The 56,878-nt window shown below is 68.2% G+C and carries 54 protein-coding genes and 1 tRNA gene (1 of these 55 cut by a window edge); 26 read left to right on the top strand and 29 right to left on the bottom strand.

Going from position 1 to position 56,878, the window contains the following annotated elements; all coding sequences use genetic code 11:
* From NN2_RS18620 to NN2_RS18595, 7 genes are all read left to right on the top strand, one after another.
* Positions 1-1,521: the 3' portion of an acyl-CoA carboxylase subunit beta gene (locus NN2_RS18620; protein WP_030516609.1), read on the top strand. Its footprint begins 84 nt before the window's first position; 1,521 of the gene's 1,605 nt are visible here — the last part of the coding sequence; its start codon lies off the left edge, out of view; its stop codon occupies positions 1,519-1,521.
* A gap of 8 nt (positions 1,522-1,529) precedes the next feature.
* A complete protein-coding gene (locus tag NN2_RS18615) occupies positions 1,530-3,551 on the top strand; it encodes an ATP-binding protein (RefSeq protein ID WP_063015245.1) in 2,022 nt (673 codons plus the stop codon).
* A gap of 23 nt (positions 3,552-3,574) precedes the next feature.
* On the top strand, positions 3,575-4,735 hold the full coding sequence (locus tag NN2_RS18610; RefSeq protein ID WP_063015244.1) for an acyl-CoA dehydrogenase family protein: 1,161 nt from the start codon (positions 3,575-3,577) through the stop codon (positions 4,733-4,735).
* 111 nt (positions 4,736-4,846) lie between these two features.
* Entirely contained in the window at positions 4,847-5,635 is a 789-nt protein-coding gene (locus NN2_RS18605; protein ID WP_063015263.1) for an enoyl-CoA hydratase family protein, read from the top strand.
* 7 nt (positions 5,636-5,642) lie between these two features.
* Positions 5,643-6,257, top strand: a complete 615-nt coding sequence (locus NN2_RS18600) for a TetR/AcrR family transcriptional regulator (protein ID WP_063015243.1) — start codon at positions 5,643-5,645, stop codon at positions 6,255-6,257.
* Between the two features lie 84 nt (positions 6,258-6,341).
* On the top strand, positions 6,342-6,479 hold the full coding sequence (locus NN2_RS37770) for a hypothetical protein (protein WP_167355071.1): 138 nt from the start codon (positions 6,342-6,344) through the stop codon (positions 6,477-6,479).
* Positions 6,480-6,565: 86 nt separating this feature from the next.
* Positions 6,566-6,638, top strand: a tRNA-Glu gene (locus NN2_RS18595).
* Positions 6,639-6,755: 117 nt separating this feature from the next.
* Here NN2_RS18595 and NN2_RS18590 read toward each other — a convergent pair.
* The 3 genes from NN2_RS18590 to thiD form a co-directional block, all read right to left on the bottom strand.
* Positions 6,756-8,693, bottom strand: a complete 1,938-nt coding sequence (locus NN2_RS18590) for a glycosyltransferase family 39 protein (RefSeq protein ID WP_174554986.1) — start codon at positions 8,691-8,693, stop codon at positions 6,756-6,758.
* Between the two features lie 20 nt (positions 8,694-8,713).
* Positions 8,714-9,985, bottom strand: coding sequence for a bifunctional glycosyltransferase family 2/GtrA family protein (locus tag NN2_RS18585; RefSeq protein ID WP_245658763.1), 1,272 nt, complete (start codon positions 9,983-9,985; stop codon positions 8,714-8,716).
* 112 nt (positions 9,986-10,097) lie between these two features.
* Positions 10,098-10,943, bottom strand: coding sequence for a bifunctional hydroxymethylpyrimidine kinase/phosphomethylpyrimidine kinase (gene thiD, locus NN2_RS18580; RefSeq protein WP_030516602.1), 846 nt, complete (start codon positions 10,941-10,943; stop codon positions 10,098-10,100).
* 147 nt (positions 10,944-11,090) lie between these two features.
* Here thiD and NN2_RS37765 point away from each other — a divergent pair, with 147 nt between their 5' ends.
* Positions 11,091-11,228 (top strand): hypothetical protein, encoded by a 138-nt coding sequence (locus NN2_RS37765; RefSeq protein ID WP_169812419.1) that lies wholly within the window; start codon positions 11,091-11,093, stop codon positions 11,226-11,228.
* Positions 11,229-11,273: 45 nt separating this feature from the next.
* On the opposite strand, the gene NN2_RS18575 is transcribed toward NN2_RS37765, so the two are convergent.
* Positions 11,274-12,407, bottom strand: a complete 1,134-nt coding sequence (locus NN2_RS18575; protein ID WP_063015241.1) for an epoxide hydrolase family protein — start codon at positions 12,405-12,407, stop codon at positions 11,274-11,276.
* A gap of 86 nt (positions 12,408-12,493) precedes the next feature.
* Here NN2_RS18575 and NN2_RS18570 point away from each other — a divergent pair, with 86 nt between their 5' ends.
* Positions 12,494-13,141, top strand: a complete 648-nt coding sequence (locus NN2_RS18570; protein WP_063015240.1) for a TetR/AcrR family transcriptional regulator — start codon at positions 12,494-12,496, stop codon at positions 13,139-13,141.
* A 9-nt stretch (positions 13,142-13,150) separates the two neighbouring features.
* On the opposite strand, the gene NN2_RS18565 is transcribed toward NN2_RS18570, so the two are convergent.
* Positions 13,151-14,638, bottom strand: coding sequence for an FAD-dependent monooxygenase (locus tag NN2_RS18565; protein ID WP_082857080.1), 1,488 nt, complete (start codon positions 14,636-14,638; stop codon positions 13,151-13,153).
* Between the two features lie 88 nt (positions 14,639-14,726).
* On the opposite strand from NN2_RS18565, the gene NN2_RS18560 reads away from it, so the two are divergent.
* A complete protein-coding gene (locus NN2_RS18560) occupies positions 14,727-15,365 on the top strand; it encodes a TetR/AcrR family transcriptional regulator C-terminal domain-containing protein (protein WP_063015238.1) in 639 nt (212 codons plus the stop codon).
* A 112-nt stretch (positions 15,366-15,477) separates the two neighbouring features.
* On the opposite strand, the gene thiC is transcribed toward NN2_RS18560, so the two are convergent.
* The 5 genes from thiC to NN2_RS18535 form a co-directional block, all read right to left on the bottom strand.
* Positions 15,478-17,109: a phosphomethylpyrimidine synthase ThiC gene (gene thiC, locus NN2_RS18555; RefSeq protein ID WP_030516597.1), complete on the bottom strand. Its 1,632-nt coding sequence runs from the start codon at positions 17,107-17,109 to the stop codon at positions 15,478-15,480.
* A 217-nt stretch (positions 17,110-17,326) separates the two neighbouring features.
* Complete coding sequence (locus tag NN2_RS18550; RefSeq protein WP_063015237.1) at positions 17,327-19,120, bottom strand: AMP-dependent synthetase/ligase; 1,794 nt, start codon at positions 19,118-19,120, stop codon at positions 17,327-17,329.
* A 146-nt stretch (positions 19,121-19,266) separates the two neighbouring features.
* The gene (locus NN2_RS18545; RefSeq protein WP_245658758.1) at positions 19,267-20,448 is read right to left on the bottom strand and encodes a fumarylacetoacetate hydrolase family protein; all 1,182 of its coding nucleotides are present in this window, start codon (positions 20,446-20,448) and stop codon (positions 19,267-19,269) included.
* A complete protein-coding gene (locus NN2_RS18540) occupies positions 20,445-21,653 on the bottom strand; it encodes a homogentisate 1,2-dioxygenase (protein WP_063015236.1) in 1,209 nt (402 codons plus the stop codon). The genes NN2_RS18545 and NN2_RS18540 overlap by 4 nt, the downstream gene beginning before the upstream one ends.
* Before the next feature lie 124 nt (positions 21,654-21,777).
* Positions 21,778-22,404, bottom strand: a complete 627-nt coding sequence (locus NN2_RS18535; protein ID WP_030516593.1) for a TetR/AcrR family transcriptional regulator — start codon at positions 22,402-22,404, stop codon at positions 21,778-21,780.
* Positions 22,405-22,705: 301 nt separating this feature from the next.
* Between NN2_RS18535 and NN2_RS18530 the strand changes: the two genes are divergently transcribed.
* Positions 22,706-24,532 (top strand): acyl-CoA dehydrogenase, encoded by a 1,827-nt coding sequence (locus NN2_RS18530; protein ID WP_063015235.1) that lies wholly within the window; start codon positions 22,706-22,708, stop codon positions 24,530-24,532.
* Positions 24,533-24,643: 111 nt separating this feature from the next.
* Positions 24,644-25,282 carry a hypothetical protein gene (locus NN2_RS18525; protein ID WP_063015234.1) on the top strand — a complete coding sequence of 213 codons (639 nt, stop codon included), beginning with the start codon at positions 24,644-24,646 and terminating at the stop codon, positions 25,280-25,282.
* Here the strand turns inward: NN2_RS18525 and NN2_RS18520 are convergent.
* Genes NN2_RS18520 through NN2_RS18510 form a run of 3 tightly spaced genes read right to left on the bottom strand, consistent with a single transcriptional unit; the run spans position 25,263 to position 27,721 of the window.
* Complete coding sequence (locus NN2_RS18520; RefSeq protein ID WP_063015233.1) at positions 25,263-26,129, bottom strand: exodeoxyribonuclease III; 867 nt, start codon at positions 26,127-26,129, stop codon at positions 25,263-25,265. The two genes, NN2_RS18525 and NN2_RS18520, sit on opposite strands and share 20 nt — an antisense overlap.
* Before the next feature lie 22 nt (positions 26,130-26,151).
* Entirely contained in the window at positions 26,152-27,141 is a 990-nt protein-coding gene (locus NN2_RS18515) for an N-acetylglutamate synthase, CG3035 family (RefSeq protein WP_063015232.1), read from the bottom strand.
* Positions 27,131-27,721: a peptide deformylase gene (locus NN2_RS18510; RefSeq protein WP_063015231.1), complete on the bottom strand. Its 591-nt coding sequence runs from the start codon at positions 27,719-27,721 to the stop codon at positions 27,131-27,133. The genes NN2_RS18515 and NN2_RS18510 overlap by 11 nt, the downstream gene beginning before the upstream one ends.
* Before the next feature lie 126 nt (positions 27,722-27,847).
* On the opposite strand from NN2_RS18510, the gene napA reads away from it, so the two are divergent.
* The 4 genes from napA (at position 27,848) to NN2_RS18490 (ending at position 30,805) form a co-directional block, all read left to right on the top strand.
* Positions 27,848-28,225, top strand: coding sequence for a nucleoid-associated protein NapA (gene napA, locus NN2_RS18505; RefSeq protein WP_063015230.1), 378 nt, complete (start codon positions 27,848-27,850; stop codon positions 28,223-28,225).
* Positions 28,226-28,279: 54 nt separating this feature from the next.
* Positions 28,280-28,840, top strand: a complete 561-nt coding sequence (locus NN2_RS18500; protein ID WP_063015229.1) for a LytR C-terminal domain-containing protein — start codon at positions 28,280-28,282, stop codon at positions 28,838-28,840.
* 116 nt (positions 28,841-28,956) lie between these two features.
* Positions 28,957-29,646, top strand: a complete 690-nt coding sequence (gene sodC, locus NN2_RS18495) for a superoxide dismutase[Cu-Zn] (RefSeq protein WP_030516585.1) — start codon at positions 28,957-28,959, stop codon at positions 29,644-29,646.
* Between the two features lie 13 nt (positions 29,647-29,659).
* A complete protein-coding gene (locus NN2_RS18490) occupies positions 29,660-30,805 on the top strand; it encodes a glutamate--cysteine ligase (protein ID WP_030516584.1) in 1,146 nt (381 codons plus the stop codon).
* 1 nt (position 30,806) lies between these two features.
* Here the strand turns inward: NN2_RS18490 and NN2_RS18485 are convergent, their stop codons facing one another.
* The gene (locus NN2_RS18485) at positions 30,807-31,499 is read right to left on the bottom strand and encodes a TetR/AcrR family transcriptional regulator (RefSeq protein ID WP_146101055.1); all 693 of its coding nucleotides are present in this window, start codon (positions 31,497-31,499) and stop codon (positions 30,807-30,809) included.
* 65 nt (positions 31,500-31,564) lie between these two features.
* Between NN2_RS18485 and NN2_RS18480 the strand changes: the two genes are divergently transcribed.
* Positions 31,565-32,536, top strand: coding sequence for an oxygenase MpaB family protein (locus NN2_RS18480; RefSeq protein WP_082857078.1), 972 nt, complete (start codon positions 31,565-31,567; stop codon positions 32,534-32,536).
* Positions 32,537-32,587: 51 nt separating this feature from the next.
* On the opposite strand, the gene NN2_RS18475 is transcribed toward NN2_RS18480, so the two are convergent.
* Positions 32,588-33,364, bottom strand: coding sequence for an alpha/beta fold hydrolase (locus tag NN2_RS18475; RefSeq protein WP_063015227.1), 777 nt, complete (start codon positions 33,362-33,364; stop codon positions 32,588-32,590).
* 24 nt (positions 33,365-33,388) lie between these two features.
* A complete protein-coding gene (locus NN2_RS18470) occupies positions 33,389-33,679 on the bottom strand; it encodes a hypothetical protein (protein ID WP_030516580.1) in 291 nt (96 codons plus the stop codon).
* A gap of 208 nt (positions 33,680-33,887) precedes the next feature.
* Here NN2_RS18470 and NN2_RS18465 point away from each other — a divergent pair, with 208 nt between their 5' ends.
* Positions 33,888-35,174 carry a phosphatase PAP2 family protein gene (locus NN2_RS18465; protein ID WP_245658762.1) on the top strand — a complete coding sequence of 429 codons (1,287 nt, stop codon included), beginning with the start codon at positions 33,888-33,890 and terminating at the stop codon, positions 35,172-35,174.
* A gap of 8 nt (positions 35,175-35,182) precedes the next feature.
* On the opposite strand, the gene mnhG is transcribed toward NN2_RS18465, so the two are convergent.
* The 11 genes from mnhG to NN2_RS18410 all read right to left on the bottom strand — a co-directional run bounded on the left by mnhG (position 35,183) and on the right by NN2_RS18410 (position 47,004).
* Entirely contained in the window at positions 35,183-35,539 is a 357-nt protein-coding gene (gene mnhG / locus NN2_RS18460) for a monovalent cation/H(+) antiporter subunit G (protein ID WP_030516579.1), read from the bottom strand.
* Positions 35,536-35,796: a monovalent cation/H+ antiporter complex subunit F gene (locus NN2_RS18455; RefSeq protein WP_063015226.1), complete on the bottom strand. Its 261-nt coding sequence runs from the start codon at positions 35,794-35,796 to the stop codon at positions 35,536-35,538. The genes mnhG and NN2_RS18455 overlap by 4 nt, the downstream gene beginning before the upstream one ends.
* 70 nt (positions 35,797-35,866) lie before the next feature.
* Positions 35,867-36,382: a Na+/H+ antiporter subunit E gene (locus NN2_RS18450; RefSeq protein ID WP_030516577.1), complete on the bottom strand. Its 516-nt coding sequence runs from the start codon at positions 36,380-36,382 to the stop codon at positions 35,867-35,869.
* Complete coding sequence (locus NN2_RS18445) at positions 36,379-37,995, bottom strand: Na+/H+ antiporter subunit D (RefSeq protein WP_030516576.1); 1,617 nt, start codon at positions 37,993-37,995, stop codon at positions 36,379-36,381. Before NN2_RS18445 ends, NN2_RS18450 begins: the two co-directional genes overlap by 4 nt.
* Positions 37,992-38,375: a Na(+)/H(+) antiporter subunit C gene (locus NN2_RS18440; RefSeq protein WP_063015225.1), complete on the bottom strand. Its 384-nt coding sequence runs from the start codon at positions 38,373-38,375 to the stop codon at positions 37,992-37,994. Before NN2_RS18440 ends, NN2_RS18445 begins: the two co-directional genes overlap by 4 nt.
* Positions 38,372-41,212, bottom strand: coding sequence for a Na+/H+ antiporter subunit A (locus tag NN2_RS18435; protein ID WP_063015224.1), 2,841 nt, complete (start codon positions 41,210-41,212; stop codon positions 38,372-38,374). The genes NN2_RS18440 and NN2_RS18435 overlap by 4 nt, the downstream gene beginning before the upstream one ends.
* Before the next feature lie 119 nt (positions 41,213-41,331).
* The gene (locus tag NN2_RS18430) at positions 41,332-42,642 is read right to left on the bottom strand and encodes a hypothetical protein (protein WP_063015223.1); all 1,311 of its coding nucleotides are present in this window, start codon (positions 42,640-42,642) and stop codon (positions 41,332-41,334) included.
* 78 nt (positions 42,643-42,720) lie between these two features.
* Positions 42,721-44,928, bottom strand: coding sequence for an AAA family ATPase (locus tag NN2_RS18425; RefSeq protein ID WP_227463082.1), 2,208 nt, complete (start codon positions 44,926-44,928; stop codon positions 42,721-42,723).
* A gap of 54 nt (positions 44,929-44,982) precedes the next feature.
* Positions 44,983-45,891 (bottom strand): CDP-alcohol phosphatidyltransferase family protein, encoded by a 909-nt coding sequence (locus tag NN2_RS18420; protein ID WP_063015221.1) that lies wholly within the window; start codon positions 45,889-45,891, stop codon positions 44,983-44,985.
* Positions 45,888-46,607 (bottom strand): phosphatidylserine decarboxylase, encoded by a 720-nt coding sequence (locus tag NN2_RS18415; RefSeq protein WP_030516570.1) that lies wholly within the window; start codon positions 46,605-46,607, stop codon positions 45,888-45,890. Before NN2_RS18415 ends, NN2_RS18420 begins: the two co-directional genes overlap by 4 nt.
* A gap of 124 nt (positions 46,608-46,731) precedes the next feature.
* On the bottom strand, positions 46,732-47,004 hold the full coding sequence (locus NN2_RS18410; RefSeq protein WP_030516569.1) for a GlsB/YeaQ/YmgE family stress response membrane protein: 273 nt from the start codon (positions 47,002-47,004) through the stop codon (positions 46,732-46,734).
* A gap of 321 nt (positions 47,005-47,325) precedes the next feature.
* On the opposite strand from NN2_RS18410, the gene NN2_RS18405 reads away from it, so the two are divergent.
* The gene (locus NN2_RS18405) at positions 47,326-48,354 is read left to right on the top strand and encodes a beta-ketoacyl-ACP synthase III (protein WP_063015220.1); all 1,029 of its coding nucleotides are present in this window, start codon (positions 47,326-47,328) and stop codon (positions 48,352-48,354) included.
* Between the two features lie 36 nt (positions 48,355-48,390).
* On the opposite strand, the gene NN2_RS18400 is transcribed toward NN2_RS18405, so the two are convergent.
* Positions 48,391-49,080, bottom strand: a complete 690-nt coding sequence (locus NN2_RS18400; protein ID WP_063015219.1) for an SIMPL domain-containing protein — start codon at positions 49,078-49,080, stop codon at positions 48,391-48,393.
* 52 nt (positions 49,081-49,132) lie between these two features.
* Complete coding sequence (locus NN2_RS18395) at positions 49,133-49,582, bottom strand: SRPBCC family protein (protein WP_030516566.1); 450 nt, start codon at positions 49,580-49,582, stop codon at positions 49,133-49,135.
* 247 nt (positions 49,583-49,829) lie between these two features.
* Here NN2_RS18395 and NN2_RS18390 point away from each other — a divergent pair, with 247 nt between their 5' ends.
* The 7 genes from NN2_RS18390 to NN2_RS18360 form a co-directional block, all read left to right on the top strand.
* Positions 49,830-50,030, top strand: coding sequence for a hypothetical protein (locus tag NN2_RS18390; RefSeq protein WP_063015218.1), 201 nt, complete (start codon positions 49,830-49,832; stop codon positions 50,028-50,030).
* A gap of 64 nt (positions 50,031-50,094) precedes the next feature.
* Positions 50,095-51,768, top strand: coding sequence for an NAD(P)/FAD-dependent oxidoreductase (locus NN2_RS18385; protein WP_063015217.1), 1,674 nt, complete (start codon positions 50,095-50,097; stop codon positions 51,766-51,768).
* 9 nt (positions 51,769-51,777) lie between these two features.
* On the top strand, positions 51,778-53,265 hold the full coding sequence (locus NN2_RS18380) for an ATP-binding protein (protein WP_063015216.1): 1,488 nt from the start codon (positions 51,778-51,780) through the stop codon (positions 53,263-53,265).
* A 145-nt stretch (positions 53,266-53,410) separates the two neighbouring features.
* Positions 53,411-53,839 carry a hypothetical protein gene (locus tag NN2_RS18375; protein WP_063015215.1) on the top strand — a complete coding sequence of 143 codons (429 nt, stop codon included), beginning with the start codon at positions 53,411-53,413 and terminating at the stop codon, positions 53,837-53,839.
* Positions 53,840-53,982: 143 nt separating this feature from the next.
* Positions 53,983-54,888 carry an RNA polymerase sigma-70 factor gene (locus NN2_RS18370; protein WP_063015214.1) on the top strand — a complete coding sequence of 302 codons (906 nt, stop codon included), beginning with the start codon at positions 53,983-53,985 and terminating at the stop codon, positions 54,886-54,888.
* 82 nt (positions 54,889-54,970) lie between these two features.
* On the top strand, positions 54,971-56,065 hold the full coding sequence (locus NN2_RS18365) for an NAD(P)/FAD-dependent oxidoreductase (protein ID WP_063015213.1): 1,095 nt from the start codon (positions 54,971-54,973) through the stop codon (positions 56,063-56,065).
* Between the two features lie 54 nt (positions 56,066-56,119).
* On the top strand, positions 56,120-56,878 hold a 759-nt coding region (locus NN2_RS18360; RefSeq protein WP_156511368.1), incomplete at its 3' end, for a Clp protease N-terminal domain-containing protein.

The following is a 56,878-nucleotide window of genomic DNA, read 5'->3' as shown; positions in this document are numbered from 1 at the left end:
GTCGAGGCCGAATACGCCAAGAACATCGCGGGCGGTGGCCCGGACAAGATGGCGCGCCACCGCAAGCGCGGCAAGCTCACCGCGCGCGAGCGCATCGAACTGCTCATCGACGAAGATTCGCCGTTCCTGGAACTGGCGCCGCTGGCCGCCTGGGGCAGCGAATTCCATGTGGGCGCCTCGGTGATCGCCGGAATCGGCATCGTGGAGGGCGTCGAATGCATGATCGTGGCCCCGGATCCGACCGTGCGCGGCGGCACGTCGAATCCGTGGACGCTGCGGAAGAACCTGCGCATGAACGACATCGCGCTGGAGAACCGGCTTCCGGTGATCGGCCTGGTGGAATCCGGCGGCGCCGATCTGCCGACGCAGAAAGAGGTCTTCGTCCCGGGCGGTCGCATGTTCCGCGACCTCACCCGGCTCTCCGCGGCCGGAATCCCCACCATCGCACTGGTTTTCGGCAACTCCACCGCCGGCGGCGCCTACATTCCCGGCATGTCCGACTACACCGTCATGATCAAGGAACGCTCCAAGGTGTTCCTCGGCGGTCCACCGCTGGTCAAGATGGCGACCGGTGAGGAGTCCGACGACGAATCGCTCGGCGGAGCCGAGATGCACGCCCGCACCTCGGGTCTGGCCGACTATCTCGCCGCCGACGAACAGGACGCCATCCGGATCGGCCGTTCCATCGTGCGACGGCTGAACTGGCGCAAGACCGGACCCGCCCCGCGCCCGCGCGCCGAGGTGATCGAACCGCTCTACGATTCCGAGGAACTGCTCGGCATCGTGCCCACGGACCTGAAGATTCCGTTCGACCCGCGCGAGGTCATCGCCCGGGTGGTGGACGGATCCGATTTCGACGAATTCAAACCGCTCTACGGTTCCAGCCTGGTGACCGGCTGGGCGGAGCTGCACGGCTATCCGGTCGGCATTCTCGCCAACGCCCGCGGCGTGCTGTTCTCCGAGGAGGCGCAGAAGGCCGCGCAGTTCATCCAGCTGGCGAATCAGTCGAACACCCCACTGCTGTTCCTGCACAACACCACCGGCTACATGGTGGGTAAGGAATACGAGCAGAAGGGCATCATCAAACACGGCGCGATGATGATCAACGCCGTCTCCAATTCGAAGGTGCCGCATATCTCGCTGCTGATGGGCGCCTCCTACGGTGCCGGGCACTACGGCATGTGCGGGCGCGCCTACGATCCGCGCTTCGTCTTCGCCTGGCCCAGTGCGAAATCCGCCGTCATGGGCGGTGCGCAGCTGGCGGGCGTGATCTCCATCGTGGGCCGGGCCGCCGCCGAAGCACGCGGCCAGGCATTCGACGAGGAGGCCGACAAGGGCATGCGCGCGATGATCGAGGCCCAGATCGAGGCCGAATCGCTGCCGATGTTCATGTCGGGCCGGCTCTACGACGACGGTGTCATCGACCCCCGCGACACCCGCACGGTATTGGGAATGGCGTTGTCGGCCATCCACAATGCCCCGATCAAGGGCGCCGAGGGCTTCGGCGTCTTCCGGATGTGAGGTCTGAGATGACAGTAGGGCCGATCACGAACGTCCTGGTCGCCAACCGCGGGGAGATCGCCCGTCGGGTGTTCGCGACCTGCCGGCGCATGGGCGTCGCCACGACCGCGGTGTATTCCGACGCGGATGCGAACGCACCGCATGTGGCCGAGGCCGATGCGGCGATCCGGCTGCCCGGCAACACCCCCGCCGAGACCTATCTGCGCGGCGATCTGATCATCGAGGCCGCCCGTGCCGCGGGCGCCGACGCGATCCATCCCGGCTACGGCTTCCTCTCCGAGAACGCGGAATTCGCGCGGCAGGTGATCGATGCCGGCCTGGCATGGGTGGGGCCGCCGGTCGCGGCCATCGAGCAGATGGGTTCGAAGGTCGAATCCAAGAAGATGATGGATGCCGCGGGCGTTCCGGTACTGGCCGAACTCGATCCGGCCGAGGTCACCGCGGACATGCTGCCCGTGCTGATCAAGGCGTCGGCCGGAGGTGGCGGGCGCGGTATGCGTGTGGTCCGCTCGCTGACCGACCTGCCGGAACAGCTCGAGGCCGCCCGGCGCGAGGCCGAATCGGCCTTCGGCGATCCGACGGTGTTCTGCGAGCGCTACCTGGAAACCGGCCGCCATATCGAGGTGCAGGTGATGGCCGACACCCACGGCCGGGTCTGGGCGGTGGGCGAGCGCGAATGTTCCATTCAGCGGCGGCATCAGAAGGTCGTCGAGGAAGCGCCGTCGCCGCTGGTGGAGCGGGTCGAGGGGATGCGGGAGCGGTTGTTCGAGGCGGCTCGCCTCGCCGCCGAGGCGATCGGCTACGAGGGTGCGGGCACGGTCGAATTCCTCGCCGACGAGCAGGGCGATTTCTTCTTCCTGGAGATGAACACCCGCCTGCAGGTGGAACATCCGGTCACCGAATGCACCACCGGCCTGGATCTGGTCCGGCTGCAGCTGCAGGTGGCGCAGGGCTACCGGCTGCCGCAGGACCCGCCGCCCCTGCGCGGCCACTCCATCGAGGTGCGGCTGTACGCGGAGGATCCGGCGCACGATTGGCAGCCGCAGAGCGGTGCGGTGCATCGCATCGAATTCGCGCCGGGCACAGCCGAATTCGCCGTCCTGACCGAGCCGGGTCTGCGGCTGGACTCCGGTGTGGTGGACGGTTCGGCGGTCGGGGTGTTCTACGACCCGATGCTGGCCAAGGTCATCTCCTATGCCGACACCCGCGAGGAAGCGGCGCATCTGCTGGCGGCCGCGTTGCAGCGGGCCCGCATTCACGGTCTGGTCACCAACCGCGACCTGCTGGTCCGGGTACTGCGGCATCCGGCCTTCCTCGCCGGTGATACCGATACCGCGTTCTTCGCCACGCACGGACTGGAAAATCTCGCCGCGCCGCTGGTTTCGGCGGACGACGAGGCGCTGTCCATCGTCGCGGCGGCGCTGGCGGATGCGGCCGCCAACCGGGGGCGAGCGCGCGTCGGCGCGGCGCTGCCGAGCGGATGGCGCAATCTGCCCTCGCAGGCGCAGAGCAAGTCCTACGAGAGCCGGGTGTCGGGGACACACGAGGTGCGCTACCGCCTGACCCGCTCCGGGCTCGAGGTCGAGGGCCATGCGGGACTCGAACTGATCGAGGCCACACCGGATGTGGTGGTCCTGGGTGTGCCCGGCGAGCGTGGCTCGGTGCGGCGGCGGTTCGAGGTCGCTCGCTACGGCGACCTGGTGGCCGTCGATTCGCCGCTCGGCCCGGTCGCGGTTCGCCGGCTCCCGCGCTTCTCGGACCCGGCCGACCAGGTCGCCGAGGGGTCGTTGCTGGCGCCGATGCCGGGTTCGGTGATCCGGCTGGGTGCCGAGGTCGGCGCCGCCGTCGAGAAGGGACAGCCGATTCTCTGGCTCGAGGCCATGAAGATGGAACACACCATCGCCGCCCCGGCGGCCGGTGTGCTCACCGAACTGAATGTGGTTGCCGGACAACAGGTCGACGTCGGCGCCGTGCTGGCGGTCGTCCACGCCGAAACCACCTCCGCACCGGCCGAAGTCACCGCCGGATAGCCGCCCACAACAGGAGAATTTCCATGAGTTTCATCGAATCCGACGAACAGAAGCAGTTGCGGGCGGCCGTCGCCAAGCTCGCCGCGAAGTACAACTACCGCGACTACGTCTCCGCGAAGGCGCGCCGCAACGAACCACTGGACGAATTGTGGGACGAGGCCGGCAAACTCGGCTTCCTCGGCGTGAACCTGCCGGAGGAGTACGGCGGCGGTGGCGCCGGAATCTACGAGCTGGCGCTGGTGATGGAGGAACTGGCCGCCCAGGGCGCCGGCCTGCTGCTGATGGTGGTCTCGCCCGCGATCTGCGGCACCATCATCACCAAGTACGGCACCGAGGAGCAGAAGCAGTACTGGCTGACCAAGCTGGCCGACGGCTCGTCGAAGATGGTGTTCGGCATCACCGAACCCGATGCCGGCTCCAACTCGCACAACATCACCACCACCGCGCGGCGCGACGGCGGTGACTGGATCCTGAACGGCCGCAAGATCTTCATCTCCGGTGTGGATCAGGCCGAGGCGGTGCTGATCGTCTCGCGCACCGAGGATTCCAAGACCGGCAAGTTGAAGCCGGCCCTGTTCATCGTCCCGACCGATACTCCCGGCTTCCAGAAGAACCGCCAGGAGATGGACATCATCGAGCCAGACAACCAGTTCACATTGTTCCTCGACGATGTGCGGCTGCCCGGCAGCGCGCTGGTGGGCCAGGAGGACGCCGCCATCGCGCAGCTGTTCGCCGGTCTGAATCCCGAGCGCATCATGGGTGCGGCGATGGCGGTCGGCATGGGCCGCTACGCCATCGACCGAGCCGTCGAATACGCCCGGGAGCGGCAGGTCTGGAAGACGCCGATCGCGGCGCACCAGGGCATTTCGCATCCGCTGGCCCAAGTGAAGATCGAACTCGAACTGGCCAAGCTGATGATGCAGAAGGCCGTGGTCCTCTACGATTCCGGCGACGACTTCGGTGCCGCGGAGGCCGCCAACATGGCGAAATACGCCGCGGCGGAGGCGAGTATCAAGGCCCTGGATCAGTCCATCCAGACGCACGGTGGTTCGGGCCTGACCGCGGATATCGGTCTCGCGGGCATGCTCGGCGCGGCCCGGATCGCGCGGGTGGCACCGGTGAGCCGGGAAATGATCCTGAACTTCGTCTCCCAGCATTCGCTGGGTCTGCCGAAGTCGTACTGAGCGGTGACCCGGCCGGGCCGCCCCTGCGCGGCCCGGCCGAGCACACCCACCCGAACCGGACGAGGAGGAATGCACGTGAGCGAAACCCCCGGCACCGAAACCGGCACCGAGATCACCGAAACCGGCGGCACCGGAACGCCTTTCGTGCGATACGAGGTGCGCGACGGCTTCGCGGTGCTCACGCTGGATTCACCGCACAATCGGAATGCGTTGTCCTCGAAGCTGGTTCGGGAGCTGCTCGACGGACTGCGCAAGGCCGGCGCCGACGAGCGGGCCCGCGGGGTGATCCTCACCCACACCGGCAATACGTTCTGCGCCGGCGCGGATCTCAAGGAGGCGCTCGACGCCGATCCGGCCGCGGCCGCCGATATCCGCACCGGATGGATGATCGACGTGCTGCGCGGCATCGTCGAACTGCACAAACCGGTGGTCGCGCAGGTCGACGGCAATGTGCGTGCGGGTGGGATGGGCATCGTCGGCGCCTGCGATATCGCCGTCGCCGGACCGTCGAGCAGTTTCGCGCTCACCGAGGCGCGGCTGGGCCTGGCGCCGTTCATGATCTCGCTCACACTGCTGCCGCGGCTGACCTCCCGGGCCGCCGCCCGCTACTACCAGACCGGAGAGACCTTCGACGCGGCCGAGGCCGAGCGGATCGGATTGATCACCGTCGCGGCCGCCGATGCCGCTGCCGAGGTGGCCCGCCTGTGCGGCGAACTGCGCAAGGGGTCCCCGCAGGGGTTGGCCGAAAGTAAGCGGCTGGTGAATGCGTCCATCGTCGCGGAATTCGATCGCACCGCCGATGAGCTGGCCAAACGTTCCGGCAGTTTCTTCGGCACACCCGAGGTGATCGAGGGGATGACGGCCTTCTTCCAGCGTCGCCCACCCAGCTGGGCAGAATGAACCGATCATGACCGCATCGCACGAACCCAAGCAGGACCGCAGCCGGGCCACCCGTCAGCGATTGCTCGAGGCGACCATCGACTGTCTGGCCGAAATGGGCTGGGCGGCGGCCACTGTCGCGGTGGTCGCCGAACGGGCCGGGGTCTCGCGCGGGGCGGCCCAACATCATTTCCCCACCCGGGAGGATTTGATCACCGCCGCCCTCGAGTACATGTTCGACACCCGGATGGCGCAGTCCAAGGCCGAGGCGGCGGTCGTGACCGAGGTGGCGCAGGGCGTCGGCCGCACCGAGGCCGTGGTGGCGCAGCTGGTCGAGTCCTATACGACTCCGCTGTTCAAGGCGGCGCTGCAGGTGTGGACCCACGCCGCGGCGGATCCGGTGTTGCGCGAACGCATCGTGCCCCTGGAGGCCCACTTCGGCCGCATCTCGCATCGCCTGGCCGTCGAGGCCCTCGGCGTCGACGATTCCGACCCGGTCGCCCACCACCTCGTGCAGGCCACCCTCGACATGGCACGCGGCCTCGGCCTGGCCGACGTTCTGACCGACGACTCGGTCCGGCGCAAACAGATCGTGCATCAATGGGCGGCGACCCTGCACATGGGGTTGCACACCCCGCACTGACCCATGCCCGCCGGTGGGAACAGCGCCGCGCCACGCTACCGTAGCCGGACAAATTCATCGGATATCGAGCGAGGGGAATCGATCATGGATTCGGGTTCTGCGGCAGCTCTGGAAGGTATTCGGCAGGGATATCTCAACGGCGACCCGGTGGCGACCGCGCTGTTCATCCCGTTGTTCTTCATCGCCGGAATCTTCGGGCTCATCCAGGGCAAGCCGTTCTGAGATCGACGGTATGTGAACACCGGATTTGGTGCCGCCGCCCGGGACCGATAAGCTGACCGGGCTCCGGTTCCCGGAGCGAAGTTCTCGGCCCCGTCGTCTAGCGGCCTAGGACGCCGCCCTCTCAAGGCGGTAGCGCGGGTTCAAATCCCGTCGGGGCTACAACAACGCGATGCCCGCCCTCTTTCGAGGGCGGGCATTGTCGTTTCCGGGAGCACATGTCGTTTCCGGGAGCACATGTCGTTTCCGGGAGCACATGTCGTTCGCGGGTCGGCTCGCTCATCGCGGCACGGTCAGGTCGTAGATCGTCACCCCGTCCACGTTCTGTGCGGTGAAATGGTGCCGCACCCAGGCGGTGATCCGCGCCGCCGTCGAATCCGCCGCATCGTCGCCCGGCCCGCGATCCGCACCGGCGACGAAGTAGTGGATATCCAGCGCCGCCACGTGGTCGCGGAACTGGTCCAGGGTCGGGGCGGGATCGCTGCCGTTGAATCCGCCGATCGCCATGACCGGCAGTTCGGTGGCGAGCTGGTATCCGGCCGCCCGGTTCGAGCTCACCGTGGCCGCGACCCATTCGTAGGCCTCGCCGTCGCGGTCCAGCAGGGCGGTCAACTTCTCGCTCGGTGTGCTGACCTGCATCGCGTTGCCGCCGGGGTTGTCGCGTCCCCGGGGGCCCGCGGCGGGACCGCCAGCCCGGCCACCGTGCGTACCCGGTCCGAAACCCTCGGCGCCGGAGTTCTGCCCCCACGGCATCCGCGTACCCGCACGAACGTGCATCGGCATCCGGGGCCCGGCACTGGGAATCGGCCCGGTATGCGCGGTTGCGAGGGTGTCGACGGTATAGGCGAGCGGACCCGCGGCGCCGACCAGGCCCGCGGCGATCGCCAGCGCGGCAGCGATCCGCCGCGGCGCCGGCGACAGCAGCGCGACGGTGACCGCGATCCCGCCGACCAGCACCAGCCATCGCAGCCACGGTACGAATTCGAGGTTGCGCGACAACAACATCCACGCGGTGGCGGTCGTCGTCGCCATCGTCACCGCGGCGACCGCTCGGACCCACGGCCGTTCCCGGCGCCGCGACAGCAGCGTCGTCCCCGCACCGACGAGTGCCGCGATCGCCGGGGCCAGCGCCACCGTGTAGTACTGGTGGAAGATGCCCCGCATGAAGCTGAACACCAGGGCGGTCACCACCAGCCAGCCGCCCCACATCACGAGCGCGGCGCGCTGGTGGTCGGTTCGGGATGCTCTGCCGCGCAGAACGATCGCCGCGCCGAGCAGGATCAGCGCGGCCGGAAGCAGCCAGGCGATCTGACCGCCCTGGGCGGGCTGGAACAGCCGGGTCATCCCGCTCTCGCCCCAGAATCCGCCGCCGTGTGAGCCGAGGCTGCCGACCTCGTCGCCGTCGAGCCGGCCCAGGCCGTTGTATCCGAAGGTCAGCTCCAGCGCCGAATTGTGTTGGGAACCACCGAAATACGGCCGGGAATCGGCCGGCCACAGCTCGGCGAGCAGAATCCACCAGCCGGCGGCGGCGACCATGGCCGCCGCCGCGGCGCCCAGATGCGCGATCCGCTTGCCCAGACGTGGCGGGCCGGCGATCAGGTAGGTGATCGCGAGGGCGGGGACCACCAGCAGCACCTGCAATTGCTTTGCCAGGAAGCCGAATCCGATGATGGCGCCGCACAGCACCAGCCATCGCAGCCGCCCGTCCTCGAGCCCGCGCGTCATGGCCCAGCATGCCGCCACCATCAGCAGGACCAGCAGCGCATCCGGATTGTCGAACCGGAACATCAGCGCCGCCACCGGTGTCACGGCGAGCACCGCGCCCGCGAGCAGACCGGCCACCGGCCCGAACGGCCGGCGCACCGTCGCCCACAGCATCGCGACCGCGCCCACGCCCATCAGCACCTGCGGCACCAGCAGGGTCCAACTGGACAGCCCGAACGCCCGCACCGCCAGATCCATCGGCCACAGGGCGGCCGGGGTCTTGTCCACGGTGATCGCGTTCGCGGTATCCGAGGAACCGAAGAGGAACGCCTTCCACGACACCGAACCCGCTTGTGCCGCAGCCGCATAGAAGGAATTCGCCCACCCGTTGGCACTCAGGTTGCACAGGTAGGCGACGGCTGTCGTGAGCAGGAGCGCGGTCAGCGCCGGCCGCTCCCACCGTGGCCGGTCCGTAGCCGGCGACGGCGGGGCGGCCGACGCGTCCGGGGACATCGGCCGGATGAGGGTGGTGGTCACCGCGGTTCCGTCGAGGCCTGTGCCGTCGCGATGTCCTCGACGGCGATGTCCTCGACGGCGCTGCCGGCGACCGCGTTGCGGAAAACCCAGCGCAGTCCCACGAATCGGGTCAGCGTCGCCACCAGGTTCGCGACCACCAGTACCAGCAGTTCCACGTGCACGGACGCGTCCGGCGCCCACCGGTGCAGGGCGAACAGCGAACCACTGGTCAGCACCCAGGCGAAGGTGAAGATCAGCAGGCCCTGGAAGTGATGGGAGACCGCATTGCCCGAGCCGCGCACGCCGAAGGTGAAGGCGCGGTTCGCCGCGGTGTTGGCGACCGCGGTGATCAGCAGGGCGGCGAAGTTCGCGGGCTGGGCGCCTACCACGGCCTGCAACATCACGTACAGGAGCATGTAGGCCAGGGTGGAGAGCACACCGATGATGCCGAAGCGCACCAGCTGCCCGACCATGCCCAGCGGCACCCCGTCCACCAGCGGTTCCCGCCCGATGGCGGCGCGCAGCTCGTTGATCGGCAGCGCGCCGGTGGCCAGGCCGCGGCCCACCCGCCACACGCCGAGCAGATCCTTGCGGGCGGTGTCGACGATGTCCACGCGGCTGTCCGGATCGTCGATCCAGTCCACCGGCACCTCGTGGATGCGCAGCCCGGCGCGTTCGGCGATCACCAGCAGTTCGGTGTCGAAGAACCATTCCCCGTCCTCGACCAGCGGCAGGATCCGGCGCGCCACATCGGTGCGCATCGCCTTGAATCCGCACTGGGCGTCGGAGAACCGGGCCTGCAGCGAGGCTCGCAGAATCAGGTTGTAGCAGCGGGAGATGATCTCACGTTTGGGGCCGCGCACCACCCGCGAGGATTTGGCCAGCCGGGTGCCGATCGCCAGATCGGAATGTCCGGAGACCAGCGGGGCCACCAGCGGCAGCAGGGCGTTGAGGTCGGTGGACAGGTCGACGTCCATATATGCGACGACCTGTGCCTTCGAGGCCTCCCATACCGCACGCAGCGCGCGCCCGCGGCCCTTGCGGTCGAGGTGGACGACCTCGACCTCGGGCAGCTCCTCGGCGAGTGCGCGCGCCACGGCGAGCGTGGAATCGGTGGAGGCGTTGTCCGCCACCGTGATTCGGGTCGAGAACGGAAATCCGTCACGCAGGAAGGCGTGCAGCCGGCGGACACAACCGGCGAGATCGCGCTCCTCGTTGTACACCGGGATCACGACCTCGAGCACCGGTGTGCGCGTCGAGTCGGGGGTGGTGGCCGCCTGGAACGCCATCGCTGTCTCGGTCATGATCCCAATCTCGGGGATCAGCCTTGGGCAGCGCTGCGTCCGACCTGTGAGCTTCCTGGGAGCGCGCTGGTTCGTCCGGCCTGGTCGTGGAGCGAATTCAGTTCTCGCGCAGCCGCCACAGCGGCGACACCGGACCGTGGCCGGCGCCGAGGTCGTAGGCGTCCTTCAGGCAGCGCGTGGTCCACTCCTTGGCGAAGGCCACCGCCTCCGGCACCCGGTAGCCGTGTGCCAGTGCGCAGGCGGAGGCGGCGGCCAGGGTGTCGCCGCCGCCGTGATCGTTACCGGTCGTGATGCGGGGCGCGGTGAGCTCGTGGAAGCGCTCGCCGTCGAACAGCAGATCGGTGCTGAATTCGGAGGAGCGCAGGTGGCCGCCCTTGACGACGGCCCAGCGCGGGCCGAGTGCGATCAGCGCCTCGGCGGCCTTGCGGGCGGTGCGGTCGTCGGTGACGGCGATGCCGGTGAGCAGCCGCACCTCGTCCAGATTCGGGGTCACCAGCGTGGCGCGCGGAATGAGAACCGAGCGCAGTGCGTCCAGGGCTTCCGCATGCAGCAGTGGGTCGCCGTGCATCGAGGCCGCCACCGGATCGACCACCAGCGGCACCGTGCCGTCGCGTCCGATACCGACCTCGTCGCAGACCTGCGCCACCGCCTCGATGATGGCGGTCGAGGCCAGCATGCCGGTCTTGGCGGCCGCGACCCCGATATCGCCCGTCACCACCCGCACCTGATCGGCGACGGTCTGCGGTGGGATCTCGTGGAAGCCGCTGACCCCCACCGAGTTCTGCACCGTCACCGCGGCCACCGCCACGCAGGCGTGCACCCCCAGCAGCGCCATGGTCCGCGAATCGGCCTGAATTCCGGCCCCGCCCCCGGAGTCGGTTCCGGCGATCGTCAGCACCCGGACCGGCGTAGCACCCGGTTCCGGCAACGGCAGCAGTTTCACGAGACAGACCCTACGACGCGCCGGCACGCGGCCGCAGCGTGGTCATCCACGCGGCCGTGCTGATGGCGCATTACGCCGATGCGAGAGTCCGGGCGCGTACGGTCGAGCCAACAGGATCATTCGGATCCTGCCAAACGAAGGACCCTCATGTCCGATAAATCTCCGCGCAGCACCATGTCCAAGAAGTCCGGCAAGTCGCTGAAGGAGAAGCGAGCGGAGAAGAAGGCCAAGGGCGTCACCTCATCGGGTGTCGAGACGACGGTCGCGGGGAAGAAGCAGCGGTAGGGCGCCCCGGCTGAGCAGTCGGTACGACTGCTCAGCCGCGGGGATTCACCGGACCCGGGCGAAGAACGTCCGGATGTCGCCGACCAGCACCTCCGGTGCCTCGTGCGCGGCGTAGTGTCCGGCCGCGTCGTTGGGTCCGCCGGTCACCGATCCCACGTCGTAGGAATTCCAGCTCACGATGTTCTTGTGGTCGCGCTCGGCGAAGCGGCGGATCGAGCGGAAATCGCCGGCGAACATGGCCAGCGCGGTGGGGGTGGTGGTCGGCCCGTCCGGATGCGCGGTGGCGTGGGCGTTCTCGTAGTAGAACCGGATCGAGGAGGCCGCGGTGCCGGTGAGCCAGTACAGCGCGATATTGGCGATCACGAATTCCGGATCGAGGCTTTCACCGAAAAGCTGTGCGTTCCAGCCCAAGAGCCCCAGCGGGGAGTCGCTGAGCGCGTAGGCCAGTGTCTGCGGTTGCTGGCTGCACAGGATGTTGAACGCCATCTTGTTGTCATGGAACCACTGCAGGTGCGCCAGCGCCCCCAGGTCCTCTTCGGACAAGCCCTCGAATTCCGCCGGATCGCCGGAGGGGAAGGAGAACAACTGCGTCACGTGGACCCCCACCACGCGATCACCGGCCAGCCGGCCGATCTCCGGGGAGATCATCGACCCGCCGTCGTTGCCGATCGCGCCGAAGCGCTGGTAGCCGAGCCGATCCATCAGCTCCACCCAGGCCCGGGCGGTGCGCTGGGTGTCCCAGCCGGTGCTGCGGGTCGGGCCGGAGAAGCCGAAACCCGGCAGCGACGGCACGACCACGTGGAAGGCCGGATGGTCGGGCGATTCCGGTTCGGTGAGCGCCTCGATCACGTCCAGGTACTCCAGTACCGAACCGGGCCAGCCGTGGGTGAGGATCACCGGCAGGGCATCCGGCCGCGACGAGCGGACATGCAGGAAGTGGATGTCCTCGCCGTCGATCTCCGCGCGGAACTGGGGATACGCGTTCAGCCGGGCTTCCGTTGCGCGCCAGTCGAATTCGTTCAGCCAGTACTCGGCGAGCGCGCGCACCCGATCGCCCGGCACACCGTAGGCGTCACCGACACCGGGCAGTTCGTTCGGCCACAGCGCCCGGCGCAGCCGATCGGCGAGGTCGTCGAGGCGGTCCTGCGGGATGTCGATGTGGAACGGGCGGATGGTCATGATCGTCTCCCTCTGGAACGGAATGTTTCGTTCTGTTCAGACCGTATCAGAACGGATCATTCCGTTTCAAGTGCTACGCTGCGATCATGCCGAAATCAGCCGACGCCCCAGCTCACCAGGCGCTTCCCGGCCGCAAGGCGCAGGCCGCGCGCAACGACGGGATCATCCTCGACGCCGCCCGCGCGGTCTTCCTCGCCGATGCGACCGCGCCGATCTCGGCCGTCGCCGAACGGGCCGGGGTGGGGATCAGCGCGCTGTATCGCCGCTATCCGAGTAAGGAGGCGCTGCTGCGCACGCTCTGCTACCAGGGGCTGTGCCGTTACAACGCCGAGGGTGCGGCCGCGCTGGAGTTGCCGGCGGATGCGGACGTGCTGGCGGAATTCCTGCGCCGGGTGGTCGACGCCGATGTGCATTCGCTGACCGTGCGACTGGCCGGGACCTTCACGCCGGACGAATCCTTCGCCCCTCAGGTGCGGCGCTCGGCAGCATTGAACGAGGAGATACTGCGCCGGGCAACGGTTTCCGGCGCCGTGCGCGACGGGGTGACGGTCGCCGACCTGAGCCTGGTGCTGGAGGCGTGCGCGGCGATCGTCCTCCCCGATCCCACCCGGACCACGCAACTGCGTCATCGCATGCTCGCCCTGCTGCTCGACGGTCTGCGCACCCCGGGCGAACTCCCCGGCCCCGCACCGCAACCCGAGGATTTCACCGCGCGCTGGCAGCCCCGGAAGTAGCCGTCGAATTCACCGCACTGCGGTATTCGCGCCGACCCAGGTGGTGAGCGCCGCGTCCAACCCCTCGGTGCTGGAATCGACTGCGGCCCAGGCGATATAGCCGTCCGGGCGGATGAGGGTATGCGTGGGTGCCGGAACGGGCCCGAGGCCCGGAACGGTCCATTCGGCGCCCCGATCCTGTGCGCACACGATGTCCACCCGATCCTTCCAGTCGCTGATATCGGGCACCTCGGCTGCGTTGCGCACCAACACGATCGGCCGCCCCGGGCGCAGCAGTTCATGGACGCGGGCCGGGCCGTCGGCAGTCACGATGTCGGAATCCGGAACACGCCGGCCGCACAGCGGATGGTGGTCATCGCAGTCGTAGCGGATGTCGAGCGCGGTGATCATGAGTCCGAGGCGATGACGGACCTCGTCGATCGCGAGGAGGTCGGACATGCTGTCGCGCAACGCGTCCACGTGTGCGCCAGGTCGTGACAGCGCCGTCTGGGCGCGTGTGTTCTGCAGTACCCGTGCGGCGATCGGCCGGCGTTCGGACTCGTAGGTGTCCAGCAGCGCGTCGGAGGCATTGCCGCGCAGGACGGCGGCCAGCTTCCAGCCCAGGTTGGCCGCATCCTGCAGACCCAGATTCTGGCCTTGGCCACCGGCCGGGAAATGGATGTGCGCGGCATCGCCGGCCAGGAACACCCGGCCGACGCGGTAGCGATCGGCCTGCCGGGCGGCATCGCTGTAGTGGGTGACCCACCGCGGGCTGTGCATACCGAAATCGGTGCCGGCGAGTTCGGTGAATGCGCCGCGAAATTCGTCGAAGGTCAACTCGCTGCCCCGCTCGCGCACCCGGTCGTGGCACTGGGCGATCAGCCGGTACCACCCTGGCTCGAACTGGATCACGGAATAGTCGCCGGTAGCGCCCCGGGCGCCGAAGAACAACTCGGCAGGGGGAGCGGCGAGTTCGACATCGGCGATCATTCCCGTCACCGTCGCGTCGGTACCGTCGAAGCCGATGCCCGCGAGCTTGCGCACCGCACTGCGCCCGCCGTCGCAGCCGACCAGGTAAGCGGCGCGGATCCGGCGGGGGTGGGCCCCGCCGACCTCGACCTCCACCCCGGAATCGTCCTGACGAAATCCCGTGACCGGCGAATCCCACTGAACGGGCGCGCCGGCCGCCGTCGCGTGACGGTCCAACTCGCGCTCGATCACCGACTGCAACACCGCGAGCGTGTACGGGAAGCGGGTGTGGAAGTCGCTGAAGTCGAGCGGAAGTCCGCCGAAATGCCCCCGCGGCAGAGTGCGTCCCTGACGCAGCAGCTCATCGAGCAGGCCGCGCTGGTCGAGGATCTCCATGGTGCGCGCGTGAATACCTCCGGCCCGGGATTCGCCGGTGCGGGCCGGCAGCGCGTCCAGCAGTTCCACTTCGACCCCGGCCAGCCGCAATTCGTACGCCAGCATCAGGCCGGTAGGCCCGCCACCTGCGACGACCACCTCGGTTGTGTGCACGACCCGCTCCTTAACGTTGTTAAAGCCTTAACGTCGTTAAGGAGACCAGAACGTTGTTAAGCTGTCAAGCAATCGACTGGGAGGTGCGATGAAACTCGACGCCAACGTCATCGGCGCGGCCGCGCTGGAGCTGCTGGACGAGACCGGGCTCGACGGGCTGACCATGCGCAAGGTGGCGTCGGCGCTGAACGTGCAGGCGCCGGCGCTGTACTGGCATGTCAAGAACAAGCAGGAACTGCTCGATGTGATGGCGCGCGCGGTCTTCACCGCCGCGGTCGACCGCGTGGAGGGGCCGCGCCGGGGCGAGAGCTGGCAGGACTGGATCGCCGAACTGGCCGGGCGGCTGCGGCGTTCGATGCTGCGCCACCGCGATGGCGGCAGACTGCTCGCCGGTACCTACGTCAGCGACGAATCGATGTGGCGCACAATGGAATTGACGCTACGCACACTGGAGGACGCGGGCTTCTCCGCCGATCAGGCCGGGTGGGTCTTCCCGATCGTCCTGCATTACACGGTCGGCTTCGTGATCGAGGAGCAGGCGCGTACGGGCGCGGACTACGGTGCCGACAATCCCTACGCCCACCTCGACCGGGCGGTGGACCCCGATCGCTATCCGCGTACGGCCCACCTGGTCACCACGCTGTCCTCGATCGATCCGAACGACGAATTCGAGCACGGCGTCCGCGTGATCCTCACCGGAATCCGGACGCTCGCGAACATCGAGTGATGAGTCGCGGGCGTGCGGCACATCTGCGGCGCCGACGCACGCCCTGGCGGCGAGCGGGCGTCGGCGCGCGCAGCGTAACGGCCGGACCGTTACGGCACAACAGCTTTCGCTGTCAGGACACGACCGGCAGATAGACCTTTCCACCGGCCTCGGCGAATTCGGCCGACTTCTCGGCCATACCGGCCTCGATCGCCTCCACGTCGGTGAGTCCCTGCTTCTCCGCGTACTCGCGCACATCGGCGGAGATCCGCATCGAGCAGAACTTCGGGCCGCACATCGAGCAGAAGTGAGCGGTCTTGGCGGGTTCGGCGGGCAGCGTTTCGTCGTGGTACTCCCGCGCGGTGTCGGGGTCCAGCGAGAGCGCGAACTGGTCGTGCCAGCGGAATTCGAAGCGCGCCTTGGACAATGCGTCGTCGCGTTCCTGCGCCCGCGGATGCCCCTTGGCGAGATCGGCGGAATGCGCGGCGATCTTGTAGGTGATCACGCCGGTCTTCACATCGTCGCGGTTGGGCAGCCCCAGATGTTCCTTCGGGGTGACGTAGCAGAGCATCGCGGTGCCGGCCTGGGCGATGATCGCCGCGCCGATCGCCGAGGTGATGTGGTCGTAGGCCGGTGCGATGTCGGTGGCGAGCGGGCCCAGGGTGTAGAACGGCGCCTCCTCGCACAGCTCCTCCTCGAGCCGCACGTTCTCCACGATCTTGTGCATCGGGACGTGGCCCGGGCCCTCGATCATCACCTGCACGCCATGGGATTTCGCGATCTTGGTCAGCTCGCCGAGGGTGCGCAGTTCGGCGAACTGCGCCTCGTCGTTGGCATCCGCGATGGAACCGGGCCGCAGTCCGTCGCCGAGCGAGAAGGTGATGTCGTATTTCGCGAGGATCTCGCACAGCTCCGCGAAGTTCGTGTACAGGAACGATTCCTGGTGGTGGGCCAGACACCACGCCGCCATGATCGAACCGCCGCGCGAGACGATGCCGGTGACGCGCTTGGCGGTCAGCGGTACGTACCGCAGCAGCACCCCGGCGTGCACGGTCATGTAGTCCACGCCCTGCTCGGCCTGCTCGATCACGGTGTCGCGATAGATTTCCCAGGTCAGCTCGGTCGGATCGCCGTTCACCTTCTCCAGCGCCTGATAGATCGGCACGGTGCCGACCGGTACCGGCGAATTCCGCAGGATCCACTCGCGGGTCTCGTGGATGTTCTTACCGGTGGACAGGTCCATGATGGTGTCGGCGCCCCAGCGGGTGGCCCACACCATCTTCTCCACCTCTTCGGCGATCGAGGAGGTGACCGCGGAGTTGCCGATGTTGGCGTTGATCTTCACCGCGAACTTCTTGCCGATGATCATCGGCTCGCATTCGGGATGGTTGTGGTTGGCGGGGATCACGGCCCGGCCGGCGGCCACCTCGTCGCGAACCAATTCCGGCGAAACACCTTCGCGCGCAGCGATATACCGCATCTCGGCGGTGATCGCGCCGGCTCTGGCCCAGGCCAGCTGAGTGCGCGGGCCCGGCACGTCCGGTTCGGTCCAGCCGGCGCGGAGCTTCGGAAGTCCGGCCTCCAGGTCGATCGTCGCCGAATCGTCGGTGTACGGCCCGGAGGTGTCGTAGACGTCGAAGTGTTCGCCGTTGGTCAGGTTGATCCGGCGGACCGGGATGCGCAACGTCGTCCCGTCGGCGTCGATCTGCTCGTAGTGCTTTGCGCTGCCCGCAATGGGGCCGGTGGTGACATGGTTCGACGACATGTGAGCTCAATCCTCCCTACGCCGGCATTACCCGGTCAGGTTCGTACGGTCGACGGCCCTCGATCCGCCCGAATGGGCTAGCCGTCCTCTCAGCCCGCTGGTGCGAGCCCCCGTTGGCACGATGTGGTACCCGGCCGAGGGTACCGCGCGACCGTGGGGCGCGTCACTGCCCCCGCGATCGGCCCCTGAATCGGACTCGGTAGTCGAACCGGCCCTGCTACGTCGAATACAGTGCCTCGATTTCCTCGGCGAAGTCGCGCAGGACCACGTTGCGCTTGAGTTTGAGGGACGGGGTGAGATAGCCGTTGGCCTCGGTGAATTCGGTGCGCAGCAGCCTGAACTTCCGGACCGCCTCGGCTCGGGATACGGCCGCGTTGCCGTCGTCGACGGCGGCCTGGATCGCGCTCAGCAGCTCCGGGTCGGAATCGAGGTCTTCGAGGGTGGCCTCGGAGGGTTTGCCGTGCAGCTGCTTCCAGATCGGGAAGTGCTCGCTGTCGACGGTGACCAGACAGGTGACGAAAGGTTTGGCGTCGCCGACGACCACGACTTCGCCGACGATGGCGTGGGCTCGGATGCGGTCTTCGATCACCGCCGGGGCGACGTTCTTGCCGCCGGCCGTCACGATGAGTTCTTTCTTGCGGCCGGTGATGGCCAGGTAGCCCTCGTCGTCGAGTGAGCCGATGTCGCCGGTGGCGAACCAGTCGTCGCGGAAGGTGTTCGCGGTGGCCACGGGGTTGTTCCAGTAGCCGGGGAACATCTGGGGACCTCGCAGCAGGATCTCGCCGTCTTCATCGATGCGAACCGTCGTGCCCGGCACCGGCTGGCCGACGGTTCCGATCTTCGGCCGGTCGTCCGGGTTGAAGGTGGCGATTCCGGAGGTTTCGGTGAGCCCGTAACCCTCCAGCACCGTGAAGCCGACGCCGCGGAAGAAGTGCCCCAGGCGTTCGCCGAGTGGAGCACCGCCGGAGAGGGCGTGCGTGGCCCGGCCACCGAGCGCGGCTCGCAGCTTGCGATACACCAAACGGTCGAACAGTTGATGGCGTAATCGCAGCCCCAGCGGGACGTGGTCGGCATCCAAGGCGCGGCTGTAGGCGATCGCCGTATCCGCGGCGATGTCGAAGATCCGGCCCCGATGCGTCAACTGCGCCTGCGTGCGCGCCGTGTTGAAGACCTTCTCGAACACTCGCGGTACGCCGAGAATCAGCGTCGGCCGGAAGGTGCCCAGCTCGTCGGTGACGTTCTTGACGTCGCCGACATGACCGATCTTGATCGGCACGAGCGCGGCGGCCACCTCGACGATCCGCCCGAACACATGGGCCAGCGGCAGAAACAGCAGGACCGACGACTCGCCCGTGCGGAACAACTGCGGCAGGCGGGCGGTCGCGTTGCTCAGTTCGCCCAGGAAGTTGCCGTGGGTGATCCGGCATCCCTTGGGCCGGCCGGTGGTGCCGGAGGTGTAGACGATGGTCGCGAGAGCGTCCCCGGCGATCGCGGAGCGCCGTTCGTCCAGCGCGGCGTCGGTGACATCGGCGCCGGTTCGCACGAGGGTGGCGACCGCGTCCGCCTCGATCTCCCAGATGTGCGCGAGATCGGGCACCTGTTCCTGCACCTTGCCCACGACGGCCGTGTGCGCGGCGGTTTCCGTGATCACCGCGACGGCTCCGGAATCGGAGAGTATCCATTGCACCTGTTCGGCGGAGGACGTCTCGTATACCGGAACGGTGACGGCCGCGGCGCACCAGAGGGCGAAATCGAGCAGTGTCCACTCGTACCGCGTGCGGGACATGATCGCCACCCGATCGCCCGGCTCGATACCACTGGCGATCAGGCCCTTGGCCGCCGCTCGCACCTCGGCGAGGAATTCGACCGCGGTCAGATCCTCCCATCGGGAGTCGCGTTTTCGAGCGATGACCGCGACGTCGGGATACTTTTCGGCGTTGCGGTGAACAAGGTCGCCGAGGGTGGCGCCGGGCGGAACTTCCTGTAGGGCCGGCAGGCTGTATTCGCGCATAGCTGCTCCTCGTAAGCCACGCTGCCGATGGTGTTCACCGCACCGAACGGGTGGGGATGACGCGTTCCGTGCTGTGACGCCTCTCACATTGTAGTCGCGCTGCACAATTATCGGTTGTGTCCGCCAGGACGGTGACACCCCGCCGATCAGCGGCGAGAGGGCAGGATCCGGCCGCTGACCTCACCCAACGCCATAGGTGAGCCGCCGGGGCCAGGGGCCGTCGCGGTCAGCAGGACCGTATCCCCGTCGGCGAGGAAGGTCCGCTCGGAGCCGCCGACGTCGACGGGCTCGGCGCCGTTGCCGGAGAGTTCGATGAACGATCCGCTCTGATCCCGGCGGGGACCCGAGATGGTGCCGGAGGCGAACAGGTCGCCGGGCCGGGTGCCGGCGCCGTTGGCCGTCAGATGGGCCAGCATCTGCGCCCCCGACCAGTACATCGCGCGATACGGCGGCGCACTCACCGGGACGCCGTTCCAGTGCACGCGCACGTCGATGTCGAATCCCCAATCCTGTTGTCCCCGTAGATAGGGAAGCGGTTCCGGGGTTTGTTCCGGCAGCGCGATCCGGGCGCATTCCAGCGCGGCGAGCGGCGTGATCCACGCCGCCAGCGAGGTGGCGAACGATTTGCCGAGGAACGGGCCGAGCGGCTGTCCCTCCCAGGCCTGTATGTCGCGGGCCGACCAGTCGTTGACCAGCGCCACGCCGAAAACATGATCGGGGAACGCGTCCACCGCGATCGATGTCCCGAGCTCGGAACCGGCGCCGACGACGAAGCCGAGTTCCGCCTCGATGTCCAGCCATGCGGACGGCGCGAATTCCGTTGCGCCCGAGCCGGTCCGGCGCTGTCCGCAGGGCCGGATCACCGGGCTGCCCGAGACCACCACGCTGCCCGCACGCCCGTGATAACCCACCGGCAGGTGTCGCCAATTCGGCAGCAGCGGTTCGCCGTCGGGACGCAGGAACCGCCCGAGCCGGGTGGCGTGGTCGATACTCGCGTAGAAGTCCACATAGTCGCCGATCGCGATCGGGAGCTTCGATCGCACCGACGCGAGCGGATGGATCACCGCCGCGGGCAGTGGCCCGCGCACCGCCTCCCGCAGCCGTTCACGCACCGTGTGCCAACGCCGTGGCCCCTGGGCCAGGAAAGCGTTCAGATCGGGTCGCGCGAACGTCGAATCATCCAGCAACACACAAAGATCCACGACATCCGAGCCGATCCGGGCGCCGACTCGGAAATCGCCGCCGGGCGGCGCGAACACCCCGTAGGGCAGGTTGTCCGGCCCGAACGGGGCATCGTCGGACACCTCCAGCCGGACCGTGGCGTTCACGCCCGCTCCGAACTCGGCCCGCGGCCCGACCAGGTCCACGCGTAATCCGGGTCCTCGCAGGCCAGGGCGCCCTCGCCGAGCCCCAGCGGGCGGAAGGTGTCGACCATCACCGCCAGCTCGTCGAAATAGTCCACGCCGATACTGCGCTCGTAGGCGCCCGGCTGCGGACCGTGTGCATATCCGCCGGGATGCACCGAGACCGATCCCGGTCCGATACCGGAACCGCGCCGCGCCTCGTAGTTTCCGCCGCAGTAGAACAGGATCTCGTCGGAGTCGACGTTGGAGTGGTAGTAGGGCACCGGAATCGACAGCGGGTGGTAGTCGACCTTGCGGGGTACGAAATCGCAGATCACGAAGTTCGTCCCCGCGAAGGCCTGGTGCACCGGTGGCGGCTGATGAATCCGGCCGGTGATCGGCTCGAAATCGGCGATATCGAAGGTGTACGGGTACAGGCAGCCGTCCCAGCCCACCACGTCGAACGGATGATGGGCGTACACCATTCGGGTGCCGAGTATTTCGGCGCCGGGCCGATGTTTCACCAGCACCTCGACCTCGGTGCCGGACTCCTGGAGCGGCTCGGCGGGACCGTGCAGATCCCGCTCGCAGTACGGCGAATTCTCCAGGAACTGGCCGCTTGCGGACAGATACCGCTTCGGTGCGGTGATATGTCCGGTCGCCTCGATGATGTAGCCGCGCAGCGGTTCCGGGCCCTGCGGCCGCCAGCGATGCGTGGTCGCCCGCGGCAGCAGCACGTGATCGCCGGCGTGCACCGGCAGCCGCCCGAAAACGGTATCCACCACGCCCGATCCGGATTCGACGTAGACCAGCTCGTCACCGATCGCGTTGCGGTACAAGGGGGATTCGCGCAGCGCCGCCACATAGGAGATGCGCACGTCGTCGTTGCCGAGGATCAGGCGGCGGCCCGTCACGACGTCGGTCTGCGCGAGTACGGACTCGGGGAACAGTTCGTGCAGCCGCAGGTGCCGGTGCCGCAGCGGATGGTTCGGCACGGTCCGGGGATTCGGCGGCCGCCAGACCGAGGAGTCGACGATCGCCGGCGGCAGGCCGCGGTGATACAGCAGCGACGAGTCGCCGGAGAAGCCTTCCTCGCCCATCAGCTCCTCGTAGAGCAGCTGCCCCCGTTCGTCACGATGCTGGGTGTGCCGCTTCGCCGGTAGGAATCCCAGTTGCCGATAGAACGCCATACCGCTCTCCCGCCGGGTCGCTGGTCGAATGGACGCCGATTTCCATTTTAGCTAGACCGATTGCCGGAGAGTGCGAACTTCGGCCGGCAAAAATACCAGTCGAGCGGCGGTTTCGCGACAGCTCTCAGGCCGAGCGCAGCGCCCGGTAGACCGCCGCGCCCACGAAGGCGCCCAGATCCTGCGGGGTCCACTTGTCGCCCTCGGTCACCAGCGTTCGCACCGCGCCCTCACCGGCCGAAACCCACAACTCGACCAGTGCGGGCAGTTTGCGTTCCGCGTCGACGGTTCCCCACGCCTCCAGCGTGGGCCGCAACCGGCGGGTGCAGCGCTCGACCGCGAAGCTGCGCCCACGTCCGAACGAACTCGCCACCGCCGGATCGGGATTGCCGTGCAGCAGTTTCCAGGTGTCGGGGCGTTTGGAGACCGTCTCCAGCAGGGCGCGGAACCCCTCGACGAAGACCTCTTCGTCGGCCTCCACCCGGCGCGGCGGCAGGGCGTCCATGATGCCGGCCAGCAGCAGCCCCTCCTCACGCTGGATGAGGGCGTTGATGAGTTCGACGCGATCGGCGAAGCAGGCGTAGACCACCGGCCGGGTCACGGTCAGGCGTTCGGCCACGGCGGCGATGGTGACGGCCGCGATCCCCTCGTCCGCCGCGATGCGCAGCGCCGCATCCAGAACCTGCGGGCGGCGGCGTTCGGGGCCGAGATGCTGGGCCCGTTGACGCGGTCGTACCGCGGATTCCGAAGCCATGGCGAACAAGATAGCAGTGGTAGAGGGCGGTTATGCCGGTCGCATCGCACCGGCGGAGGGCAGCCGCGCGGGCGGGTCTCCGCCGATCGGGGATGCCGATCGAGATATCGAATGCGAGCACATTCCGAGCAAATTGCCGCGAGGCGGGGCGCGATTGGGAAAAGTGAATCGCGGATGGACTGGTCCGCCCGCATAAGTTACCCCGAATTCTCTAGTCTCGGCCGGTTACGGTTGCGTAAGTGAACGCGGGTACGGCAACCTCCGACGGAGAACAATCGACGATGGCGAGGAGGCCCTGAGCGTGTCGCACTACAAGGCGAACCTTCGGGATATCGAGTTCAACTTGTTCGAGGTGTTGGGAATCGGTGCGCTGCTGGAGGCCGGCGCGTACGGCGATCTGGATACCGAAACCGCACGCGGAATGCTCACCGAGGTGCAGCGGTTGGCGGAGGGGCCGGTAGCCGAGTCGTTCGTCGACGCCGATCGCAATCCGATCTCGTTCGACGCGGCCGAGCACGAGGTCATAGTGCCGGACCCGCTGCGCAAGACGGTCGCGGCGGTCAACGAGGCCGGCTGGTCCGGACTGGGTATGCCCGAGGACATGGGCGGTGTCGACGCCCCGTCGCCGCTGATCTGGGCCATCCAGGAAATGCTTGTGGCGGCGAACAATTCGGCCAGCTTCTTCAATATGGGCCCGCTCATGCACCAGGTGCTGTACCGCGAGGGCACCGAGGAACAGCGGCGGTGGGCCGAGCACGCCTGGGAAAACCGCTGGGGCGGAACGATGGTCCTCACCGAACCCGACGCCGGATCCGATGTCGGCATGGGCCGCACCAAGGCCGTTTCGCAGCCCGACGGGACCTGGCACATCGAAGGGGTGAAGCGCTTCATCTCCGGTGGTGACGTCGGCGACACCGCCGACAACATCTTCCACCTCACCCTGGCGCGGCCCGAGGGCGCCGGCCCGGGTACCAAGGGCCTGTCGCTGTTCGTGGTGCCGAAGTACCTGTTCGATTCGCAGACAATGGAATTGGGCGAGCGCAACGGCGTGCTGGTGACCAACCTCGAACACAAGATGGGCATCAAGTCCTCGCCGACCTGTGAGCTGACCTACGGTGGCGACAAGCCCGCGATCGGTTACCTGGTCGGCGACGTGCACAACGGCATCGCCCAGATGTTCAAGGTCATCGAGAACGCTCGCATGATGGTCGGCGTGCTGTCGGCGGGAACCCTGTCCACCGGATACCTGAACGCGCTGGAGTACGCGAAGTCTCGCGTGCAGGGCGCCGATCTGACCCAGATGGCCGACAAGACCGCTCCGCGCGTCACCATCACCCACCACCCGGACGTCCGGCGCAGCCTGGCGCTGCAGAAGTCCTATGCCGAGGGCCTGCGGGCGCTGTATCTGTATTGCGCGTCGTATCAGAACGACGATGTGGCACAGGCGAATTTCGGCGCCGACCCCGATACCGCGGCGCGGGTCAACGACCTGCTGCTGCCGATCGTCAAGGGCGTCGCCTCGGAACGGGCGTACGAAACCCTCACCGAGTCGCTGCAGACCTTCGGTGGCTCGGGATATCTGCAGGACTACCCGATCGAGCAGTACATCCGCGACGTGAAGATCGACTCGCTGTACGAGGGTACGACCGCGATCCAGGCGCAGGACTTCTTCTTCCGCAAGATCGTTCGCGACAAGGGCGTGGCGCTCGCCCATGTCGCCGGACTGGTGCAGCAGTTCGTCGAGAGCGAGCCCGACACCCTGAAGGCGGAGAAGACGCTGCTGGGCGCCGCGCTCGCGGATGTGCAGGCGATGGCGACCGCGCTCACCGGCTATCTGGTGGCCGCGGCGCAGACGCCGGAGGAGATCTACAAGGTCGGACTCGGTTCCGTGCGCTTCCTGCACGCCGTGGGCGATCTCGTCATCGGCTGGCGGCTGCTGGCCCAGGCGCAGGTCGCGCAGGCCGCGCTGGCGGGACAGCCGGCGGAGAAGGATCGGCTGTTCTACGCCGGAAAGGTCGGCGTCGCATCGTGGTTCGCCAAGAACCAGCTGCCGCTGCTGGGTGGTGTGCGGGCCGTGGTGGAAAACCTCGATACCGACATCATGCAGCTGGAGGAGGGCGCCTTCTAGGCTCGAAGCCCACACCGCGCACACGGCCGGCCGGGAAATCCCGGCCGGCCGTGGCGTATTCGTGTCCGACTCGCCCGCGTGCGGTACCCGAATGCGGGTACAACTGTCGGCATGGTGTTCCCGATGGCCTTCGGCTGGATCCAGGCATTGCTGGCGGTGCTCTTCGTCGTCGCGATCGCGATGCTGGTCACGGCCGTCCTGCGCGCCCGGAAGGCGGGCTGGCGCAGCCATATCGGGCGCGGCGCGAGTGGGCTGGTGGTGCTGCTGGTGGCGGTCGTCCTGCTGTGGGCGGTGACCCTGCTGCAGACCTACCTCGGGCTGACCGGTGAGGTGAAGGCCGCGCACGTCGTCGCGAAAAGCGTTGCGGGCAAAGACCATACCCTCGATATCGAGCTCACCCTCTACGGCGACGGCCATCACGACGAGACGCATCAGACCTATCGGATCGAGGGTGATCTGTGGGTGCTACAGGCCGATATCGTGGAATTGGAGCCGTGGGTCAACGCGCTCGGATTCCATTCCGGCTACAAGGTGACCCGGCTCTACGGTCAGCGGCTCGACGGTGCCGCGGTGAGTCAGCACCAGACCATGCTCAATGGCGGCGACGGAGACTTCTTCACCGATATGCGCGAGCACAGCTGGTACACCGAACCGTTCATCCGCTCGGCCTACGGCAACGCGGTGATCGCGATGCCCGGCAGTTACGACGTCTACATCTCCCACGACGCCATCAAGACCCGGCAGAGCTGACCTCCGGTCCCGGCCGCTCCGAAAGCGCCGGAGAGTCCGAGAATTCGACCACCACGGGCGCATGATCGCTGGCGCCCTTACCCTTTCGTTCCTCGCGATCGACCCCGGCATCGACGGCGCGGGCGCTCAGCGCGGGTGAGGCGAGGACGAAATCGATGCGCATACCCTCCTTGCGCGGAAAGCGCAGCTGGGTGTAGTCCCAGTAGGTGTAGACACCTGGACCGGGGGCGAACGGGCGCATCACATCGGTGAATCCCGCCGCCACGACGGCGTCGAACGCGGCTCGCTCCGGCGCCGAGGTGTGCGTCTTGTGCGCGAAGAATTCCGGCGACCACACGTCGTCGTCGGTGGGTGCGATATTCCAGTCGCCGCACAGCGCGATCTGCGCCGACGGGTCGGCCCCCAACCAGGCCGCGCCGGAATCACGCAGGGCCGCAAGCCATTCCAGCTTGTAGGTGTAGTGCGGATCGGTCAGTGTGCGCCCGTTGGGTACGTACAAACTCCACACCCGGACGCCACCGCAGGTGGCGCCGATCGCCCGTGCCTCCACCACCGGCGCGCTGATCAGCGAGGCCCCGGCGTCCTTGTCGAATCCGGGCTGGCCGGGGAAGGTGACCTCGACCTCGTCGATGCCCACCCGGGAGGCGATCGCCACCCCGTTCCACTGACTGAAGCCGGTGTGCACGACCTCGTAGCCGGCCTCTTCGAACCGCTCGGCCGGGAACTGGTCGTCGCGGCATTTGGTTTCCTGGATGGCCAGCACATCGATATCGGCGCGGTCCAGCCACGACACGACCCGATCCACTCGGGATCGAATCGAATTCACATTCCAGGTGGCCAACCGCATGAAACGAGGTTAGTCGGCGGGTTCACTCGCGGCGGTGGCGGCCCGCCTCGGGGTCCGGAGCGGCGTAGCGGTAGGTGTGATGGTCGACGAAGCCCATCTCCCGGTACATCGCGAGGGCGGCGTCGTTGTTCACCTCCACCTGGACGTAGGCGTGGGTGGCGCCGCGTTTGTAGCCCCAGTTGATCAGTTCGGCGCAGACGAGGGTGCCCAGGCCGTGGCGGCGGTGGGGTGCGGCGACCGCGAGACAACTCAGGCCGATCCAGTGTCGGCCGTCGGGGGCGGTGGTCAGGGCGCCGCGGCCGATCGCCAGCGGAGTCGGCAGGCCCAGCGCGGCGAAACCGAGTTCACCGTCGCAAACCGCGGTGAGCACGTCGGTATCGGGCAGCGGCGCGGCCACGTCGACGGTGTCCTCCCCGCGGTGCCGGTGCAGTTCCAGCCAGGCCGGGTGCGGCCGCTCGTCGATGCGGACCATCGACGGACCCTGCGGCAGTACGAAAGTGGCGATATCGATGCCGAGCACCCTCGTCTCGCCCCAGGTGCGCCAGCCCGGCGGCACCGGCGCCAGGCGGTCGGGGAGCCGAAGCTGCAGCGGCAGACCGTGTTCGGTGTACCACTCGCCGATGCGTTGCAGCGTGCGCATGTCGAGGGCGGCGTTGCGACCGGATTCGCCCAGTGGCACAGCGGAATTCGCGCGATGGCTGTATCCGTTGCCGGCACTGCACAACCAGCCGTCGAACCAGGCCCGTTCGAGCCCGGGCCAGCCGTCGATCGCCGCCGCTTCCAGCGCGCGGATCTCACCGATCCGGATCGGGCGCGGCCCCAATGCTTTCATCGCCACCACCCGATCGGGTGCGATGGTCACCGTGGTGCCGTCGGCGGTGCGGACCTGCACCGGATCCGGTGCGACGAGTTCGCCGATCACATCCGTGAACTGCTGCGGATAACCCTCGGGCAGGCGGTACCGCACCACCACGCGGCGCCCGAGCGGGATATCGGGACGGTCAGTCGTCATGCCCGAACGGATCCGGCACCTCGCCCGGCACCCAGCTCAGACCCGGTGTGCCCCAGCCGTTGCGCTTGATCGCCTTCTTCGCGGCGCGGGCGTTGCGGCCGATCAGCACATCCACATAGAGGAAGCCGTCGAGGTGGCCGACCTCGTGCTGGAGCATGCGGGCGAAGAAACCCTTGCCCTCGATGGTGACCGGCTCGCCGTGTTCGTCGGTGCCGGTGACCCGCGCCCAGTCGGCGCGGCCGGTGGGGAACTGCTCACCCGGAACGGAGAGGCAGCCCTCCTCGTCGTCGTCGGGATCGGGCATGGTTTCGGGGATCTCGGAGGTTTCCAGCACCGGGTTGATCACCGCGCCGCGCCGCCGCTGCACCGAACCGTCGGGCTGCACGTCGGGGCAGTCGTAGACGAACAGGCGCAGCGATTCACCGACCTGATTGGCGGCCAGCCCGACTCCGTTGGCGGCATCGAGGGTTTCGTACATGTCCGCGATCAGGCCGGCGAGCTCGTCCGGCGACTGCGACACCTGCCGGGTCGGGTTGTGCAGCACCGGATCGCCGACGATGCGGATCGGGAGAATCGCCATGGTGGCACACTTTACGCGGCGCCGCGTGTACGGCCCGACACGCCGTACGACGCCTCGGTGAACGGGTGTGCCGCGTGGTTGAATGACGACGACTGTCGTCCGTTGTTGATTCGGCGAGGGAGCGATATGGACAGCGCAGCGGCCCGGAATCTATCCGCAAGCGAGGACAGCTCCGCGAGCGAAGAGATCGTGGCAGTGGTCGAAGGCGCCTCCGGCGCGGCGGTCGAAGGCGCCCCAGAGGGGGCGGCGGTCGACGGTCTCACCCGTCGCGAACTCGACATCCTCGATTTCGAGCGCAAGTGGTGGAAGTACGCCGGTGCCAAGGAAGAAGCCATCCGGGAGCTGTTCGCCATGTCCGCCACCCGTTACTACCAGGTCCTCAACGCCGTCGTCGACAAGCCCGAGGCGCTGGCCGCCGATCCCATGCTGGTGAAACGGCTGCGCCGGTTGCGGGCCAGCCGGCAGAAATCGCGGGCGGCGCGGCGGCTGGGCTTTCAGGTCTGATCGGCCGATGTCCGATGCGCGCGCACGCTCATCCCTGCGACTAGGGTCGACACCGTGAGCAACCCGAATCCGCCCTCCGGTGGACCGCCGCTGCGAGCACTCGCGATGGTGCTGATCGCGCTGGCCATCGTCTTCGCGGGCCTCGGCGCGATGGCGCTGTCGAACTCGAGTTCCGATTCCGCTGCCGCGGAGACCTCGTCGGACACCGAAACGACGGCCGCGCCGGTCACCACCACCCGCGCCGCCGCCACCACGACGGCGGCCACGACCACCGCGGCGCCGACGAGCACGCTCACCACGACCACCGCGGCGGCGACCAGCACGACGGCCGGTGTGGACAAGACCGTCCCGGTCCGGGTGCTGAACAACAGCACCGTCGCCGGCCTGGCCTCCCGCACCGGGAGCCAGCTCACCGCGGCGGGCTTCGACGTCACCGAGACCGGCAACTATCCCGGCGGTGTGATCGCGAAAACAACTGTCTATTACGGAAATTCCCCGCACGAGCGGGAAACCGCCCAGGCGATCGCGAATGAACTGGGAGTATCGGCCGAGCCGCGTTTCGCCGGAATCGCGGACTCGCCGCCGGGCGTCATCGTCATCGTCACCGGTAACTAGAACCCAACCGAGCCCCACCAGTGCGGTGCATAACGGCTCTGGCAAGATCTTGTCCGGTAAGGAATCTGTTCAACCAGCACTACTCGTAAACTCGGTACTCGTAAAGGAGTTCTCCGATGGCCCCCTCCGCAACCCGTCGCCCCTCCTGGCGGACTGTGACCCCGATGCTGGCGATCGCGGCTTTCGGCCTGGTCGCGTGCAGCAACAGCCAGGAGTCGAGCGACGTCAAGGGGACCACCCCGCCGGTATGGACCGGTAGCGCCGGTCCGGCGGAGAACTCCGGCACCGGCGCCGAGCAGAACCCGCCCTCCGGCGACTCGGTCTCGGTGCAGTTGAAGGACCCCTCCGGCGCGCAGGTCGGCACCGCCACCATCGCCAAGTCCGGCGACAAGCTGCAGATCACCGTCGACGCGCACGGCCTGCAGCCGGGCTTCCACGGCCTGCACATCCACCAGAACGGCAAGTGCGAGCCGAACTCCACCGCCCCGTCCGGCGGCGCGCCGGGCAACTTCCTCTCCGCCGGTGGCCACCTCCAGGTGGGCGAGTCGAACGCCCATCCCTCCAGCGGCGATCTGACCTCGCTCGAGGTCGGTAAGGACGGCACCGCGAAGCTGGTGACCACCACCGACTCCGTGACGCTGGACCAGGTCAAGGGCAAGGCGCTGATGATCCACGCCGGCGCCGACAACTTCGGCAACATCCCGAACCGCTACCTGCAGGCCAACGGTGGCGCGCCCGGACCCGATGCCGAGACTCTGGCAACCGGCGACGCGGGCGGCCGGGTCGCCTGCGGCGTCATCGGGTAAGAGCGGATTCGTCATGGGTGGGGCTGGCTCTCGAACGGTTCCCTGGAACGGCTCGCCCCGCCCGACGCTGGGCGTCGAATGGGAGATCGCGCTCGTCGACAAGCAGACGCGCAATCTCTCCAATACGGCCGCCGCGGTCTTCGATCAGGTCGGTGATCTGCGGGCGCCCAACGGCCCGCCGCATGTCACCAAGGAACTGCTGAAGAATACGGTCGAACTCGTCAGCGGTGTCCACGACACCGTCGGCGAGGTGGTCGACGAGATGCACGCCACGATGGACACCGTGCGCGCGGCCGCCGACCGCGTCGGTGTGGACCTGTTCTGCGCGGGCACCCATCCGTTCGCCCAGTGGTCGACGCAACAGCTGACTCGCTCCGAGCATTACGACGAGCTGATCAGCCGCACCCAGTGGTGGGGCCGCCAGATGCTGATCTGGGGCGTGCACGTGCACGTGGGAGTCTCGCACCCGGAGAAGGTCTTTCCGATTCTCAACACGCTGCTGCTCTCGTATCCGCATCTGCTGGCGCTGTCGGCGTCCTCACCGATGTGGGCCGGCATCGATACCGGGTACGCGAGCAATCGCGCGCTGATGTTCCAGCAGCTGCCGACCGCCGGCTTGCCGTTCCAGTTCGAGAACTGGTCGCAGTTCGAGTCTTTCGTGCACGACCAGATGAAAACCGGTGTGTTCGAACAACTCGGCGGGATGCACTGGGATATCCGCCCCGCGCCGAAATGGGGGACCATCGAGGTTCGCGTCTGCGACGGCATCCCCAGTCGCTTCGAACTTTCCGCGCTCGTCGCCCTGATCCACTGCCTGATCGTGGATCTGGATCGCAGGGTGGAGGCGGGGGAGACCATGCCCACCCTGCCGCCGTGGCATGTGCAGGAGAACAAGTGGCGCGCAGCGCGGTACGGCCTGGACGCGATCATCATCACCGACTCCGACAGCAACGAGCGGCTGGTCACCGACGATCTGATGGATCTGCTGGATCGGTTGCAGCCCACCGCGAAACTGCTGCAGTGCGAGAACGAGCTCGCGCGGGTGCCCGATATCGTCGAACGCGGGGCGTCGTATCAGCGGCAGCGACGAGTGGCGGCGGCCGCGCAGGGCGATCTGGTCGCGGTGGTGGACGCGCTGGTCAAGGAATTGAATAGCTGAGTCAGCGGTCCTCCGGCGCGGCCGGGGTGATGGCGGTGCCGGCCAGCAGCAGGGCGGCGATCAATTCGGTGAGATGGGTACGGGTGGCGCGGAATTCGCCACGAATCCACGCCGCTACCAGTTCCAGCGTGCCGCTGACGACGGCGTAGGCGGTCATATCCAGGTCGAGCGGGGCGGCGGCCGGGTCGGGCGGGCGTAGTTCCCGCACCACCGCGGCCATGGCGGCCGCGATATCGCGCTGAGTGCTGAGCCGGCCGCTCTGCAATGCGGCATCGGAATGGGATGCCAGCACCAGCGCTTGGCGTCGCGGGTCCGCGGCGAGGAATCCGAGCGCGGCGTCGGCGGCGGCACGGACCTGTTCGTGCAGATCCGGTCCCGCGGCCAGCGTGGCCGAGATCACGGCCGCGATGCCGTCGGCGGTGAGCTGCCCGGCCAGGGCCTGGACCAGGACGTCGCGATCGGCGAAATGTTCGTAGAAGTACCGGTCGTTCAGGCGGGCACGGGCGCAGACCGCGCGCTTGGTCACCGCATTCGCGCCGCCCTCTGCGAGCAGGTCCAATGCCGCGTCGAGCAGGGCGGTGCGCCGCCGTTCCCGGCGTTCGGCCGCGCTGATCCCGCCGTAGGCGCGCACGGCGCGACCTCGGGACTCCGCATCCGCATTCATGATCTTGACCACCGCCCTCTTTTGGTGCACTCTGACACCAGAACCATTTGTGGTGCCGCGTGGCACCACACTAATCGGAACAAGGGAGTTCTGTGATGTCCTGCCCCGTGTCTCATGAGGCGCCGACGCGGGAGCCGGCGCGCTCGGCCGGTGATGCCGCGACGACTCGCGCACACGCCGATGCATCGGCGGCCGCGGTGCGGCGGTTCGAGCGGGTGGCCGGGTCGGTTTTCCTCGGACTCTTCGGTGTCGGCCTGTACGACCAGACCATGCTGCCCGCCGTCTCGGCCGCGCTGGAGGTCACCGGCCGGGTTCGCGACGAGCCGTGGGGGCGGGCGCGGCGTACCGCGGCGGCCGATCAGATCCTGTACCAGGCGGAGGAGGCCGACCGGCTGGCCGAGGCCGACCGGCTCTTGCGACTGCATCGCGATGTGAAGGGAGTCGGCGCCGACGGCGTGCGGTATTCGGCGCTGGCGCCGGAATCGTGGAACTGGATCCTCTACTCCGCCTTCTTCGTTCAGTACCACGCGTATCGGACGGTCACCGGCGATCGGCCGACGGCCGCCGACGACCAGGCGATCTGGGACGCCTTCCGGGCGAGCACCGCGCCGCTGCACCTTCCCGGCCGGTCTGTGCCGATCGCCGACTACCGCGAGATGGTCGAGCACTACAACCGCGTGGTCGCCGAGCAATTGCGGCGCACTCCCACGCTGACCGCGGCCACCGGCGCGATCGACGCGGCGCCGCGGCCGGACTTCCTGCCGCCGCTCGCCGAGCCGCTGTGGCGGATGGTCGCGCCGTTCATCCGGCACGTGATCATCGTGCTGGGTTGCGGGATCATGCATCCCCAGGTGCGCGAGCTCATGCCGTACCCGTGGACTCCGCGGCAGGAGCGCGAATTCCGCGCCCTCGCAACGGTACTGCGCCTGGCCTACCACGCGCTGCCGGCCGCGGTCACCGATACCGCCTTGGCGCGCAACCGGCGCCGCTATCGCAAGCTGGTCTCGAAATACAAAGGGATGGGGCTGAATTCGTTCGCTCCCGACCTGGTATCCGCCCGACGCTGACCAACCAGTGGCCTCGAATCGCTTCCTCGACAGCACCTTTCGGGACAGCAGCTATTCGTGTCCGACCGGCAGGAAGCGGGCGACCTGCTCGTCGGCGAGAAAGTCGAGCAGCAACCGGTTCACCAGCTCGGGCTTTTCCAGCGGTAGCGCGTGCGACGTGCCGGGAACGACGGCCAGCTGCGCATCGGCGACGGTGCGGGCGAGCAGTGCGCTGTGCTCGACTCGCACCCAATCGCCGTCACCCTGCAGGAAGAGTGTCGGTGCGGTGATGCGGGCGATGTCGCCGAGGGGAATCTCCGGCTCCTCGCGCCACATTCGCATGATCTTGTCGTAGACGACGGGGAAGTGGTCCGGGCCGTCCGGCGACAGCGGTGCGTGCAATCCTTCGAACATGGCACGGGTGCCGGCATCCTCGGCAAGATCGTCCAGTGCCGCCCGCGACGACGGCCACTCGCCGTCCAGCGACAAATACTGGCCGATCACCACCAATTTGCCGACCAGCTCCGGCCGCGCGATGGCAACCAGCGCCGCCACCGCGCCCCCGTCGCTCCACCCGATCAGATGGGCACCGCGTAGCGCCATGGCGTCCAGCCAGGCGGCCGTATCCTCGGCCATCGCCGCATAGGTGATCGGCCCGGGCACATCGGCGGTCCTGCCGTGTCCGCGCCGCTCCGGCACGTACACCCGATAGTGCCGAGCCAGCTCGTCCACCTGCTGTCCCCACGATTCGGCCGTCCCGAGCCCACCGTGCAACAACACCACCGGCTCACCGTCCCCGTGCACCTCGTAGTAGGTCCGCAACCCGCCCGCGTCGATGTATTCACCCATGCGTGCAGTCTGGCCCGATTTCGGTCAGCGGTGGAATTCGCGCCAGGCCTTCTGGGTGTCGGTGAGCTTCGGGCGGGGCGTGCGGTTGCGGAAGAAGTTCACCACCATCGTCACCGGAACGATGAAGGCGTGAAAGAAGATCAGGTACGAGCCGCCGTCGAAGAGAAAGGCGAGGTAGAAGGCGTAGCCGAGGAAGATGCCGCCGAAGATGCCGTTGAAGGATCGTGACGCGCTGCTCTGCCCCTGCTTCACCGACGCCATGGCGATCATGACGATCCCACTGATCGCGAGCAGTGCGACATACCAAGTGAACATGGCTCGAACTCTGGCAGCGCGCCCCTGGTGATCGCTTACGGAAAGGTTGTCGCGGCCGGGCCCGTCGCGACAATGGCGAAGATCACATCCGTCGCCGACGTTTCCGCTGTGCGAGGGGCGGCGTTCATCGCCTGTTTACGATGATCGGGTGCTGCTCGATGATCCGCGTTCCGGCTTCGGTGACGCTCGCCGTGGACGGTTCCGGAACCTGTCGCCGCACCACGCGGCCTGGGTGCTGGTCACCGCGGTGCCGGCGCTGCTGGTCGTGTTGCAGATTGTGGCCGTGCGCAACAACTTCGAGGGCCCGCTGCACAGCCTCTGGGAGGATTTCGCCGGGACACCCAAATCGGTCTCCGTGCCGTGGGCGGGGCTGGCGCTGGCGCTGGTCGGGTTGTCGTGGCGGTGGCGGTTCATCACCGTGGGCGTGGCGGTGATGGTCGATGCCGTCTGTGCGTCGATCCGGGTGTCTCTCGGCGGCCCGCTGACCATCGGCAACGGTGCGGTCATCGCCCTCACCGGGGTGGTGCTGATCGCCTGGCTCGGCTGGGAGGGTGTGCCCAAACGCAACGCCCTGCACGCGGCGGCGCTGGGATCGCTGCTGATCATCGCCACCAAGGTCGGTGACGTGTGGCTGCACTTCACGGTGGTGGCCGGGCCGGAGGTCCGCGACCGCTATCTGGTGCTGGCCGATCACGCCTTCGGTGAGCCCGCATGGGTGATGGGCCGGGTGATCGACGCCCTGGGCCCGGTGGTCTACGGCGTATTGCATTGGGTCTACATCGAATTGCCGGTGGCCGCGATGGTGGTGGCGGTCTGGCAGCTGCGCAAGGTGGTGCGCACCGGGGTGTGGCCCCGGCACTATCTGGTGCGCACCTTCCTGGTGCTGGGCCTGGTGGGCCCGGTGATCTACCTGATCTTCCCGGTGGTCGGGCCGATGTTCGCCTACGGACCCGATGGGCACGGTCTGCAGGCCGGCGACTATTGGCCGCACGTGGTGCCACCGACCGACTACCACCCGAAGCCCATGCCGTTCGACCGCTACACGCCGCGCAACTGCATGCCCTCCATGCACACCGCCTGGGCGACTGCGGTTTTCCTGCACACCCGCCGCGACAACGACGGTGCGCCCGCACCCCGCTGGGTGCGCTGGGCCGGGACGTTCTGGTTGCTCGCGACGCTGTCGGCCACTCTGGGTTTCGGCTATCACTACGGCGCCGACCTGCTCGCGGGTGCGGTGCTGGCCCTGACCGTCGAATCGGTGCTGCGCGCCCCCGAGCGCGGCTGGGACCGGGCGCGCGCACTGCTGGTCGCCGCCGGATTCACGCTGCTGATCGGATTGCTGCTCGCCTACCGGTATCTGGCGGTGTGGATGGCCGAATATCCGCTGCCCGCGGGGATCATCGCGCTCGGTCTGTTCGCCGGATTCGCGTCGGCGTTCTATCGCACCTGGTTCGCGCGCACGGCCGCGGAGGTGCCCGAACCGGTCGCGGTGTAGCGGGTGCGTCAATCGTCGGGGAGGTCCTCGTCACCCATCTCGTTGATCAGCAGCAGGCCGTCGCGGTGGCGCTGTTCCCGATAGGCCGTCCGGCCGACCAGGTGCGCGATAGCCGGCGCGGTGACCAGCGTGAACAGGCCGACGAGCACCAACATCCAGACGTTGGGATGGCCGCGCAGCTGGATCGCCGAACCGATCAGAATCAGAACCAGGCCGACGACTTGAGGTTTCGTCGCCGCGTGCATGCGCGAGAGGGTGTCGGGGAAGCGCACGATCGCGACCGCGGCGGTGGCGGCGAGGAACGCCCCGAGCAGGATGGTCGCGTACGACAACCAGATCAGCGCGGTATGGAAGATGCCGCTCATTTGTCGTCCCGCACCCGGAAACGCGTAACCGCTGCCGATCCCAGGAAGCCGACCAGCGACAGCGCGACGATGCCCGGCACCACCGTGGTGTCGTCGCTGTAGGCGGCCCACACCGCCAACCCCGCCGCGGCGATGCCGACCAGCGAATCGATGCCGACGACCCGGTCCAGGGTGCCGGGACCGGCCAGCACCCGGAAGGAAGTGAAAGCCGCGGCGGTCGCCAGGAGTATGCCCGCCACGATCGCGACAAAGGTCATGAACCTGCCTCCTGTAATTTGCGGGACACCCGCACCCGGTCGGCGGCGCGAGCCGCTACGCGATGGTCGCTCACGCCGCCTCCTGTTTGTTGCCTTCGAAGGACCTGATCAGCAGGCCTTCCAACCGGCGGGTGATGTAGTAGAACTTCTCGACCGCGTCGTCGCTGCCGACATCGAGTACGTGCACCCACGCGACCCCGGCCACCCGATCCAGTTCCAGCACCATCGTGCCGGGAATCAGATTGAGCACATCGGCGCACAGCACCATCACCAGATCCGAGTCGATCGCGAGTCGCACCCGCAGCACCCCCGAGACCGGCGCACCGGCGGGCCGCACCGCGAACCACGCGATCTGAAGACTGGATTCGATCGCGTAATAGGCGGTGAGTACGACCAATTCGATCAGTGGCAACACCCGCAGCCCGCCGTTGACCGGAACCCGGGGCAGCGGCAGCAGCACCATGATCAGGATGCCGACCACCAGCCCGGCGAGCAGATTGGCGACACTGGCATTACCCCACAGCGCGGTGTAGAGGACGGCCAGCCAGATCAGCACGCCGATGCGAACCAGTCGTTCCCGCGTCATCGGTTTCCTCCCGACTGCCACGTCTCCGGCGGGCCGAGCACGGTGCCCAGATATCGGTGCGGATCGTTGAGATCTTCGGCCGCGCGTTGGCAGATGCCCAGGATCGGCCCGGCGAATACCGTCAGCGCGAGCGCGACCACGATCAACGCCGCCGTCGGGGCCACCATCAGCCGGGGCATGCGGCCGGGGTCGACGCGGTCGTCGAACAGCACATCGGTGGATTCGTCGATCAGCGCCGAGGGGGCGGCATCGGCCAGTTCACCCTCCGGGGCCTGTACGCGCGGGCGCCAGAACGCTTTGCTCCACACCCGCGCCATGACGTACAGCGTGAGCAGGCTGGTCGTCACCGCTCCGGCGATCAGCATCCAGGCCAGCACGCTCCCGTCGGCGGCGCCCGCCTGCAACAGCCGCACCTTGCCGATATATCCGGAGAACGGCGGAATACCACCGAGATTGAGCGCCGGAATGCCGAACAGCAGGGCCAGCGCCGGACTCGCCGCCAGCAATCCGCCCAATCGGCTCAGCGACGCCGACCCGGCCTGCCGCTCGATCAGGCCCACCACCAGGAACAGGGTGGTCTGGACCAGAATGTGGTGCACCACATAGAAAACCGTGCCGGTGGTGCCGCCGACCGAACCCAGCCCCACCCCGAACATCAGATAGCCGATATGGCTGACCAGGGTGAACGACAGCAGACGTTTGATATCGCTCTGCGCGATCGCACCCAGGATGCCGATCACCATGGTGAGCAGACCGCACACGAGCAGCACGTTGTCGAAGGTGCCGGCCGGCAGCAGCAACGCGTGCACCCGGATGATGGCGTACACACCGACTTTCGTCAGCAGACCCGCGAAGACCGCGGTGACGGGTGCGGGGGCGGTCGGATACGAATCCGGCAACCAGTTCGACAGCGGGAACACCGCTGCCTTGATGCCGAACGCCACCAGCAGCACCGCGCAGATCGCACTGCGCACGCCCAGCGGCACCGTGCCCATCCGCACCGACATGTCGGCCAGATTCAGGGTGCCCGTCGCCGCGTACGCCAGTGCGATGCCGGTGAGGAAGATCAGCGACGACACCATCGACACCATCACATACGACACCCCGGCCCGGACCCGGTCGGCGCTCGCGCCCAGCGTGAGCAGGACGAACGACGCGGCCAGCAACACCTCGAATCCGACGAACAGATTGAACAGGTCACCGGCCAGGAAGGCGAGCGAAACACCCGCGCTCAGAATCAGATACGTCGGCTGGAAGATCGAGGTGGGCTGGCGTTCGGTGCCGTCGCTGATACCCTGCCCGACCGCGAAGATCAACACCGCGAGCAGCACGATCGACGACACCAGCAGCATGCCCGCCGAGAGCCGGTCGACCACCAGTGTGATGCCGATCGGCGTCTCCCAGCGGCCGACCTGCACCGCGCCCATACCGTCGCGGTCGGCCAGATACAGCAGCACCCCGGAGATCGCGACCACCACCGTCAGCGCCGCGATCGAAATCGCCTGCTGCACGCGCGCTTTGCGACCGACGATCAGGGTCGCGGCCGCGGTGAGCAGCGGGATCAGCACCGGGAGCGGGCAAAGGGCGGGGAGCAGACCGGGGGACAGGCTCATTGTTCGGGATCCTCGCCCTCGCGCTGCGCGGCGACCTTCACGTCCTCGGGGTCGTCCTCGACCTGTTCCGTGGTGGTCAGCGCGAAGGCCCGATAGGCCAGGGCGAGAACGAATGCCGCCAAACCCATCGTGATGACGATCGAGGTGAGAATCATCGCCTGCGCGAGCGGATCGGCCGGGTCGTGATGGCGCCGGTCCGATTCGCCGAGGATCGGCGGCCGTCCATCCGGACCGCTCATGGTGAGGATCAGCAGGTTCACCGCATTGCCGAACAGGATCAGCCCCAGCAGCATCTTCGACACCGCGCGTTCGAGCACCAGATACACCCCGCAGGCGACCATGATCCCGATCAGGGCCAGCATGGTGATATTCGCGCTCATCGCATCCCTCCCTTCGTCGAAGACGTTGTGCCGTCCAGGAATTCGATATCGAGGCGGGCGCCGAGGCTGCGCAGCACGTCCAGGACCAGACCCACCACGATCAGGTACACGCCCAGGTCGAACAGCATCGCGGTGACGAATTTGACATGTCCGAGCACCGGCAGGGTGACCTCGATGATGGCCGAGGACAGCGGTGGCGCGCCCAGCAGCAGCGATCCGGTCGCGGTGCCCGCCGACAGCACCAGTCCGGCGCCCAGCACATGCCCGGCGTCGACCGGCAGCGCCTCGGCCAGCTCGTAGCGGCCACCGGCGAGATAGCGCATGACCAGGGCCAATCCGGCGGTGAGACCGCCCGCGAAGCCGCCGCCCGGCGCATTGTGGCCGGCGAAGAAGAAATACGCCGACAGCACCATCATGGTCGGGAACAGCATCCGGGTGGTCATCGCCATCACCATCGACCGGTCCCGCGGGGCGACGAGCGGACTGGCGCGCAACCAGTAGGCCCGATCCGGGTCGGGGGTGTAGCCGGGGGCGTCGGAGACGCGCGGCAGGGTGCCGAACCGGCGGCTGCGGAACATCAGCGAGGCGACACCGGTGGCCGCGACCACCAGCACCGAGATCTCGCCGAGGGTGTCCCACGCCCGGATGTCGACGAGCAGCACGTTCACCGCGTTCTTCCCGCCGCCGAAACTGTATGCGGCGGGCGGGATTCGATGCCAGATCGGTTCGGTGCTGCGGGCCGCGGTGGCGAAGGCCGCCACGATCACCACCGCCGCTCCGACCGCCGCGGACAGGATGGCGCGGCGCACCTTGAGGGCGGCGGTGCGGCTGGGTTCGATCTCGGCGGAGAACTTCCGCAGCACCAGCACGAAGATCACCAACGTCAGTGTCTCGACCAGGAACTGGGTGAGGGCGAGATCCGGCGCGCCGTGCAGGGCGAAGATCACACCGCAGCCGTAGCCGGTGACCCCGACGAGCAGCACGCTGGCGAGGCGGTTGCGCATGATGGTGGCGCCCAGCGCCATCGCGGCCATCACCAACGCGATCACCAGCTGTAGTGAGGAATCCCACGCCCGCACGGAGATGCGCGAACGCGCGCCGATGAACAACAGGACCAACGGCAACGCCACGACCGTGATCAGGATCAGCCCCTGATTCAGCGGCAGCGAACCACGCTGGGTGGCACCGGTCATCCGCAGCGACAGCTGATCCATCGCGCGCAGTACGGCGTCGTAGACCCGGTCGGCGTTGCCGAGGCGCGGATTCACCGATTCGCCGATCCGGTCGCGGATCTCGAACAGCACCAGACCGCAGGCGATGGCGATCAGGGTGAGGGTGAGCGGGGTGCCCCAGCCGTGCCACAACCCCAGATGCGCCTCCAGCGGCCCGAGGGTGCGGGCGTAGGGCGAGAGCAGCCGGTCCATCCAGGGCGAGGCGAGACCCGCGGCCAGCGAGGCCACGGCCAGCACGGCCGGCGGCGCCACGAACAGCGCACTCGGGCGATGCCAGGGCGGCTCCGGCTCCGGCACACCCTCGGAGGCGCGTTTCGTACCGAACGCGCCCCAGACCATGCGCGCGCTGTAGCCGACGGTGAACATCGACCCGAGCACGATGCCGATCGCGACGGCGATCCGAACCGGTGGGTTCAGATTGCCCGCGTCGAGTTCGGCGGCGAAAGCGCTTTCCTTTCCGACGAATCCGAACAGCGGCGGAATCGCGGCCATGCTCAACGCGGCGAGCGCCGCGACCGCGCACAGGACCGGCGCGCGCCGCCCGATGCCGGAGAGCCGGCGCAGATCGCGGGTGCCGGCGCTGTGATCGATGACGCCGACCACCATGAACAGACATCCCTTGAACAGCGCGTGCGCGACCAGCAACGCCGCACCGGCCAGCGCCGCCTCCGGGGTGCCGGTGCCGACCAGGACCAGCAGGAATCCGAGCTGGCTCACGGTGCCGAAGGCGAGCACCAGTTTCAGGTCGTAGACCTGCAGCGATCGCAGACCGGCGAGCAGCATCGACAGGATGCCGAGGGTCAGCACGATCGGATGCCACACCGGTGCCTCGGACAGGCCCGGGGCGAGTCGCGCCACCAGGTAGATACCGGCCTTCACCATCGCGGCGGCGTGCAGGTAGGCGCTCACCGGGGTGGGTGCGATCATCGCGCCGGGCAGCCAGAAGTGCAGTGGCACGATCGCCGATTTGCTCAACGCGCCGATCAGGATCAGCACCACCGCGACATTGGTCGACCAGTCGTGCGGATCGGCCCGCGCCACCACATCGGAGAGCAGATAGCTGTCGCAGCGCTGCCCGAGCAGCACCAGGCCGACCAGCATCGCCAAGCCGCCCGCTGCCGTGACCAGCAGCGCCTGCAGCGCCGCGCGACGGCCGGTGCTCTGTTCGGCGTGATGGCCCACCAGCAGGAACGACAGCACCGTGGTGAGCTCCCAGAAGGTGAACAGCACCAGCATGTTGTCGCTGACGACGAGCCCGAACATGGCCCCGGCGAAGGCCACCAGATAGCCGGCGAAGATACCCAGGCGGGCTCGGTCGTCGTCGTCGAAATATTCGGCGCAATAGGCCAAAACCAGCGCGCCCACGCCCAGGACCAGCACCGACATGATGGAGGCGAGGCTGTCCAGACGCAGATCCAGATTCATGTGGATTTCCGGCGCCCAGGCGATCCGGACCTCGGCGTCGCTGTTCCAGTTCGCGATGACCCATACCAGCCCGGCCAGCGGCGCCAGGGCGATCGGGTAGAACCCGCGCCTTCCCCATACACGCACAGCGAGCGGTGCGAGCAGGGCGGCACAGGCATGGGCTAGCAGGATGGCGAGCAAACGTCACTCCGTCGGTCGGCGGCGGGGTGGTGGCGCCCCGATCCTACTGCTGACTCCGGGCTTCAGTGGTCACGGCCGGATCCGGCGCGGTCCGGAGCGCGACCTTCCAGAGACGATGGCTATATATCGGCTACCGATTCGGTGGTGGTCGGCTTGCGCCAATAGCGCAGGGCGAACAGGCCCGCCGCGCACCCGGCGGTGATGCCCAGCGCGGTCCAGAACGGCGCGGGCGAGGCCATCGACGGAGCCGGGCACAGGTACCACCGGCCGAGGTCCGAGACACACTGCTGCCGGCCGAGGCGGTCGCGCAGCGCGGTGATCACCGACGGCACGAACACGATCGCCACACCCAGCACCCGGGTCGGGTTGTAGCGCGGTGCGGCACTGCCGAAGCTGTAGCCGCCCACCACAGCCAGGAGCCCGCTCAACACCGCCGCCTGCACGCCACCGTCGATCCGATGTCCGGTGACCAACGCGCAGTACAGCGCCATCGCGGCCAGCACCACGACCGCGAGCATCGGCAGCGGACGCCGGAAACCCGCGATCAATCCCAGCGCGATCAGCAGCACCAAGGGGGCGACCGACCACAGCGGCAGCCGCGCCGGAATCAGCGCGCCGCCGACCGCGGCCAGAGCGACCGCCAGCAGGATCAGCACACCGTCGCGCCGGGGCAGCAGCACGGCCGCCACCACGGCCGCGGCCACCGTCAGCACCGCGGCGGTGACGATATGTCCCGTGCTCTCGGCGTGGCGGGCAAGCCATTCCGCACCGAACACCTCGACGATCACGAAGACCAGTCCCGCGACGATCGGCGCCATCGGTAATTCGACCGAGCGGCGCTCGACGGTGTCCTGGTTGCGATTGACGACCATGCCGGCGATCACGAGGACCAGTGTGATCACGATCAACCACAGCGGCGGCAGCGTGGTCGTCGACCAGCCCGGCGCGCCCATCGCTCCGTTCTGCACTGTTCCCGTCGAGGTCGAACCGAGCTGGCCGAAGACCACAGCCGCGAGCGCGCCCAGGGTCCAGCCGAACACCTGCAGCCAGCCGCGCAGCACCGCGACCGCGATTCCGCCCAGCAGAATTCCGCCCGCCAGCGCCTCCAGATAATTCAGCGTGGCCGGCGCGATGCTCTGGTCGCCGCTCTCGGCCAGCAGATGAGCCAGCAGCATGGTCGCCACCCCGCACAGCGCCGTGCCCCAGGCGACCAGGGCATGGTTGACGGTGGTGGCGAAGACGGCCACGATCAGCGCCACGATGGCGCCCACGGCGATGGCCCGCGGCTGGCTGGCGGCGAGCATATCCAGTTGCAGCACCGAGGTCTGCGAGGCCCAGCGGAAGCCGTTGGGCAGCAGCAACGACAGCCCGGCGACCAGGGTGGCCAGGGCCGCCGTGATCATCTCCAGAACCGCGTGGTGCGTGCGCACCAGCCGAAAATACCTGCGAACGGGGTGGAACCGGGGCAGACCTGCCGGATCGGGCGCGCCGGTCGGAGGCGCGGCGAATCAGAGTGTCGCGCGCTTGCCGGCGTACTGCCGCAGCGCCTCGACCTGATCGGCGTCGAGGGAGGGCCGCACACTGCCGCGGGCCGTCGCCAGATCCGCGGCGCCGAGCGCGGCGGCATCCACATCGCGGCGCATCGCGGCCATCGCGGCCTCGCGCAGCAGTGCCGCGCAGTCGGCCGCCGAGTAGCCGTCCAGGTCGGCGGCCAGTGCGGCGAGGTCCACATCGTCGCTCAGCGGCACGGAACGGCTTGCGGTGCGCAGGATTTCGGCCCGGGCCGCGGCGTCCGGCGGCGGGACGAAGACCAGCCGCTCCAACCGGCCCGGACGCAGCAGCGCGGGGTCGATCAATTCGGGCCGGTTGGTGGCGCCGACCACCACCACATCGCGCAGCGGTTCCACCCCGTCCAGTTCGGTGAGCAGCGCCGCGACCACCCGGTCGCCGACGCCGGAGTCCGTGCTCTGGCCGCGTCGCGGGGCGAGGGCGTCGATCTCGTCGAGGAAGATCAGCGAGGGAGCGGAATCGCGGGCTCGCTGGAACAGTTCGCGTACCGCGCGCTCGGAGGAGCCGACCCATTTGTCCATCAGTTCGGCGCCCTTGACCGTATGCACGCTGAGCTGCCCACTTCCGGCCAGCGCGCGCACCAGGAACGTCTTCCCGCAACCCGGCGGTCCGTACAGCAGCACTCCGCGCGGCGGGTCGATACCCAGGCGCGCGAACGAATCCGGATGCCGCAGCGGCCACAGCACCGCCTCGGTGAGCGCCTGTTTGGTCTCGGTCATATCGCCGACGTCGTCGAGGCTCAGGCTGCCGATCGCCAGTTCCTCCGTACCCGAACGCGAGAGCGGCCGGATCACCTCCAGCGCGCCGACCAGATCCGCCTGCATCAACTTCGGCTCGGCGTGATCGCGGCTGGCCCGCGAGGCCGCCCGCAGCGCCGCCTCCCGGCACAGCGCCGCGAGGTCCGAGACGACGAATCCCGGTGTGCGCGAGGCGATCTCGTCGAGATCGAGATCCTCGGTCGGTACCTTGCGCAGCAGTTGTTGCAGCAGTTCCGTGCGGACCGCGGCGGTCGGCAGCGTCAGCGCCACTTCGCGATCACAGAGATCCGGTGCCCGTAGCCGGCTGTCGACCGCGGTGGGATGAGAGGTGGTGGCCAGGAAGGCCACTCCGGCCGTGGCCACCGCGGCGCGCAGTTGATCCAGAATGAGCGTCGCCACGGGCTCCGGCTGCTCGGGAAGCAGGGCGTCGATATCGGTGATCAGCAGGACACCACCCGCGCCGGAGCAGACCTCCGAGACCGCGAGCCCCACCTCGCGCAACCGGGTGCCGCTCTCGGACGCGCCGACGGTCGGGCCGTCCAGTTCCACGATGCGCCGCGGTGTCGACACCGCGCGTGCCAGGGTGGCTTTGCCGGCGCCGGCGGGCCCGGTGATCAGCACGCCCAGATGCGGCGGGGCGCCGAGGGTCCGCAGGAGTTCGGGTTCGTCGAGCGCCAGGCTCAGCCATTCCGACAGTTTCGCCGCGGGCGCGCGCACCCCGGCCAGATCCGCCACCGGGACGGCCGAGGGACGCTCGCGCACCAGCATCCGGCTGCCGGGACGATTCGGCGCCAGCGCGCCCCGGGGATCGTGGGAGGCGTCCGCCGCCGGGGCCGCGGCGCCCCACACGACCGCGCTGTTGGGCTGCACGCTCACCGGGCCGCCGGTGGGATCGGTGGTGGTCACGGTCAGCAGTTCCGAGGTCCAGGCGATCGCGAAGGTGCGCGAGAGCGCTTGTGTCGCGGCGGCGGAGCTGGTGCCCGGCCCCAGATCGCGGGGCAGCAGCGATACCGCGTCACCGACGGTGACGACCTTGCCGAGCAGCGCCTGCCGCAGCGTGGATTCCGCGATCGCGCCCATCGCCGCGACCGAACCGGTCACCGAGATGTGCCGGGCCCCGTACACCGTCACCGGGGCCACGACCACCGCGCCGTCCTCGCGCACCCCGGCATTGGACAGCGTCACATCGTCGAGCAGGGCGATTCCGGCGGGTGTATCGGCGGGCGCCCGGCCGACCACCGCGGCCGTGCGCCGGGAGCCGATCACGCTGATTCCGTCCCACTCCCGCAATCCCAGGGCCGCGAGCGCCTCGGAATGCAGGCGAACCACGCCGCGGCGGGCGTCGGCGGCCGAGCGGTTGAGTCGGGCGGTCAGCGACAATTCAGGCACGTCTGCCATTGTGCCCGCGGCGCGGTAGCGGCCGTGTGGATCGAGCTCTCCCGCTCAGCGCCCGCCCGGCCTGCGCAACCGCAACCGCGCCGACGATTCGCGAATGCCCGGCGGCCGCCGCAGCCGCAGCCGCGCACCCTCGCCGATCGGCGGCATCCGCCGGGCCGCACGCCGCTGCGCACGACGTTCGGCCGGTTTGTGATGCCAGGTCTCCGGCCGCGCCGCCACCCAGCGCTGCGAGCGCCACGCGAACGGGATGTGCACCAGATACAGCCCGATCAGCACCATCAGCAGGATCAGCGGATAGGTGACCAGGGCGGCCGCGGCCAGCGCGACCAGGACCAGCAACAGTGCGGCCGCCTGCGGCGCGACCGACACCGACTTCATCGCCAGCGTGGGGATCGTGCTGACCGCGAGCAGCGCCGCGAACACGGTCCACGCCGCCACCATCGGGAAGTTGTTCCACCATCCCTCGCCGAACTGGCTGTGCAGCGCGATCGGCAGCAGCGCGATCAACGCCGCCGCCGGCGCGGGAACGCCGGTGAAGTATTCGCGCTCCCAGTCGGGCCGGGTGTCGTCGTCCATGATCGTGTTGAACCGGGCCAGCCGCAGCACGATGCTCACCGCGTAGATCAGCGCGATGATCCAGCCCGCGCTGTCCTGGCGCAGGAAGGTCACGTACAGCACCAGGGCCGGTGCGACGCCGAAGGAGATGGCATCGGCCAGCGAATCCAGTTCGGCGCCGATCTTGGTGGTCGCCGACAGCATCCGGGCCAGCCGGCCGTCGAGGGTGTCGAGGACGGCGGCCGCGCCGATCATCGCCAGGGCGATGTCGAGGGAGCCGTCGAGTGCGAATTTCACCGCCGACAGTCCGGCACACAGCGCCAGGATCGTCACGATGCTCGGCAGCAGGCGAATCGTGCGGCGGCGGCGACCCGGTTCGGTCACGGTGTTCTCGATCATGGCAGCAGTTCGGCCAGCACCGTTTCCGCGCCGATCGTGCGCTGTCCGGGCTCGACCAGCAGCCGGGTGCCGGCCGGGAAGTAGGTGTCGACCCGCGACCCGAACCGGATCAGACCGTAGGTCTCGCCGATGCTCAACGCGTCGCCGACCTTGGCGTCGCAGACGATGCGCCGTGCCAGCAGTCCGGCGATCTGGACGACCGTCACCAGCTGACCGGAGGCGGTCTCGAGCACCATGCTGTTGCGCTCGTTCACCGAACTGGCCTCCGGCAGATCCGCCGAGCGGAATTGACCACGCTGGTAGGCGATGGTGCGCACGGTGCCCGAAACCGGGGTGCGCTGCACGTGCACGTCGAGCACCGACAGGAAGATGCTCACCCGGGGCAGCGGGGTGTCGCCGAGGTTCAGCTCGGCCGGCGGCACCGCGGTATCGACGAGTGCGATCTCACCGTCGGCCGGGGCGACGACGATATTCGCCCGATTCGGCGGCACCCGGTGCGGATGCCGGAAGAAGGCCGCCGAGGCCGCGGCCGCGGTCAGCCCGGTGCGGCGCAGCCAGCGACGGCGCCGCCCGCCGAGAACCGCCACCGCCAGCGGCGCGGCCACGAAGGGCAGGCCGGCGGGATGCAGCGGCGGAATCGCTGCTTTGACCAGGTCGGCGACATGACCGAGCCCGGTACGTTCGGGCGTACCGGGCGGGGTGGGGCGGCGGGCCACGGACTCCTCTTTCGTGCGCGGATGACATTCGGTCCGCAGAGCTTCCGGGACCGCGCTCACACCTTACGGGACACGGCATCACCGTGGCGTGGTCCCGATCGGGCGTACTCGCCGCCGGATGCCGTCAGCGCGCGGCTTTGCGCCCCGTGGCCAGCCGCACCAGCCACAGCAGGATCACCGCTCCGCCCAGGCAGGTGAGGAAGCTGAAGAAGAAGCCGCCGCTGTGCACGTCGACGCCGAACAGCCGCAGGATGAAACCGCCGATCAGGCCGCCGATCACCCCCACGACGATATTGAGCAGGATGCCCTGCTGGGCGTCGGTGCCCATGATCTTGCTGGCGATCCAGCCCGCCAGGCCGCCGATGATGATCCAGCCGATGATTCCGAGACCGAGCATTGGTGTCCTCCAGGGAAACTCGTCGGAAATTGCCGTCGTCGCCTCGCCACGGTTCGGTATCGGAACCAGTCTGCGAGCCGGTTCTACACGAATCGATTGTGACAATACCCACCGTGGGGATTAGCATTCCTATTAATATGAGGGGGCCTCATGTCTACGCGCACGTAGCACTCGGACTCGTCGGGTCGAACCGTCGGTTCGCGAACGACGAGCGCGTCGGCCTCCGAGGCCCGATGAAGGAATGTTCGATAGCGGGTGGCGCCCGGACCGGGGCAAATTTCCGGTTCTCCGGCCCGCCGGCAGGTACATAGGAGATGCGCGATGGCTGCTCGACTCGCCCAAGTCACCGGGGTGGAGCACACGGCGATGCTCGGGCTCGGTGTGTACCGCCCCGCCCGGGTCGTGACCAATGAGGAAGTCGCCGGACCGATCGAATCCAGCGACGAATGGATTCGCACCCGCTCGGGCATCCGGACCCGGCGGTTCGCCTCCGAATCCGAGACCATCATCGCCATGAGCGCCGCCGCGGCGCGCGATGCCATGGCCGCCGCGGGGATCACTGCCGAGCAGGTCGACTGCGTCATCGTCGCGACCTCGACCTGGCTGCTGCTGACCCCGGCGGCCGCCCCGCAGATCGCCACCGAACTCGGGATGAACAATCCGGCCGCATTCGACATCTCCGCCGGGTGCGCGGGCTTCTGCCATGCGCTGGGCGTGGCCTCGGATCTGGTCAAGGGTGGCACAGCGGGCCACGTGCTGGTGATCGGCGTCGAGCGGCTCACGGACACGTTCAACCCGGCCGACCGCGGCACCGCCTTCCTGTTCGCCGACGGTGCGGGTGCCGTGATCGTCGGCCCGTCCGACGAGCCGGGCATCGGCCCCACCGTCTGGGGTTCGGACGGCGAACAGCATCACGCGATCCGCCAGGACAAGGACTGGATGGAGTTCTTCCGCGAGATCGACGAGAAGGGCACCGACGCGGTCCGCCCGTACCTGGCGATGGAGGGCACCGCGGTCTTCCGCTGGGCCGCCCATTCGCTGAAGAAGGTCTGCCTGGACGCGATCGAGCGGGCCGGCCTGACCCCCGGCGATATCGACGCGATGGTTCCGCACCAGGCCAACGGCCGCATCATCGAGATCATGGCGCGCGAGCTGAAGTTGTCGGCCAATTGCGCACTGGCCAACGACATCGAGGAGACCGGCAACACCTCGGCCGCCTCGGTTCCGCTGGCCATGGAGGCCATGCTGCGGTCGGGCGAGAGCAAGCCCGGTGCGGCGGCGTTGCTGGTCGCTTTCGGCGCGGGCCTGTCCTACGCGGCGCAGGTTGCGAAACTGCCGAACTGGCAGTAGCCGAGTCGAACTGCGCGGGCGTCCGGCGGGCGCGCGTCAGCCCATGGTCCAGGTGACCGTCACCGTGAAGGTCACCGTCTGCCGACCGGGTTCCAAAGGTACGTCCGGAGTAGCGAATTGGGCCTTGGCCTGCGGCGGCGCCGATTCCCCGCTGCTGGTCTCGTTGATGGTCTTCACGTCCTTCAACTTCAGGCCCGACAGCACCGCGTACTGGTTGGCGCGCGCCTTGGCGTCGGCGAAGGCGCCGGCCCGGGCGTCGGCCAGCAGTTTCGAATTGTCGTCGAGCGCGAACGACACGCCGCGGATGCGGGTGTCGTTCCCGCCGGCCCCGACCGCCGACGCCAATACGCCCGAGGCCTTGGACAGATCGCGAACCACGACGTGCACGGTGTTGGTCGCGGTGTACCCGGTGACGTTGTGGTCGGGGCCGTACTGCGGCTGCACCGACACATCGGTGGTCCGGATGTCCTCGCGTGTGGCGCCCGCGTTCACCATCGCATCGGTGATCGCCGCGGCCTTGCCGTTGGCGTTCGCGATGGCGGTGGACACGTCGGGCGCGGTCACTTCGACACCCACGTCGGCGTTCAGGGTGTCCGGCGCTCCCCGCACCTGACCGGTGCCGACCACCGTCACCTCGCGTGAGGTCCCCGAATCCGAACTGCCACAACCGCTCAGCAGCACGGTGGTTCCCACGAGTACCGCCAACACGCCCGTCATCCGTCGCATACCGGGCAAATTACGCGGTCGAACCCGCCTGTGGGGCCAAAGGCGCGCCGAGTCAGCGCTCGGCCGCGGCCTTGATCTTGCCGAGGGTTTCGTTCATCCCGGCGACCAGATCGGCCTCGAACTGCTGCTCGCCGCCGAGGAGCGCGTCGATCATCAACCGCACCGGTTTGCGCACCCCGTTCGGCACGTCGCGGCGCTCGGTCACCCGCGTGCCGGCCGCGGTGGGTTCGAGGGTGTAGCTCCACACCGTGCCGTTCTCGTTCATCCGGAACGCGAAGGCCTGATCGGGCTCGTAACGCACGATGCGTGAGGTGGTCGGGTAGTACTTGCGGCCGACCTTGTTGAAATTCACCGTCCACGTGCCGGCGCGCGGCGTGCCCAGCGGAATCATCTTCAACGTGGTGGGGCTGAATTCCGGCATCCGCCCGAGATCGGAGACGACCGCCCACACCTTGTCCGGCGTGGCGGCAATGTCGATGGTGGCTTCCAGGGTGTTCGGCAACGCTGCCTCCGAGATCGTGACGGGTGTGGTTATGACGGTCGGTAACGGTAATCCTAGACGTGGCAACCGGACCCGCGACCCTGTGAGGGAGACCACTTTTCCATTGAAGATCAGCTAGGTCACATTCTGATGTGATCCGTTTCGCCGGCCGTAATAAACGACGCACAATGGCGGATAGGCAACTACGGCAGGCAACGAAGCATTCGACCGGAGCACACGCTGCTACGTCCCTGTGAGGTGATCGGCCGTGAACATTCGAACCATCCTCCATCGTCGGCAGGCGGAATCGGTTCCGTTACTTCCCGATTCGGAATCCGGGCCGTCGGTGGTCGTCCCCTTCCGCAATCACAGCCGGCGATCGCGCCGCAATCTGGCCGAGCGGGAGGAAAGGCTCGAGCGGCTGCTGACGCCGAGCGAACTCGATCTCGTCGAGCACCGCCTGGTGTGATCGATGTGCTGCCCGTAGCGAACATCCTCGGCAACTCGCCGCCGGGGCGCTCATACTTTTCGATGTGACTTCACCAGCTGCCGTCAAACCGGTAATTCTCAGTGTCGACGACGACCCCGGCGTCTCCCGGGCCGTCGTGCGCGACCTGCGGCGGCGATACGGAGCCGACTATCGCATCATGCGCGCGGAATCCGGTGCCTCGGCACTCGACGTCCTGCGCGAACTCAAATTGCGCGGCCAGCCGGTCGCGGTGCTGATCGCCGATTATCGAATGCCGGGTATGGACGGCATCCAATTTCTGGAGAACGCGATCGATCTGCACCCTTATGCGCGCCGGGTGCTGCTGACCGCATATGCGGACACCAATGCCGCCATCGACGCGATCAATGTGGTCGATCTCGACCACTATCTGCTCAAACCCTGGGACCCGCCGGAAGAGAAGCTGTATCCGGTGGTCGACGCGCTGCTGGAATCGTGGCGCGGTGACGACCGCCGCCCGGTGCACGAGACCAAGGTGATCGGGCACCGCTGGTCGGCGCGCAGTTCCGAGGTGCGGGAATTCCTGGCCCGCAATCAGCTGCCGTACCGGTGGTACCTCGCCGACGATCCCGAGGGGCAACGCCTGCTCGAGGCCGCCGGCGCCGATGCCGAGCAGTGCCCTGTGGTGATCGATCCGAGCGGCAATGTGCTGCTGTCCCCGTCGGACAGCGAACTCGCCGGCTGCGTCGGCCTGAGCACAAATCCGAGTGGTGAGTTCTACGACCTGATCGTGGTCGGCGGCGGCCCCGCCGGACTCGGCGCGGCCGTGTACGGCGCCTCCGAGGGGCTGCGCACCGTCCTGGTCGAGCGGACCGCCACCGGCGGGCAGGCCGGGCAGAGCTCCCGGATCGAGAATTATCTGGGCTTCCCGGACGGGCTTTCGGGCGCCCAGCTCGCCGATCGGGCGCGGCGCCAGGCGGTGAAATTCGGCGCCGAACTCATCACCGCCCGCGAGGTGGTCGGGCTGGAGGCGTGCGGTTCCGCGCGGCGGGTGCTCTTCTCCGACGGCTCCTGCGTCAGCGCCCACTCGGTGCTCATCGCCACGGGCGTCAACTACCGGCACCACCCCGCGCCCGGCGTCGACGATTTCACCGGCCGCGGCGTCTACTACGGCTCGGCGATGACCGAGGCGGCCGACTGCGCCGAACGCGAGGTCTACATCGTCGGCGGGGCGAATTCGGCCGGCCAGGCCGCGGTCTTCCTGTCCCGGCACGCCTGCACGGTGCACATCCTGGTGCGCGGCAGTTCGCTGGACCAGTCGATGTCGCACTATCTGATCCAGCAGATCGAGGCCGTGCCGAATATCAAGGTGCACACCAACACCGAGGTGGTGGCCGCCGACGGCAGCGATCACCTGGAACGAATCGTGTTGCGCAACAACGCGACCGGCGCCGAGGACAAGGTCGACGCCGAACGGCTGTTCCTGTTCATCGGCGCGGCGCCCGAAACGGACTGGCTGGACGGACTCGTCGTCCGCGACGAATCCGGCTACGTCCTGGCCGGACCGGATCTGATGGTCGACGGTTCCCGGCCGCCGGGCTGGGAACTGCCCCGCCCGCCCCATCATCTCGAAACCAGCATCCCGGGCGTCTTCGTCGCCGGCGATGTGCGCTCCGAATCGGCGAAGCGGGTCGCGTCCGCTGTCGGCGAGGGTGCGATGGCGGTCATGCTGGTCCACCGATACCTCGCGAAACAATAGGAGGCGCACGTGAGCGACGACAACCGCACGGTCACCGGCTCCCGGACCCTGTGCGATCCCGTGGAATTGCGCACCCTGTTCCTGTTCGAGAAGCTCGACGACGAGCAGCTGGCCTGGCTCTGCCGGGAGGGCCGGGTCGAATACTTCGAGCCGGGTCCGGTCTACCGCGAGGGCGAGCCCGCGACCTGCTTCTACGTCCTGATGGACGGCGAGGTCGTGCTGTCGAAACTGTCGGCCGGCGAGGATCTCGAACTCGTCCGCACCGACCACCGCGGCTCGTACGCCGGCGCGTGGACCGCGTATATGGGTGAGCGGGCCGACCAGAACTACACCGGCTCGCTGACGGTGACGAAACCGTCGAAGTTCTTCGTCCTGGACGCGGACACCTTCGCGCGGATGATGCGGGAATGGTTCCCGATGGCCCTGCATCTGCTGGAGGGCGTGTTCTTCGGCAATCGCAACACCAACGAGATCATCGGCCGGCGGGAACGACTGCTGGCGCTGGGCTCGCTGTCGGCCGGTCTCACCCACGAGCTGAACAATCCCGCGGCGGCCGCGGTGCGGGCCACCTCCTCGCTGCGGGATCGGGTCGCCGGGATGCGGCACAAGCTGAAGATGATGGCGCACGGCAAGTTCGACTCCGCCGCGCTCGAGGCGCTGGTGCAGCTTCAGGAGGAGGCCGCCACCCAGGTGGCCAAGGCGCCGACCCTCACCGCGATGGAGGCCGCCGACCGCGAGGACGAACTCGGTGACTGGCTCGCCGATCACGGCATCGCCAACGGCTGGGATCTGGCCCCGAACTTCGTTCAGGCCGGCTTCGACATCGACTGGCTGGAGAAGGTCGCGGGCACTCTCGAACACTGCGACGACGGAGTCTTCGAGGGCGCGATCCGCTGGCTGAACTACACCGTCGAAACCGAATTGCTGATGAACGAGATCACCGATTCGACCGGGCGCATCTCCTCGCTCGTCCATGCGGCCAAGCAGTATTCGCAGATGGACCGGGCTCCGTTCCAGGTGGTCGACATCCACGAGCTGCTCGACAGCACGCTGGTGATGCTGGCCCGCAAGATCGGCGACGACATCTCGGTCGTCAAGGAGTACGACCGCGCGCTGCCCGAGGTCCCTTGCTACGCAGCGGAATTGAACCAGGTGTGGACCAACCTCATCGACAACGCGGTGGCGGCGATGAACGGGTCCGGCACGCTGACGGTTCGTACCTATCGGGAAAGCGACTGTGCCGCAGTGGAGATCGGCGATACCGGGCCGGGTGTCCCGGAGGCGTTGCGGGACAGGATCTTCGAGCCCTTCTTCACCACGAAACCGGTCGGTGAGGGCACCGGACTCGGCCTCGACATCTCGTTCCGCATCGTGGTGAACAAACACGGCGGCGATATCCGGGTGGAGTCCACGCCGGGTGACACCCGATTCATCGTGCGGTTGCCGCTGGAGGCGGTCTCCGGACGCGGTTCGGCCGCCGCCGGGGCCGAATCGTAAGGGCGGCAATTCGATCCGGTCCCCGCCGCGAGGCGGGGGTTTTCAACGGCCGATGTGGCCGGTACGCTGCGAGCCGCGCCGGAGGCATCCGGCGCGCGCCGGAGGAGATTCGGCGTTGCCGGACCACTCGGGGGTTACGCACGAGATGAAACGACTGACCGTGACGGCCGTCGCGCTGGGCGCACTGACCATCGGCCTCACCGGCTGCGGCGGCGACCATGCGTCCAGCGATGCCAACGGCCTGCGCAGAAACGGCTCGGCCGTCGCGACCTCGGCCTCGGCCCCCGCCTCGTCCACCGCCCCCGCGCCGGCGACGCCCACCGAGGCGCCCGGCACCACCGCGCATCCGGAGAACTCGGGACTGGGCCCGGCCTCGCAGACCACCTGCGGCGAGTTCCGCAAACTCGATATCGAGGGTGAAAAGTCCCTGATGGACCGCATTTTGGCGGAGAACCCCGGCTCGAAGTTCGACGGCAGCCCGAATGTGGCGCTGGGGACCGCGAAACTGGTGTGCCTGTCCAAGAGTGAGGCCGACAAGCCCGTCGCGGTCGCCATCGGGATGGTCACGGAATAGCTCCGGGCCCGGCCTGTGCTGGGCCCGCCGCCGCCGACCAGCGAGCCCGGCTGTCCCACATCACCTGGCCGAAACGCGACCCTGGGGCCGACGGCGAGTAGTCTCGCCCTCGATCACCGGGCCGGCACTGGAGGGCGGAGCGGATGGACGATACGGGTCTGGCCGAATTCCAACGCCATCGTTCCCGCCTGTTCGCACTCGCCTATCGCATGCTCGGCTCGGCGAGCGAGGCCGAAGACGCCGTCCAGGAGACCTATCTGCGCTGGGAGGCCACCGAGCGCGCCGACATTCGGTCCGCCGAGGCCTGGCTGACCACGGTCGTGGTGAATCTGTGCCGGAGCTGGCTGGAGTCGGCGCGCACACGCCGCGAAACCTATGTCGGCCCCTGGCTGCCGGAACCGGTGCCGACCGGCGGGGGCGAGCTCGGTCCGATGGAATCCGCGGAGCAGCGCGAACTCGTCTCGCTGGCGATGCTGACGCTACTGGAACGGTTGTCGCCCGCCGAACGCGCCGTTTTCGTGCTGCGCGAGGCCTTCGGTTACGCCCATCGCGAGATCGCCGACATGCTCGAGTTGTCGGAGGCGAATTCGCAGCAGCTCTACCGCCGTGCCCGCATGCACGTCCGCAGTGAACACACCCGGTTCGACGCCGAACCCGCCCGCGCCCGGGAACTGTTCCAGCGCTTCCTCGTGGCCGCCCGGGCCGGCGATATCGCTGCGCTGGAACAGATGTTCACCGCCGATATCGTCTCGGTCGCCGACGGTGGCGGCAAGATGAGCGCGGCCCGCCGGCCCGTGGTCGGGGCGGCCCGGGTGGCGCGCTATCTGGCCGGGCTGTTCCACCGCGAGGTCGAGGACCTCGAACTGAGCATCGAGGAGGTCAACGGCGCACCGGCCGCCGTGGCCCGGGTCCACGGTGACCTGCTGTTGATCGGCGCGGCCGACGTGGACGGTGAGCGGATCTCGGCGATCCGGATCCTGGTGAATCCCGACAAACTCGCGTACTTCGGTCGCTTCCCGGCGCCGGCGGAGGCCGATCGCCTCGGGTAGTGATGCGGAACACAGCAGCTCGTTGTCAGGGATCGGCGAGCTGTCCGGTCTGAAGGGTGTCGGCCTCGAAAAGGAGTCACCCATGAATGCACATCACACCGCATCCCACCGAATCCTCGTGCTGGGCGCCGGCTACGCCGGCCTGGCCGCGGCGGGCAGACTCTGCAAATCCCGCGGCGCGCAGATCACGGTCGTGGACAGCCGTGCGGAAATGGTCGAGCGCGTGCGGCTGCATCAGCTCGCCGCCGGGCAGACGATCGCGCGCCGGGATCTGCGGACCATGCTGGAACGCAAGGGCGCCCATTTCGTCCGTGGCCGGGTTACCGCGATAGATACTGCGGCACAAGAGGTTTCGATGTCCGATGGTTCGGTGCTGGGTTACGACACGCTGGTGTACACCCTCGGCAGCGCCGCGGATACCGACAGCGTTGCGGGCGTGCGGGATCACGCCCATCCGATCGCGACACTCGAGAACATCGCCGCGCTGCCACCGCTGCGTGGTCGTGTCGCGGTGGTCGGCGGCGGTGCGACCGGCATCGAGACCGCGGCCGAGCTCGCCGAATCACATCCGGAACTGTCGGTGGCGCTGGTGAGTTCGGAGCAGCCGGGCTATTGGCTCTCCGATCGCGCGCAGCGGCATATCGCCGCCACCCTGGAGCGGCTCGGCGTCGAGGTGCACGCGGGCGCCAAGGTCGTCGAGGTCGCGGCGGACGGCGTGCGGCTCGCCGACGGTGGCCACATCGACGCCGAAACGGTTTTGTGGACAACGGGTTTCACCACCAGCGACCTCGCCGCCCGCGCCGGGCTGGCGGTCGATGCGCGCGGTCGCGTCCTGGTGGATGCCACGCTGCGCACCTCCGACCCGCATATCTACGCCGCGGGCGATTGCGCCGCGATCACCGGACCGGGCGGGCGCGAACTGCGGATGGCCTGTGCGACGGCGCTGCCGACCGGATCCCATGCCGCGCGGTCGGCGCTCGCCCGGATGCGCGGCGCGGAGCCGGACGATCTGCGTTTCCGCTACGTCCTGCAGTGCATCAGTCTCGGGCGCCGCGACGCGGTCGTGCAGTTCGTCCGCGCCGACGACGCCCCGACGCCGCGTGCCCTGACCGGTCGTCCGGCTGCGGTGGTGAAGGAGATGATCGTGCGCGGCGCGGCGATGCAGGCGCGTCCCTGAATTGTCGTCAACCAATGGTTGACTGACATATGGCAGTCAACCTAGCGTTGACGTATGACCGAACGTATCCGCCTCGACGATCTGATCGAAGGCATCAAACGCGCCCGGCCCGACGACGTCCTGGAACAACTGTCCGACGCCATCGTGGTCGCCGAACATATGAGCGAGGTGGCCGATCATCTGATCGGCCACTTCGTCGACCAGGCCCGCCGCTCGGGCGCCTCCTGGACCGATATCGGCCAGAGCATGGGCGTCTCCAAACAAGCCGCGCAGAAGCGTTTCGTGCCGAAACCGGGTGATCCCGCGATGGATCCGAATGCCGGGTTCGCGCGCTTCACGCCCCGCGCGCGCAATGTGGTGATGGCCTCCATGGAGGAGGCTCGGCGCGCGGGCAACGCGGAGATCCAGCCCGAACATCTGGTGCTCGGACTGCTCAGTGAGCCGGGCGCGCTGGCCGCACACGCCATCGTCGCCAAGGGAGTCTCGCTGGACGCGGTGCGCCGGGTGGCGACAGTGGCGCTGCCGGCGGCGGTGGACGAGGTTCCCGCCCTCATCCCGTACACCGCGAGCGCCCGCAAGACGCTGGAGCTGACCTTCCGCGAGGCGCTTCGGCTCGGCCACAACTACATCGGCACCGAACACCTCCTGCTCGCGCTGCTCGAGCAGGAGGACGGCAGCGGCGTGCTGTCGGGACTGGGCTTGACCAAGACTGATATCGAACGCGATCTGGTCGCCCAGCTCGCCCAGTTCATGCCGCCGAATCCGGTGGATGCACCCCAGCCGCCGCCCGCGCCGGCTCCGCCCGCGCCACCC

Origin of the sequence: Nocardia nova NBRC 15556, assembly GCF_001613005.1 — a bacterium.
GTDB classification, from domain to species: domain Bacteria; phylum Actinomycetota; class Actinomycetes; order Mycobacteriales; family Mycobacteriaceae; genus Nocardia; species Nocardia nova.
The sequence above is the reverse complement of the archived record's forward strand: the minus strand, read 5'-3'. Positions and strand labels throughout refer to the sequence as shown.

What these genes read in the sequence shown, in the direction of transcription:
- NN2_RS18420 (WP_063015221.1), bottom strand. Translation starts at nt 45,891, where the DNA reads ATGATCGAGAACACCGTGACCGAACCGGGTCGCCGCCGCCGCACGATT.
- NN2_RS18440 (WP_063015225.1), bottom strand. Translation starts at nt 38,375, where the DNA reads ATGAGCGCGAATATCACCATGCTGGCCCTGATCGGGATCATGGTCGCC.
- NN2_RS18445 (WP_030516576.1), bottom strand. Translation starts at nt 37,995, where the DNA reads ATGAGCCTGTCCCCCGGTCTGCTCCCCGCCCTTTGCCCGCTCCCGGTG.
- NN2_RS18520 (WP_063015233.1), bottom strand. Translation starts at nt 26,129, where the DNA reads ATGCGGTTGGCCACCTGGAATGTGAATTCGATTCGATCCCGAGTGGAT.
- NN2_RS18590 (WP_174554986.1), bottom strand. Translation starts at nt 8,693, where the DNA reads ATGTCCCCGGACGCGTCGGCCGCCCCGCCGTCGCCGGCTACGGACCGG.
- NN2_RS37770 (WP_167355071.1), top strand. Translation starts at nt 6,342, where the DNA reads ATGGATTCGGGTTCTGCGGCAGCTCTGGAAGGTATTCGGCAGGGATAT.
- NN2_RS37765 (WP_169812419.1), top strand. Translation starts at nt 11,091, where the DNA reads ATGTCCGATAAATCTCCGCGCAGCACCATGTCCAAGAAGTCCGGCAAG.
- NN2_RS18550 (WP_063015237.1), bottom strand. Translation starts at nt 19,120, where the DNA reads ATGCGCGAATACAGCCTGCCGGCCCTACAGGAAGTTCCGCCCGGCGCC.
- NN2_RS18570 (WP_063015240.1), top strand. Translation starts at nt 12,494, where the DNA reads ATGCCGAAATCAGCCGACGCCCCAGCTCACCAGGCGCTTCCCGGCCGC.
- NN2_RS18480 (WP_082857078.1), top strand. Translation starts at nt 31,565, where the DNA reads ATGTCCTGCCCCGTGTCTCATGAGGCGCCGACGCGGGAGCCGGCGCGC.
- NN2_RS18375 (WP_063015215.1), top strand. Translation starts at nt 53,411, where the DNA reads ATGAAACGACTGACCGTGACGGCCGTCGCGCTGGGCGCACTGACCATC.
- mnhG (WP_030516579.1), bottom strand. Translation starts at nt 35,539, where the DNA reads ATGAGCGGCATCTTCCATACCGCGCTGATCTGGTTGTCGTACGCGACC.
- NN2_RS18615 (WP_063015245.1), top strand. Translation starts at nt 1,530, where the DNA reads ATGACAGTAGGGCCGATCACGAACGTCCTGGTCGCCAACCGCGGGGAG.
- NN2_RS18585 (WP_245658763.1), bottom strand. Translation starts at nt 9,985, where the DNA reads ATGGCGTTCCAGGCGGCCACCACCCCCGACTCGACGCGCACACCGGTG.
- napA (WP_063015230.1), top strand. Translation starts at nt 27,848, where the DNA reads ATGGACAGCGCAGCGGCCCGGAATCTATCCGCAAGCGAGGACAGCTCC.
- NN2_RS18490 (WP_030516584.1), top strand. Translation starts at nt 29,660, where the DNA reads ATGGGTGGGGCTGGCTCTCGAACGGTTCCCTGGAACGGCTCGCCCCGC.
- NN2_RS18510 (WP_063015231.1), bottom strand. Translation starts at nt 27,721, where the DNA reads ATGGCGATTCTCCCGATCCGCATCGTCGGCGATCCGGTGCTGCACAAC.
- NN2_RS18410 (WP_030516569.1), bottom strand. Translation starts at nt 47,004, where the DNA reads ATGCTCGGTCTCGGAATCATCGGCTGGATCATCATCGGCGGCCTGGCG.
- NN2_RS18475 (WP_063015227.1), bottom strand. Translation starts at nt 33,364, where the DNA reads ATGGGTGAATACATCGACGCGGGCGGGTTGCGGACCTACTACGAGGTG.
- NN2_RS18515 (WP_063015232.1), bottom strand. Translation starts at nt 27,141, where the DNA reads ATGACGACTGACCGTCCCGATATCCCGCTCGGGCGCCGCGTGGTGGTG.
- NN2_RS18405 (WP_063015220.1), top strand. Translation starts at nt 47,326, where the DNA reads ATGGCTGCTCGACTCGCCCAAGTCACCGGGGTGGAGCACACGGCGATG.
- NN2_RS18450 (WP_030516577.1), bottom strand. Translation starts at nt 36,382, where the DNA reads ATGACGCGGGAACGACTGGTTCGCATCGGCGTGCTGATCTGGCTGGCC.
- NN2_RS18400 (WP_063015219.1), bottom strand. Translation starts at nt 49,080, where the DNA reads ATGCGACGGATGACGGGCGTGTTGGCGGTACTCGTGGGAACCACCGTG.
- NN2_RS18455 (WP_063015226.1), bottom strand. Translation starts at nt 35,796, where the DNA reads ATGACCTTTGTCGCGATCGTGGCGGGCATACTCCTGGCGACCGCCGCG.
- NN2_RS18525 (WP_063015234.1), top strand. Translation starts at nt 24,644, where the DNA reads ATGGTGTTCCCGATGGCCTTCGGCTGGATCCAGGCATTGCTGGCGGTG.
- sodC (WP_030516585.1), top strand. Translation starts at nt 28,957, where the DNA reads ATGGCCCCCTCCGCAACCCGTCGCCCCTCCTGGCGGACTGTGACCCCG.
- NN2_RS18540 (WP_063015236.1), bottom strand. Translation starts at nt 21,653, where the DNA reads ATGGCGTTCTATCGGCAACTGGGATTCCTACCGGCGAAGCGGCACACC.
- NN2_RS18600 (WP_063015243.1), top strand. Translation starts at nt 5,643, where the DNA reads ATGACCGCATCGCACGAACCCAAGCAGGACCGCAGCCGGGCCACCCGT.
- thiC (WP_030516597.1), bottom strand. Translation starts at nt 17,109, where the DNA reads ATGTCGTCGAACCATGTCACCACCGGCCCCATTGCGGGCAGCGCAAAG.
- NN2_RS18560 (WP_063015238.1), top strand. Translation starts at nt 14,727, where the DNA reads ATGAAACTCGACGCCAACGTCATCGGCGCGGCCGCGCTGGAGCTGCTG.
- NN2_RS18365 (WP_063015213.1), top strand. Translation starts at nt 54,971, where the DNA reads ATGAATGCACATCACACCGCATCCCACCGAATCCTCGTGCTGGGCGCC.
- NN2_RS18575 (WP_063015241.1), bottom strand. Translation starts at nt 12,407, where the DNA reads ATGACCATCCGCCCGTTCCACATCGACATCCCGCAGGACCGCCTCGAC.
- NN2_RS18370 (WP_063015214.1), top strand. Translation starts at nt 53,983, where the DNA reads ATGGACGATACGGGTCTGGCCGAATTCCAACGCCATCGTTCCCGCCTG.
- NN2_RS18610 (WP_063015244.1), top strand. Translation starts at nt 3,575, where the DNA reads ATGAGTTTCATCGAATCCGACGAACAGAAGCAGTTGCGGGCGGCCGTC.
- NN2_RS18535 (WP_030516593.1), bottom strand. Translation starts at nt 22,404, where the DNA reads ATGGCTTCGGAATCCGCGGTACGACCGCGTCAACGGGCCCAGCATCTC.
- NN2_RS18470 (WP_030516580.1), bottom strand. Translation starts at nt 33,679, where the DNA reads ATGTTCACTTGGTATGTCGCACTGCTCGCGATCAGTGGGATCGTCATG.